Origin of the sequence: Kitasatospora humi, assembly GCF_020907985.1 — a bacterium.
Lineage (GTDB): Bacteria > Actinomycetota > Actinomycetes > Streptomycetales > Streptomycetaceae > Kitasatospora > Kitasatospora humi.
On record NZ_JAJJPA010000027.1, the window covers coordinates 1 to 55976 of the forward strand.

The window sequence follows — 55976 nt, forward strand, 5'->3', positions numbered from 1 at the left end:
TCCCCACTCCTGGCCCTGCGGCTCGGGGTGGGGGAGGGGGAGTCGTTCGCCGGCGGTTCAGCAGGGAGTGCTTCCCCGGCGCGACCCGCGCCTCGCCGTCGCCCGTTCCACCAGCGCCACGGCCAGCACCCCGGCGGCCAGCACCACCACACCGGCGGCGGAGAGGGTGCCCATGGTGCCGAGGACGGCCACGCCCAGGGCGGAGCCGGCCTGGCGGATGCCGTTGAGCGCGCCCTGGCCGGTGGCGGCCAGCTCGGTGGGCGCCGCGACGGCCATCTCCGCTGCGGCGCCGGGGATGGAGAGGGTGCCGGCGGCGGCCAGGGCGAGCTCGGCGACCAGCACCAGGGTGAGCGGTGGGCGGTGACCGGTGGCGGGTAGCAGCAGGAGGCCGGCCAGCACGGTGGCGGACATGCCGGCCAGCAGCACCGGGCGGGCGCCGTGCCGGGCCACCAGGCGGCCGGTGAAGAAGGGCATCACGCAGACCGGCAGGGTCAGTGGCAGCGAGGCCAGACCGGCGTCGAGCGGCGAGAGCCGATAGGTGTGCTGCAGCCACAGGTCCACCAGGTAGAGCCCGCCGAAGTAGGCGAAGCACGAGACGGCGGCGGCCACCAGCGCGGCCCGCACCCGGGGCAGGGCCAGCAGGGACGGCGGCAGCACCGGCGTGGGCGCCCGGCGCTCCACCAGAGCCAGCGCGGCGAACGCCGCGACCGCCAGCGCGATGGGCACCAGCGCCAACGGGGAGCCCCAACCGGCCACCCCGGCCTCGACCAGCCCGAAGGTCAGCGCGCCCAGGGCGCCGGTGGAGAGCAGCAGACCGGAGCGGTCCAGCGCGCGCACCGCCTGCCGGGGCGGGGCGGGCAGCAGCCGGGACAGCGCCAGTGCGGCCAGCGCGATCGGCGGTGCGGCCAGGAACACCAACCGCCAACCGCCGAGTTGGACCAGCAGACCGCCGAGCACCGGGCCGCAGGCCGCTCCCAGCCCGCTGAGCGCCGCCCAGGCGCCGATGGCCCGGGTGCGGCGGGCCGGGTCGGGGTTGAGGGCGATCAGCAGGGCCAGCGAGGCGGGCACCAGGCCGGCCCCGGCGGCGCCGAGCAGGGCGCGACCGGCGATCAGGGTGCCGATCTCCGGGGCGACGGCGCACAGGGTGGAGAGCACGGCGAAGGCGGCGAGCGCGGCCCGGTAGACCCTGCGCGGCCCCCAGCGGTCGGCGAGCACACCGGCGGCGAGCAGTAGTCCGGCGAACACCACGGTGTAGGCGTCGACGGCCCAGGGCACCGCGGCCGCGGCGGGGTGCAGCGAGTGCTCGAGATCGGGCACGGCGACATTGAGGATCGAGGTGTCGAGCAGCACCAGCAGGTTCCCGGTCGCGATGCCCGCGAAGGCGAGGCGGGAACGGCGTGGTGGCGGCGCGTCAGGCGTGTGGCAGGTGAGCGGGAGGGTTTCCGCGGGCAGGGCCTTGGTGGTCATGGCAACCACTCTCGCCGGAACGGTCCCGGTCGCGCGACACCCGAAGATCGATGGCTCCATCGGAGTATCCGATGGGCTGTCAGTACGCTTGGCGGCATGGACCTCCGCTATCTTCGCGCCTTCGTGGCGGTCGCCGACCACGGCGGCATCTCGGCCGCCGCCCAGCAGCTCGGCTACGCCCAGTCCAGCGTCAGCGCGCAGCTCAAGCGACTGGAGGCGGAGCTCGGCGCGGCCGTACTGTTGCGGGCCGGCGGCGGAGCCACCCTCACCGAGGCTGGTCGACGGCTGCTGCCGCACGCGCGGGAGGCCCTGGAGCTCGACCAGCGGATGCGGCGGGCGGTGCTCGGCGAGCGACCCAGGCTGCGGATCGGTGCCCAGGAGTCGCTGGCGCACGCCTGGCTGCCGGACGTGCTGGCGGCCTTCGACTACGGCTCGGGCGGGCCGGGTGCCACCGCCGAGGTGGTACTCAGCGTGGGCAACCGGACCAAGCTCGACGCGCTGTTCAGCGCCGGGGAGTTGGACGTCGCCTTCCAGTACGACAACGGGGTGCGCGTCCTCGGGCCGTCCGCAGTGGTCGGGCACGACCGCACGGTGCTGGCCGCCGGGCCGTCCCATCCGCTCGCACGGGTCGGCACGGTCACCGCGGCGCAGCTGCTGCAGTACGAGTTCCTGGTGGCCGAGCCGGGGTGCACCTCGGAGATGCTGGTGGACCGGTTCGGCCACGACTTGCTGGTGGGCGCCCAGGTCGCGATGGTGACCGGCTCGCTCGCCGCGCTGCTCCGGCTGACGGGGCACGGGCGCGGAGTCACCCTGCTGCCCGAGATGGCGGTCGCCCGAGAGCTGGAGAACGGCGAACTGGTTGAGCTGCCGCTGGCCGAGCGGGTCCGGCCGGTGAGCATCGTCGCCAAGTGGCATCCCCGGTTGGGCCTGGCCGACGGCCCCCTGCGGACCCTGCTGGCGGTGGCCCGCCGGGCCGACCCGCTCCCGGAGATGACGCACCTGGTCGGGCAGAGCTCCCAGGTCTCCTGACCGGCAGGGGCGTTCAGCACCCGTCGACGCGAGCGTCCCGGCCCGCGAGGCACTGCGGCGCCCGGTCGGTGCGAGTCTTCGTGCCCGCGCGGGACTGCGGCGCCCGGTCGGGGCAAGTGCCCAGTCCGGCGCGATTCTTCGCGCCCGGGCCGACGGGAACCCTCCGGCCCGGGCGGGACCTCAGGCGGCCAGCGCCAGCACCGGCCGAGCGGCGGCCAGGGCGGCCGGACGGCGGCGGCGCAGCACCAGGGCGGCACAGATGGCGGCCAGCGGCAGCTCGGCACCGACCCCCATGCCCAGCGCGGCCAGCAGGTCGCCACCGGTGGCGGAGCTGCCGATGTCCCAGCAGGCGTCCCCGACGAGCAGCAGGGCCGCCCCCGCCGCGAACAGTCGGTGCAGTCCGCTGCCCCGGTGCAGCAGCAGCGCCGCGCCCGCCAGGCAGACCGCCTCGCCCAGGTCGAGCAGCACCCACCCGGCCGCGTCCCGCAGGGTCAGCGCCAGCACGGCGATCCAGGGGAGCAGCGCCAGCGCCGCACCGCCGAGCACCCCAACCCGCCACCGCATCGAGACCTGCACCGTACTGCCCCCGTTCCCTTGAGTCCCTGTGTCCTTCAGCCCTGAACGCCCGTCGCCCCGCGCCCGTCGCCCCGCGCCCGTCGCCCCGCGCCTGTCGGCTCCTACCCGGCACCGGTGGCCGCCCGTCGCCCCCGTGCCCCCATGCCCGTCGCGACCCGTGCCGGCCATCCATCTGGTCACCCGTCAGGTCAGCCGGTTCGCAGGGTCAGACCAGCCGGGCCGGCCGCAGCCGCTCGATGCCGCCGTCCGCCCGCCGGGCCATCACCGCCAGCGCCGGCCCGCTCGTCCAGGCCAGCCAGAAGCCGCCCGCCAGCACCACCACCTCGCTCTCCTCCCAGCGTGCCCGCACCCGGGCCTGCGCGAAGGCGACGTCGGGCGCCGAACCGTCCGCCGCCAGCCGGCCCCACGCGAGGCCACCGGTGCGGGAGCGCCGAGCTCCGCGCAGCACCTCGGAGTTGAGCGAGCTGGCGACCAGGACGTCTATCAGCTCGCCCGCCTCGTAGACCTCGAGCGCGGCGCGACCCGCCTGGCCCGCGACCGCGCGCACCGACCACGGGCCGCCGATCGGACCGACCGGCATCGCCAACTGCCGGAGCTCCCGCACCGTGTTCATCCCGTCTCCCCTGACCGTGCTCGACCTGCCCGAACGGACCGGCCGGAGCCGGTTTCTGACACCAACAAGCTTTCCGCTTCCGGGGGGCCGGCGTCTGTGGCGCTTGGTCCCGTCTTCGGGGTGTAGCTAGGTACACCCCCAAGAGGGGCTCCCGCACCCGTGTCCGGCCTCGACCAGGCCCTTTAAGCTGGCGCCGTGATCAGGACCACCAGTCGACTCCGGGAGCGGCTCCGCCAGGGCGCCGCGCACCCGAGCCTGGCCTGGGTGCGGGAGGCGGGCGAGCAGTACCGCGCCGTGCCCAGCCCGCGGCCGCCGGTGCCGTGGTCCACGGCGGCCGCTCACGAGGGGCTGCTGGTGGCCGCCGGGGTGCCGTTCGTGCTGCCGCTGCTGTTCCTGCTGACGTCGGCCCAGTTCTGGCTCTTCTGCACGGTCCTGTTGCCGGTGTTCGTGGGAGGGCTGTCGCGGGCGCAGCGCAGTCGGTTCCGCGCCCTGGGTGGGTTGGCCATCCCGGACCTCTCGCCGGTCAGCCCGCCCGGCACGCCGTGGCCGGCCCGCCTGCTGGCCTGGTGCACGGCGGAGTCCACCTACCGGCAGCTCGGCTACCACCTCGTGGTCGGCCCGCTGCTCACGCTGCTCGGCGTGGTGGCGCTGCTCGGCTGCGGCGCCGGCGTGCTGCTCAGCACGGTGGTCGGCTGGGGCTGGCTGATGGCGCGCGGCACTGCGGTGCGCGGCGGCGGTCAGACGCCCAGCGTGCTGATCTTCACGGCGATCGGCGCGGCCCTGCTGTTCGCCGCGCCCTGGTTGCTGGTCCGAATAGCCCGGGTCGACCGCCGTGCGGCGCGGGCGCTGCTCGGCCCGAGCCGGGCCCGCGAGCTCCAGCAGCGCGTGGCGGACCTGGCCGAGAGCCGGGCCGGCGTGGTCGACGCGGCCGATGCCGAGCGCCGCCGGATCGAGCGCGACCTGCACGACGGCGCCCAGCAGCGGCTGGTATCGCTGGCGATGAACCTGGGTCTGGCTCGCAAGACCCTCAAGGACGTGCCACCCGAGGCGATGCAGGTGATCGTCGACGCCCATGAGGAGGCCCAGGCCGCCATCGCCGAGCTGCGCGACCTGGTCCGCGGCCTGCATCCGGTGGTGCTTGAGGACCGCGGGCTGGATGCGGCGCTGTCCGGCATCGCGGCCCGCGCCCCGCTGCCGGTCCGCCTCGACGTCCGGCTGGAGCGGCGGATGGCGTCCACTGTCGAGGCGGTCGCCTACTTCGTGGTCTCCGAGGCGCTGGCCAATGTCGCCAAGCACGCCCAGGCCTCCCGGGTCGACCTGTCGGTCCACCAGCTCGGCCCTACCCTGCGCATCGTCATCACCGACGACGGGGTCGGCGGCGCCGATCCCACTCGCGGTACCGGTCTGGTCGGGCTGCGCAAGCGCGCCGCCTCGGTCGACGGGACGCTCACCATCACCAGCCCCCTGGGGGGCCCGACCGTCATCACTGTGGAGTTGCCGTGCGAGCTGTGATCGCGGAGGACTCGGTCCTGCTGCGGGTGGGCCTGGTCAAGGTGCTGGAGGCGGTGGGCTTCGAGGTGGTGGCCGCCGTCAGCGATGCCGAGGCGCTGCTCGCCGCCGTCGAGGAGCACCAGCCGAAGGTGGTGGTGACGGACGTCCGGATGCCGCCCGGCTTCACCGACGAGGGCGTCCGGGCCGCGCTGCTGATCCGCCACCAGTGGCCCGAGATCGCGGTGCTGCTGCTCTCCCAGTACGTGGAGGAGCGGTACGCCGCCGATCTGCTGGCCTCCAACACCAGCGGCGTCGGCTATCTGCTCAAGGAGCGGGTGGCCAACGTCGACGACTTCGTGGACGCGTTGCAGCGGGTCGCGGCCGGCGGCACCGCGCTGGATCCGGAGGTGGTGGCCCAGCTGCTGGTCCGCCGGCACCGGGATCCGCTGGAGCGGCTCACCCCGCGCGAGCGCGACGTGCTGAAGCTGATGGCCCAGGGCCACTCCAACACCGCGATCGCGGAGTCCCTGGTGGTCAGCGACAGTGCGGTGGCCAAGCACATCAGCAGCATCTTCACCAAGCTGGAGCTGCCCGCCGCGGACGCCACCCACCGCCGGGTGCTCGCCGTGCTGCGGTACCTCGGGGAGGGCTGAGCGTGACGGGGGAGTACCGCCGCTGGCGCGCCATCGGCCTGCTGGCCGCCGCGCTGCTGATGGTGCTCGGCGCCGGCCAGACCTGGCACCTCGTCGCCCAGCAGGCGGGCGTCACCAACTACGTCTACCAGAGTCGCATCACCGCCCTGGAGTTGAACCTGGAGAACGCCAGCGCCCGGATCAGGCCGGGTTCCGACGGCACGGTCACCGTCAGCCAGACCAGCCGCTGGACACTCGGCCGCCCGCGGATCACCCGTGAACTGGACGGCACCGTGCTGAAGATCGACATGCGCTGCCCCGGTGTGGTGCCGGTCGGCTCGATGGGCTGCGACGCCGACTTCGACATCACCGCGCCGGTCAACGCTGCCGTGAGGGTCAGGGGCAGCAGCACCGACACCACCATCAGCGGCCTCACCGGCGACCTCAACCTCAACGCCACCTCCGGCACCTTCCACCTGTTCGACGTGTCGGGCCGGCTGTCCGCCGATGTGACCAGCGGCTCGGTGACGGCTCGCGGGGTCGCCTCGGCCGAGGTCCGCACCAGCGTCAGCTCCGGATCGGCCGATCTCGCCTTCGTCACCGCGCCGCACCTGCTGTCGATGGCGGCCGGCTCCGGCTCGGTGCGTGCGGCGCTGCCGCGCGGCACCGGCTACCGGCTGGCCGTGACCATAGGCTCCGGCAGCCATGACGTCGACAGCGCCCTGGACGATCCCGGCTCCACCAACACCATCACCGCCAGCGCCGGCTCCGGCTCGGTGACGCTGGTGCGCAGCGGCGGCTGAGCGGTCCGGGAGGGCGCTGCGCCAGGTGGGGGACAATGGAGAGTCCCGTCCATCCGATCCGCCGAGGTCCGCGCATGACGATCACGTCCGCTCCCGCCGCCGCTCCCGTGGCGACGCCGCTGTCGATCGGCCCGCTCCAGGTCTGGCCGCCGGTGGTGCTGGCGCCGATGGCGGGCATCACCAACGCCCCGTTCCGCACCCTGTGCCGGGAGCAGTCCGGCGGGCGCGGCCTGTTCGTCAGCGAGATGATCACCACCCGGGCCCTGGTCGAGCGGAACGCCAAGACCATGCAGCTGATCCAGTTCGACCCGAGCGAGCAGCCCCGGTCGATCCAGCTCTACGGAGTGGACCCGGTGACCGTCGGCAAGGCCGCCCGCATGATCGCCGAGGAGGACCTGGCCGACCACATCGACCTCAACTTCGGCTGTCCGGTCCCCAAGGTGACCCGCAAGGGCGGCGGATCGGCCCTCCCCTACAAGCGCAACCTGCTGCGCGAGCTGCTGCGCGAGGCGGTGGCCGGGGCCGGCGGCCTGCCGGTGACCATGAAGATGCGCAAGGGCATCGACGACGACCACCTCACCTACCTGGACGCCGGCCGGATCGGCGCCGAGGAGGGCGTGTCCGCGATCGCGCTGCACGGCCGCACCGCCCACCAGCACTACGGCGGCCAGGCCGACTGGTCGGCGATCGCCCGGCTGCGCGAGGCGGTGCCGGCGCACATCCCGGTGCTCGGCAACGGCGACATCTGGTCCGCCCCGGACGCGCTGCGGATGATCCGCGAGACCGGTTGCGACGGCGTGGTGGTCGGCCGCGGCTGCCTGGGTCGGCCGTGGCTGTTCAAGGACCTGGTCTCGGTCTTCGAGGGCGTCACCGACCCGGTCCGCCCGAGCTTCGCCGAGGTGGCGGCCACCATGCTGCGCCACGCCGAGCTGCTCGGGCAGTGGATGAACGACGAGCACCGCGGCGTGGTCGACTTCCGCAAGCACGTGGCCTGGTACACCAAGGGCTTCTCGGTCGGCTCACAGCTGCGGGTCAAGCTGGCCATGGCGAGCTCGCTGGCCGAGCTCGGCGAGCTGCTGGCCGAGGTGGACCAGGAGCAGCGCTGGCCCGACTCGGCGGACGGTCCGCGCGGCCGCACCAGTGGCAACGGCCGGGTGGTCCTGCCGGACGGCTGGTTGGACGATCCGTATGACTGCGCCATTCCGAGCGTTGAGGCCGAATCGGACACCTCTGGCGGCTGAGTTGTACGATCCGTAAGAAATGCTCCTCCGGCTCACTGGGCCGGAGTGGAGGAGCCCTCTTGGACACTATGGCCAGGAGGGCTCCTTTTTGGCAGATTTTCATTACGCTGTGCCATTAGAACGGCGCGTTGCGCGATGATCTGACGAGTTTCGATACGTACGATGAGCGAGCCGCGTCCGTGACTCTTGCCACATGGAGTCGCGACTGACGGTCAGTCAGGGGGCCCGAAGGCGCCATGATGTCCAAATCGCCTTCCGAACGGGCAGTGGTGCGGATCCGGTCCACTGGCTGCAGGAAATCAAGCCGGGGAAACGCGGCGGTTCACCTGCCACTACTGTCTGTCCGGCCCATGTGATCTTCAGGTGTCCATGCGTTCAACTCCTGAACGGTCGCTAGCGTCAGCCGGACGATTTCAACAACAAAGGTGAACGGCTTCACAAGCTTTTGATCTCGGGGGTAACACGACGCTCCGGGGATCGGACGGCCTGTCGACGGCGCGCAACAGCCTTCGATCTGGGTATGTTCTCCGGCGTCAGGGCAACCCCGTGCGAGGAGACCGACCCGTGGCGGCGACGCAGAAGTTTGTTTACTCCTTCACTGAAGGAAACAAGGACCTCAAGGACCTGCTGGGCGGCAAGGGTGCCAACCTCGCCGAGATGACCAACCTCGGCCTCCCGGTTCCCCCCGGCTTCACCCTCACCACCGAGGCCTGCAAGGTCTTCCTGGAGACCGGTGCCGAGCCGGCCTCGCTCCACGACGAGGTGAGCCGGCACCTGGCCCTCCTCGAGGAGCAGATGGGCAAGCAGCTGGGCCAGGCCGACAACCCGCTGCTGGTGTCGGTCCGCTCCGGGGCCAAGTTCTCGATGCCGGGCATGATGGACACCGTCCTCAACATCGGGCTGTCCGACGCCTCGGTGGCCGGTCTGGCCGCCCAGTCCGGCAACGAGCGGTTCGCCTGGGACTCCTACCGCCGCCTGGTCCAGATGTTCGGCAAGACCGTGCTGGGCGTCGACGGCGAGCTCTTCGAGGAGGCGCTGGACGAGGCCAAGCACGCCAAGGGCACCAGCAGCGACCTGGACCTCACCGCCGAGGACCTCAAGGCGCTGGTCGAGACCTTCAAGGCGATCGTGCTGCGGGAGACCGGCAAGGAGTTCCCGCAGGACCCGCGCCAGCAGATGGACCTGGCCATCCACGCCGTCTTCCACTCCTGGAACGGCGACCGGGCCCGCCTCTACCGCCGCCAGGAGCGCATCCCCAACGACCTGGGCACCGCGGTCAACGTCTGCAGCATGGTCTTCGGCAACCTCGGCGAGGACTCCGGCACCGGTGTCGCCTTCACCCGCGACCCCTCCACCGGCGCGCCGGGCGTCTACGGCGACTACCTCTCCAACGCCCAGGGCGAGGACGTGGTGGCCGGCATCCGCAACACCCTCCAGCTCGCCGACCTGGAGCAGCTCGACAAGAAGTCGTACGACGAGCTGATGGCGATCATGCAGAAGCTCGAACTGCACTACCGCGACCTCTGCGACATCGAGTTCACCATCGAGCGCGGCAAGCTCTGGATGCTGCAGACCCGGATCGGCAAGCGCACCGCCGCCGCCGCGTTCCGGATCGCCGTCCAGCTGGTCGACCAGGGCCTGATCGACCTGGACGAGGCGCTGCACCGGGTCACCGGCGGCCAGCTCGCCCAGCTGATGTTCCCGCGGTTCGCCCCCGAGGCCACCTCCAAGCAGATCGCCCGCGGCCTGGCCGCCTCGCCGGGCGCCGCCATCGGCAAGGTGGTCTTCGACTCCTACACCGCCGTCAAGTGGTCGCGCTCCGGGGAGAAGGTCATCCTGGTCCGCCGCGAGACCAACCCGGACGACCTGGACGGCATGATCGCCGCCGAGGGCATCCTCACCTCGCGCGGTGGCAAGACCTCGCACGCGGCCGTAGTGGCCCGCGGGATGGGCAAGACCTGCGTCTGCGGCGCCGAGGAGCTGGAGGTCGACACCAAGCGCCGCAAGATGACCACCGCCGACGGCCTGGTCATCGAGGAGGGCGACGTCGTCTCCATCGACGGCGGCACCGGCAAGGTCTACCTCGGTGAGGTGCCCGTGCTGCCGTCCCCGGTCGTCGAGTACTTCGAGGGCACCCTGCACGCCGGCGCCGACGTCCAGGGCGGCCTGGTGCAGGCCGTGCACCGGATCATGTCGCACGCCGACGGCCGCCGCCGCCTCGCGGTGCGCGCCAACGCCGACAACGCCGAGGACGCGAACCGCGCCCGCCGCTACGGCGCCCAGGGCATCGGCCTGTGCCGCACTGAGCACATGTTCCTCGGTGAGGAGCGCCGCAAGGAGGTCGAGCACCTGATCCTGGCGGACAACGACAAGGACCGCGAGCTGGCCCTCTCCACCCTGCTGCCGCTGCAGAAGGGCGACTTCGTCGAGCTCTTCCAGTCGATGGACGGACTGCCGGTCACGGTCCGCCTGCTCGACCCGCCGCTGCACGAGTTCCTGCCCGACATCACCGAGCTCTCGGTGCGGGTGGCGCTCGCCGAGGCCCGCAAGGACCCGAACGAGAACGACCTGCGCCTGCTGCAGGCGGTGCACAAGCTGCACGAGCAGAACCCGATGCTGGGTCTGCGCGGCGTCCGCCTCGGCCTGGTCATCCCCGGCCTGTTCGGCATGCAGGTGCGGGCCATCGCGGAGGCCGCGGCCGAGCGCAAGCTGGCCGGTGGCGACCCGCGCCCCGAGGTGATGATCCCGCTGGTCGGCACCGTCCAGGAGCTGGAGATCGTCCGCGAGGAGTGCGAGCGCGTCCTGGAGGAGGTCGCGGTTTCCACCGGTGTCCAGCTGGACATCAAGCTGGGTACCATGATCGAACTTCCGCGGGCCGCCGTGACGGCCGGTCAGATCGCGGAGGCGGCCGAGTTCTTCTCGTTCGGCACCAACGACCTCACCCAGACGGTGTGGGGCTTCTCCCGCGACGACGTGGAGGCCTCGTTCTTCACCGCCTACCTGGAGAAGGGCATCTTCGGCGTCTCCCCGTTCGAGACCATCGACCGGGACGGTGTCGGCTCGCTGGTCAAGCACGCGGTCAAGGAGGGCCGGGCCACCCGTCCCGACCTGAAGCTCGGCGTCTGCGGCGAGCACGGCGGTGACCCGGAGTCGGTGCACTTCTTCCACGAGGCGGGGCTGGACTACGTGTCCTGCTCGCCGTTCCGGATCCCGGTGGCGCGGCTGGAGGCCGGCCGCGCCGCCATCGAGACTGCGGGCAGCGACTCGCGCTGACCCGCATCCCCCCTCCGACGGGGAGGGGCGTCCGTCGGTGCTCGGCGCAGGAGAACCGCCGGACGTGACGCGGCCGGCTGGAGTGGACAACGGCGTCCGCTCCAGCCGGCCGCGTGCCATCTCCGGGTCGCTCCGGCATCCGGCCGCGTGCCATCTTCGGGTCGCTCCGGCACCCGGCCGCGTGCCATCTCCGGGTCGCTCCGGCATCCGGCCGCCGAACTGCTCCTTTCGAGTGAGCGGCGGCACCCTGCTGATCATCGGACCGCCGTCGACCGGCAAGCTGGAGCACATGACCAGTCGCCTGCGCGTGATCGCCGTCGCCACCATGCTCGCCTGTGCCGTCGCGGCCGCCGCGGTGTACGCGTTGACGACCCGCCAGGCACCGGCCGCCCGCCCCGCCGGACAGGCGCTGCCGACCGCCGCCGCGGGCGGGGTCTGCCGTTCCGTGCTGCCCGGCCAGGCCCAGGAGACCATCCGCCTGATCGCCAGGGGCGGCCCGTTCCCGTACCGCACCGACGGCACCGTCTTCGACAACCGGGAGGGCCGGCTGCCCGAGCAGCCCAGCGGCTACTACCACGAGTACACCGTGGTCACCCCGGGCGCCGGGGACCGCGGCGCCCGCCGCGTCGTCACCGGCCGGGCCGGCGAGGAGTACTGGACGCAGGACCACTACGCCGGCTTCCAGCGGATCGACCCGGCCTGCTGACCCGGGCCGACGCGCTCAGCGGGACCGGGTCCAGGTGATCCGGTGGTACGGCCCGTGCGGACCGGTGGCCAGCAGGGTGCGCAGCTCGCGGATGACCGGCCCGGCGTCGGCGCGCAGCTGGTGCGGGGTCGCCCGGACCACCGGGAGCCGTGCCGCCTGCAGCCGGTTGCCGCGGGTCAGGGTGCGCTCGTAGTCGGCGGGCCTCAGTTGCCAGGCCCGTGAATCGATCTCCAGGGCGACGCAGGCCTGCGGCCAGAACGCGTCCGGCACCGCGAGGAACCGCCCGTCCAGCAGCAGCACCGGGTTCCACAGCGGCTCCGGCAGCCCGCACCGCCGCAGCAGGTCGCGTGCCTCGGCTTCCGCGATCGAGTACACCCCGCAGGTCAGCTCGTCCGCCACGTGCTGCACGTGCGGCAGCGCCGCGGTGGCCGCCGGCCCGCCGACCAGCCGGGCCAGCAGATCGGCCCGCTCGCAGTGCCGCCCCTGCACCGCCTCCGCGCAGAGCGCCCGGAACTGCCGCCCACCGGTCAGGAACGGCGCCGCGTCGGCCAGCGCCCGGGCCACCCCGACGCTCCACAGCCCGTCGTCCCGCTCCACTCCGGCCGGCATGCCGCCCACCCGGCTCGGCGCCCGGTGCACCCGGACGAAGTCCCGGCTGGCCACCCTGCGGCTGCCCGGGATCAGCACGTCGACCACCTCGACGTCCGCCGGATGCCCGGCACTGGGCAGCCCCGCGTCCGCCAGCACCGACAGGCCGGTCAGCAGCACCGAGCCCGGTTTCGGGCGCTCGCCCTTGGGAGCCGCGTAGCTGAGCGCGGCCCGCAGGCGCTGATGCGGACTCAGCCGCCCGCTCTGCAGACAGATCACCCGGGGCAGCACCCGCTGCCAGGGCCCGCCGGGCCGCAGCCGGTGGGCGATGGTCCCGGAGGGCACCCCGTGCTCGATCAGCTGCGCGCGGGTCAGGATGTGCTGATGGTCGGCGCCGAGCAGCCGGACGGCCTCGAGGGCGGTCATCGCAGTCATGGCGGGGTGGTGCCCCGCCGGACGGTGGGTATGCGAAAGGTCCCCCGCAGGGGGTCAGCCCGGCCGAGTGTTGACTCCGTGTTGTCTTCGGCGGCCGCGGCCGCCGGCCCGAGGCCGGTCAGGCGGGGATCAGCGGCCCGGCGGGTCTGACGCACTCCTGGTCGAGCTCGTGCCCCATGCCCTGGCCGATCCCCCGGTCCGGCGCGCTCGGCGAGATGGCCGCGGCGATCCGCAGCTCGATGATGTCCCGCACCGCCGGCCACTCCTCGGCCAGGATCGAGTAGAACGCGGTGCTGCGCACCACCCCGTCCAGGCCCCGGCTGTGCGCCCGGCGGACCCCCTCGGGGGTGGCGCCGAGCCGCTCGATGGCCGCGCGGGAGCGCAGGTTGCGGGCATCGGCCCGCATCGAGATCCGCTGCACGCCCCAGGTCTCGAAGGCGTGGCGGAGCATCAGCAGCTTGGCCTCGGTGTTGATCCCGGTGCCCTGGGCGTGCCGGGAGAGCCAGGTGCGGCCGATCTCGGCGGCGTCCGGCACCGCGGTGGCCGGATCACCGACCGGGCCGGCCGGCAGCGGCGGCCAGACCACCGGCCCCTGCCAGTAGTCCAGCTCCAGGAACCGGGTCGAGCCCACCACCAGGCCGTCGCCGGCCCGCACGGTGGCGAACGCCAACGACCGGCCGGCCGCCAGGTCGGCCTGGGCGGTGGCGATGAACTCCAGCGCGCCGTCCAGCCCTTGCGGGACGGCGGTGAAGCCGTAGGTCGAGCGGTCCTCGGCCGCCGCGGCGGCCAGGCCTTCGGCGTGCTGCTCGGTGAGGGGCTCCAGCCGAACGGTGCGGCCGGTGAGGGTGACTGGTGCAGGCACGGAACCTTCGATCCTTCGGCAGTCGGAGGACCCTCGCGCCCGTGGCGCGGGCGCTTGGGAGGACAGGTCGCCCCGCCCGATGCGGTCCGCTCGACCCGGGTACGCCGGAGCTTCGGCCGTACGTCGGGTGGCAGCGGCCCTCGGGCGGGCAGCGCGGTGCCGGAGAGCCCGGTCGGCAGGGACCGGTCCGGCGAGGAGGTGCGGGGGGACAGCGTGCGTCCGCGAGATGGCCGTAGAGGGAATGAGTGCGCGAAGGGAAGCAGGCGGCCAGGTGAAGGCAACGTGTGATTCTGGGGCTGACCGTACACGTTCGGGACGGCGGCCTACGGCGTGACGGACGACGTGGCGACGGCGCGACGATGCGGGGCAGCGAGAGGACGATACATGTCGATGCCGCCCGCGTCACTTCGCGGCGCGCCCACCGGGCGCGCCGTCCTGCCCCGACTGGCCCAGCGGTGCCGACCGAAGTGCCCAATCACCGTCCTGACCTGCAGTGATGCAAGGGCGGCAGGTGACTGTGAACGGTACGAGTCAAACCCGCCCGATGGGCCGGGGCGGTGTCGGGAATGTCAGCGCCCTGCGGCACGCTGGTGTGTGTGACCGACAGGCAGGACCGACGAGAAACGGATCGGGTGCGCGGTGCGTGATCCCAAGGAGCTGTACGAGCTGGAACCACACGGCGTGGCGGCGCTGGAGGCTGCCCGCGCCGGGCTGGTGGACGGCCCGGTGCTGCTCTACCAGTTCGATGGCTTCATGGACGCCGGGGAGGCCGGCGGCCAGGTGATGGCCCACCTGCAGGAGCAGGGCAGCCCCCTGGTGGTTGCCCGGTTCGACCACGACCGCCTGGTCGACTACCGCGCCCGCCGCCCCGCCATGACCTTCGACCAGGAGAGCTGGGTCTCCTACGACCCGCCGGAGCTGCTGGTGCAGCTCGTCCAGGACGCCACCGGCACGCCGTTCCTGCTGCTGACCGGCCCGGAGCCGGACGTCGAGTGGGAGGCCTTCGCCGCCGCCGTGGCCGGCCTGGTCGACGAGCTCGGGGTGCGCCTGGCGGTGGACTTCCACGGCATCCCGATGGGTGTGCCGCACACCCGCCCGGTCGGCCTGACCCCCCACGGCAACCGGCTGGACCTGGCGCCGGGCTACCCGCGCTGGTTCGAGCGGGCCCAGGTGCCCGGCAGTGCCCAGGCCCTGGTCGAGTACCGCCTGGCCGAGGCCGGGCACGACGTGCTGGGCTTCGCCGTGCACGTGCCGCACTACGTGGCCCGCTCGCCCTACCCGGCCGCCGCGGTGACGGTCCTGGAGGCGGTGCAGGCCGCCACCGGTCTGGTGCTGCCGGGCAACGAGCTGCGCCGGCGGGTCGCCGAGGTGCACGCCGACATCGAGGAGCAGCTCTCGCACGGCGACGGCGAGCTGCGCTCCGCGATCCGCGGCATGGAGGGGCAGTACGACGCGGTGGCCGGCGCCGAGAGCAGGGAGAGCCTGCTCGCCCAGGCCGCCGACCTGCCGTCCGCCGAGGAGCTCGGCCGCCAGTTCGAGCAGTTCCTGGCGGAGCACGAGCAGGGCGAGTAGGCCGCCCGTTCGGCTCGGAACCAACCCGGGGGCACCGGGCGTTGGGCGGGGTGTGACGCGTCGACCGGTGGGCCTGGGGCTCGTGCTGGTGCTGCTCGCGCTGGCCGGTTGTGCCGGCGCGGGCGGCGGGCGGCCCGCGCCCGGCGGCGCGTCGGCGAGCGCGTCGCCCAGCGCCGGGGCGCGCGCCTGGGTGCCCGGCGGGCCGTACGCGGCGCTCGGCGACTCCTACACGGCCGGGCTGCACCTGCGGCCGGCCGGCGGCGGTCCCACGGGCTGCGGCCGGTCGGCGGCCGACTACCCGTCGCAGGTCGCCCGGGGGCTCGGCCTGACGGGCGACCAGTTCACCGACGTCAGCTGCAGCAGCGCCACCACCGCCGACCTGACCGGCGCCCAGCAGGTGGCCGGCGGTCCGAACCCGCCCCAGCTGGACGCGCTCACCGCACGGACCAGGCTGGTCACGCTCGGCATCGGCGGCAACGACGCGGACTTCACCCAGGTCTTCACCGAATGCGCCGAACAGGGGCTGCTCCATCTGGTGACGGGGGCCCAGGGGCAGGCGCCGTGCAAGGCCCGCTACACCGCCGCCGACGGCAGCGACCTGCTGAACGGCGTGCTGAACACGGTGGGCGACCGGGTGGCCGCGGCGCTGCAGCAAGTGGCCCGGCGGTCACCCGGGGCCAAGGTCTTCCTGGTCGGCTACCCGGCGCTGCTGCCCAGCGACCCGGCCTCCTGCGGCGGCCTGCTCGGCGGCGCCGTCAGCACCGGCGATCTGGCCTTCCTCGCCGGGAAGGAGCAGCAGCTGAACACCGTGCTGCGGGACCGGGCGGCGGCCGCCGGCGCCATCTACGTGGACACCTACACGCCCTCGCAGGGGCACGACATGTGCGCCGGGCCGTCGGTCCGCTGGGTGGAGCCGCCGCTGCCGGCCGAGGGCCTGGCCCCGCTGCACCCCAACCCGGCCGGGGAGCAGGCGATGGCCGCCGCGGTGCTGGGGAGCATCCGGGCGGCCCACTGAACCGCGACCAGGGCTACGGCTTCGCCCAGTCGGTGCCGAGTGCGATCGCCGTGAGCTGGTCGGCGTTCAGTGCCAGCGGGCCCGCGGTGAACGCATGGCTGCTGGGTCCGTTCCACTCGGTGACGGTGACCCTGGTGCCGTCCGGGTGCAGGGCGTCGACCACCCAACTGACCTGCCCGGGCGCGCCGTAGCCGGTGGCATTGGTGTCGCCCGTGTTGTTGGCCTGGCTGATCACGCTGGTGCCGTCGGCGGCCCGGGTCACGTCGCCCGGGTCCGAGGCACCCGACGTGAACTGCCGGCGCCGGGACTGCGCCTCCGGACCGTCGCCCTGGGCCCACTTCGGCTCGACGGTGATCTGCAGCTGGCTGGTCCGGCCGGACAGGGTGACGGCCAGGTGCGCCGAGCCGAGGGTGTTCTGCTTGCCGAGGTCGCCGGCGTCCGCCCGGGCGTCCGCGGGAAGCCGCTTCTGGACCCCGGCCAGCACGTCCTCAGGGGCGGGAGCCTGGGCCGTGTCCTGGGCCTGCGGCGGGGCGCTGGCCGGAACCGTGACCGCGCTGAGGACCGGGTTCCAGGCGCTGCTGCTCAGCACGGCGGCCAGCTGGTCGGGCGAGATCGGCAGGTTCTTCCCGTCGGCCGGCGACCCGCCGGTGAAATCGGCCTCGTCCAGCCGTAGCTGCTGCCCGTCGGTGCGCGTGAAGTAGGCGGACCAGGTCCTGGGCGGCCCGCTCAGCTGCTCCACCACCACGATCGAGCCGTCCGCCCGCACCGAGCGGGTGCAGCCGTCGAGCGCGGTGTCGAACGGATCGGGGCACTGGGTGCCGTAGGTCCACCGGTTGACGGGGCCTTGGACCCGGCTCGCCGACAGCTCGAGGCGGGCGGCGCCGGTGGCGTCGGTGTACAGCAGGTTCGCCATCGGCCCGGGCGAGTTCGGATCGCCGGTGCCGGTGCCGTGCGCCTCACTGGTCCGGCCGCCGGACGGCAGCAGCGAGGCGAGGGTGTCGGCCATGAACTGGCCGGTGACCTGTGCCGTCCCGGTCGTGCCGGTCCCCGCGGCGACCGTGGGCCGGCCGGGACCGGAGCGCAGTTCGACGGTGGTGGTCAGGGCGGCCAGGGCCAGCACCGCGGCCCCGCTCACCACCACGGTGCGCCGGCGGACCGCACGGCTGCGACCGATGCGCTCCGCGGAGTCGGCCAGCGACTCGCCGGAGGTGTCGGGGGCGAGCTCCGCGGCATCGCGCAGCGCCTGGGAGAAACGCTCGTCAAAGGAGGACATGGCAGATGGACCCTCATCTCGGGTGAACTGGGTGACGTCCCGGGCGGAGCCGGGTGGGAGCGGACCGGGTGGCATCGCCGGTCAGGGCCGGGTGAGCTCGTCCAGCTCCGCACCGAGCACCTCGCGCAACCGGGTGAGCGCCCGGCTGCTGCGCGAGCGGACGCCGCTGGCGCTCAGCCGCAGTACGGCGGCCGTCTCCTCGACACTGCGGTCCTCCCAGAACCGCAGCACCAGCACCGCCCGGTCCTGGGCGGGCAGTTCGCGCAGCGCCCGGATCAGCGTCACCCGCAGCGCCGGGTCGCCCTCCCGGCCGGCCGTCTCGGTGAACGTGTCGGTCACGTGCTCGGAACTGCTGCGGCGGCGCCGGTACGTCAGGAAGCTGTTGACCAGCACGGTCTGCGCGTAACCGGCCGGGTTCTCCAGCCGGGATATCCGCCGCCACCGGCCGTACAGCCGGGCCAGCGCCTCCTGGGCGAGGTCTTCCGCCAGGTGCGCGTCACCACCCGTCAGGAGGTAGGCCGTGCGGACCAGGTGGCGTCCCCTCGACACGGCGAACTCCCGGAAATCCAGGGGGCCCTCCGGCGCGGCACTCGGTGTTGTGCGGTTCATGACCTTCTAATGCGATGGACCGGCATCCGCGTCCCACCCCTGCTGGTGCCGCCCCGGGGTGGTGCCGAAGGCGTGCCGGAACCCCTCGATGAAGGCGCTGGGGGAGCGGTAGCCGCAGGCGGCCGCCGTGGCGGTGACCGAGCGGCCCTCGGCCAGCAGCACCAGTGCGTGGTGCAAGCGCAGTTGGGCCCGCCACTGCGGAAAGCTCAGGCCCAGCTCGCGCCGGAACAGCCGGCTCAGGGTGCGCTCCCCGGCGCCGACCGCCCGGCCGAGCTCGGCCAGGCTGCGCGGGTCGCCGGGGTCGGCGGTGAGCAGGGCGGCCAGGTCGCGCAGCCGGGGGTCACGTGGTCGCGGTAGCCCCAGCGGCAGTTCGGGTGCCTGGCGCAGCTGGTCGAGCGCGGCTTGCTCCAGGGTGCGGGCGGGCCGTCCGGTGGGTGCGTCGGGGCCGGTGAGGGCGGCGATCAGCTCCCGCAGCAGCGGGCTGACCGCCAGCACCGCCGGGCCGGCCAGCCGCAGCGGGTTGACCGCCGCAGGGAACACCAGGCAGCGCAACTCGGAGGGTCCGTGCGCCTGGTGGGTGTGCGGCACGCCGGCCGGCAGCCAGACCGCGCGGTGCGGCGGCACCACCCAACTGCCCTGCGCCGTGGTCATCCGCAGCACCCCGCGTCCGGGCCAGGCCAGTTGGTTGACGTCGTGGTAGTGCCAGTCCACCCGCTCCCGGTCGGCCATCGGGCGCAGCGAGGGCCCGGGCGCGTCCCGGTGAGCGGCATCCTGGCGGGTTGGCGACACAACTGGGCAGAGTAGCGGAAGCCGGAAGACCGCCCCGGCGGCAGGCTGGACGCATGACGAGCCGTGAGACCGGTGTCTGGCGCCGGATGCGACTGTGGGGCGCGGCACATGCCGTGGACGACCTCTACCAGGGCCTGGTGCCCGCGATGGTGCCGTACTTCGTGCTGGAGCGCGGCTGGGACTACGTGGCGGCGGCCGGGCTGGCGTTGGCCGCCACGCTCGGCAGTTCGCTGCCGCAGCCGCTGATCGGCCTCGCCGTGGACCGCTGGCGGCTGCCCTGGCTGGCGGCGGCCGGGGTGGCGCTGGCTGGGACGGGGGTGGGGCTGTCCGGGCTGGTCGGCGGCTATCCGCTGGTCTGGGCGCTGCTGCTGCTCTCCGGGATCGGGGTGTCGATGTTCCACCCGGCGGCCGGCAAGGCGGCCCGGCAGGCGGCGGGGGAGAGCGCCACCGCGATGAGTGTCTTCGCGGCCGGCGGCAGCGTGGGCTTCTTCCTGGCCCCGGTGCTGGCCACCCCGGCGCTGACCGCCTGGGGGGTGAAGTCGACCGCGCTCTTCCTGGCGCCGGCGCTGCTCACGGCCGTGCTGCTGCACCGGGCCGGCGGGCGCGGGGCGGTGGCGACCGGAGCGGCCTCCCGGGCGGGCGGGACGGACCACTGGGGGCCGTTCCTGGTGCTCACCGGCGTGGCAGTGGTCCGCTCGATGGTCTTCTTCGGGATCAGCACCTTCATCGAGCTGTACTGGCTGCGCCAGCTGCACGCCTCGCAGACGCTGGCCGGGGCGGCGCTGGCCTGCTTCCTGGCCGGCGGGGTGACCGGGACGCTGGGCGGCGGCCGACTGGCGGACCGGATCGGCATGGTGCGCACCGCGCAGCTGGGGACGGTGCTGATCGTGCCGGCGCTGCTGGCCTTGCTGCTGGTACCGGGGCGGTACCTCCCGCTGTTGTTCGCGGTGTTGACCGGGGTGGTGCTCAACTTGCCGTTCGCGGTGACGGTGAAGCTGGGGCAGGACTACCTGCCGGCCCGACCGGGGACGGCGGCCGGGGTGACGCTGGGGCTGGCGGTCAGCGTCGGCGGGCTGGTCGCGCCGCCGCTCGGCCTGGTGGCTCAAGCGCACGGCCCGCGAGGGGCGTTGGCGGTGGTCTGCGTGCTGCCGCTGGCTGCCGTGCTGCTCGGGGCGTTCCTGGTGGAGCCGGAGCGGCTCAGGCGGTCGGGGCGGCGGTCATCGGCCGGGTCGGCAGCTCCCGGTGCCGGCGCACCGGCGAGCACAGCAGGGTCAGCGCGGCCAGCGGCACCCCCGCGCAGCTGATCCACATCGCGGGGCCGAGGCCGACCGTCTGGGCCAGGGCGCCGGCCAGCAGTGCACCCAGCGGCATGGTGCCGTAGACCACGACGGCGGTGGTGGCGCTGGTGCGGCCGAACAGCTCGGCGGGCACGTACTGCTGGACGAAGGTGGCCCGCAGCACATTGCCGGCCACCACGCCGCCCGAGACCGCCAGGCCGCCGACCACGCAGCAGACCGCACCGGCGCCCCTGTCGGCGAGCGGGATGAGCAACGCCAGGATCGGCAGCCCGAGTTGGAAGAGCAGCAGGGCCCGCGCGGTGCCGATCGCCGCGCCCACCCGGCGGGCCACGGCAGCGCCCGCCATGCCGCCGAGGCCGGACAGCGCGATCAGGGTGCCGATCAGGCCCTGCGGCAGCCCGGCGCGGTCCAGCAGGAAGACCACCTGGATCGACTGGTAGGCCGTCAGCGCCAGGTTGGAGAGCCCGCCGTAGGCGAGGACCGAGCGCAGCCAGCTGTCGGCCAGCACCAGCCGCAGGCCCTCGCCGATGTCCCGCCGCAGGCTCCGTCCGGCCGCCCGGGTGGCCGGACGCGCGGCCTCGTGGATCCCGGCGGTGCAGAGCAGCGAGACCAGGAAGGTCGCGGTGTTGGCGAACAGGCCGTTCACCGGCCCGAAGAACTGGGCGATCGCACCGGCCGAGCTCCTGCCCGCGAACTGGGCGACCGAGGCACTGCCCTGGATCCTGGCGTTGCCCTCGGCGCGGTCCGGCGCGGCCAGCAGGGTGGGCAGCAGGGCGGTGTAGGCGGTCTGGAAGAAGACGGTGCTGATCCCGGCGCAGAAGGCCACCGCCAGCAGCTGGGGGAAGGTCAGCAGGCCCAGGGCGCCGGCCACCGGAACGGTCAGGTAGAGCAGCAGGGAGCAGGCGGCCGCGGTCAGCATCACCGGCCGGCGGCGCATCCGGTCCACCCAGGCGCCGGCCGGCAGGCCGAGCAGCAGCCAGGGCAGCCAGGCGGCGGCGGTGAGCGAGCTGACCTCCAGTGCGTCGGCGCGCAGCGTGACGGTGGCGATCAGGGGTAACGCCAGGTTGGTGACCGAGGTGCCGAACTGGCCGGTCACCTCGCCGGTGTAGAGCAGCCGGAAGTCGCGGTTGCGGCGCAGCAGGCTGCTGCCGGGGGTGCCGACGGGCGACTCGGTGGCGCGGGTCAGGGTGCGCATCGGGGCTCCTCGCCGGCGGGGTGCTCCTCGCCGGTGCTCTCGGTGCCGAACATCGGCAGGGTCTGGAACTGGATCAGCACCGGGCGGGCTTCGGCGGGCCTCGGGGCGTCGGGCTCCGGCACGTGGCGGCGGATCACCGCCAGCAGTTCGGCGCCGAGGGCTCCCAGCTGCTCCGGCGTCATCCACACCTCGCCCCAGTCGGACATGTTTCCGGCGCCCACCCACTCGGGGGTGCGCGGGGTGGCCAGCGCCCGGGCGGCGCGCTGGAAGGCGCGCTCCAGGTAGTGGCGCTTGTAGACGTCGAGCGCCTGGGCGGTGGCGGGGTCGACGGTCAGCTCGTCGCTGTTGAAGGTGAGCTTCTCCGTGCTGCGCTGCCACCAGCGCTCGCGCCTGGTGCCGCGTTCCTCGTCCTCCTCGATGAACCCGTGCTCGGCCAACTGGCGCAGGTGCCAGCTGAGGGTGCCGGTGTTCTCGCCGAGCCGTTCGGCGAGCCTGGCGGAGGTGGCCGGACCCTCGTCGGTCAGCAGGTCCAGGATCCGCATCCGCAGCGGGTGGGCCAGGGCGCGCAGGCTGCCCGGGTCGATGGTGCGGGCCCGCGGGGTGGGCTGTTGGTCGTCCATGGTCATCAATCTAGCGTGCAGAGGATCCTCTGCATAGGCAAATCTGCAGAGAGAACTCTGCAAGCTGCCGGCCGTGAGCGCGCTGCGCCCGATCCGTCACTGGTGCGGCGTACCGTGTCGCTGATGGACGAGGTGGTGGAAGCGCTGATGGACGACGCGACGATCGACGAGCACGCCAAGGCCCGCTGGGTGCCCGAACCGGACAAGCGGCCCGGCCGCACGGCCTTCCAGCGCGACCGCGCCCGGGTGCTGCACTCCGCCGCGCTGCGCCGGCTGGCCGGCACCACCCAGGTGGTCGCCCCGATGCGCAGCGACTTCCCCCGCACCCGGCTCACCCACTCGCTCGAATGCGCCCAAGTGGGGCGGGAGTTGGGCGCGGCCCTGGGTTGCGATCCGGACTTGGTGGAGACGGCGTGCCTGGCCCACGACCTGGGCCACCCGCCGTTCGGGCACAACGGCGAGCAGGCGCTCGACGAAGCCGCCGCGGCCTGCGGCGGCTTCGAGGGCAACGCCCAGTCGCTGCGCATCCTCACCCGCCTGGAGCCCAAGCGGTTCGCCCCGCTGGACGAGCCGGCGGCCCGGCTGGCCCCCTGGCCCGGCCGCAGCGTCGGGCTCAACCTGACCCGGGCCGCGCTGGACGCCGCCACCAAGTACCCCTGGCCGCGCGGCGGCCACCCCGCCGACCCCGGCTCGTCCAAGTTCGGCGTCTACACCGACGACCTGCCGGTCTTCCGCTGGCTGCGGTCCGGCGCCCCGCACGGCCGCAAGTGCTTCGAGGCCACCGTGATGGACTGGTCCGACGACGTGGCCTACTCCACCCACGACGTGGAGGACGCCATCTACGCCGGCCACATCGCCCTCGCCGCGCTCTCCAGCCCCGCCGAGCGGGCCGAGCTGTGCAAGGTCGCCGAGCAGTACGTGCCGGACGCCGAACCGGAGGAGTTCGCCGCCGCCCTGGACCGGCTGCAGGCCCAGGAGTGGTGGCCGCGCGGCTACGACGGCTCACCGCGCTCCCGGGCCGGCCTCAAGGACCTCACCAGCCAGCTGATCGGCCGGTTCTGCCTGGCCGCCGAGCAGGCCACCCGGGCCCGCTACGGCCCCGGCCGGCTGACCAGGTACGCGGCCGAGCTGGTGGTGCCGCGCTCGGTGCGGCTGGAGTGCGCGGTGCTCAAGGCGGTCGCGGTGCGCTACGTGATGCAGCGCGACGAGCAGGCCCAGCTGCGGGCCCGCCAGCGGGTGGTGATCGCCGAGCTGGCCGAGCTGCTGGCCGCGGGCGACCCGGCGGAGCTGGACCCGGTCTTCGCCGCCCAGCACGCCCAGGCCCCCGATGACGGCGCCGCGCTGCGCGCCGTGATCGACCAGATCGCCAGCCTCACCGACGCCTCCGCGCTCGCCCTCCACGCCCGGCTGACCGGCGGGCCGCTCCAGTAAACTTCCCCGAGTGGCCGGGCGGATCAGGGACGAAGACGTACAGCGGGTGCGCGACGCACTGCCCATCGACGTGGTCGTCGGCGACTACGTACAGCTCACCAATGGTGGCGGCGGCCAGCTGAAGGGCGTCTGCCCGTTCCACGACGAGAAGTCCGCCTCCTTCTACGTCAGCCCCAGCAAGGGTGTCTTCCACTGCTTCGGCTGCCAGGAGAGCGGCGACACGATCACCTTCCTGCAGAAGATCGAGCACTTCTCGTTCGCCGAGGCCGTGGAGCGGATGGCCGCCCAGGCGAACATCACACTGCGCTACGAGGAGGGCGGCTACAACAGCCGCGGGCAGCAGGGCGAGCGCACCCGGCTGGTGGAGGCGCACAAGGTGGCCGCCGCCTACTACCGGGAGCAGCTGGAGGGCCCGGAGGCCGAGATCGGCCGGGCGTTCCTGGCCGAGCGCGGCTTCGACGCCGCCGCGGCCGCCCACTTCGGCGTCGGCTACGCCCCGGCCGGCTGGGAGCACCTGGTGCGCCACCTGCGCGGCAAGGGCTTCACCGACCGCGAGATCCTCCAGGGCGGCCTGGCCTCGCAGGGCCAGCGCGGCGGCCTGATCGACCGGTTCCGGGGCCGCCTGGTGTGGCCGATCCGGGACGTCGCGGGCGAGGTGGTGGGCTTCGGCGCCCGCCGGCTGCGCGAGGACGACAACGGCCCCAAGTACCTCAACACCCCCGAGACGCCGATCTACAAGAAGTCGCACGTTCTCTACGGCATCGACCTGGCCAAGAAGGAGATCGCCAAGTCCGGTCGCGCCGTGGTGGTCGAGGGCTACACCGATGTGATGGCCTGCCACCTCTCGGGTGTCACCACGGCGGTGGCCACCTGCGGTACGGCGTTCGCCGAGGACCACATCAAGATCATCCGCCGGCTGCTGATGGACACCTCGTCCTACCGCGGCGAGACGGTCTTCACCTTCGACGGCGACGCGGCCGGGCAGAAGGCGGCGCTGCGGGCCTTCGAGGACGACCAGAAGTTCGCCGCCCGCACCTCGATCGCGATCAGCCCCGGCGGCATGGACCCGTGCGAACTGCGGCTGGCCCAGGGCGACGAGGCGGTCCGCGAGCTGATCGCCAACCCGGTGCCGCTGTTCGAGTTCGCGCTGCGCTCCACGGTGGCCCGGCACCGGGTGGACGCCGCCGAGGGGCGGGCCGCCGCCCTGGAGGAGGCCGCGCCGATCGTCGCCAAGATCAAGGACCCGTCCATCCGGCACGAGTACGCCGTCCAGCTGGCCGGCCTGTTGGGCATCCTGGACGAACAGTTCGTGGTCCGCCGGGTGGCCCAGATCTCCCGCCGGCAGCGCGAGACCCCGCAGCAGCAGCGCGGGCAGCAGCACGGCCAGTCGGCCCGCCGGCAGCCGTCCCCGCCGCCGGCCGCCCCCGCCCAGCCCGCGTTCCGGCTCGACGGCCGCGACCCGGCCCGGTTCGTCGAGCGCGAACTCCTGAAACTCGCCCTGCAGCACCCGGAGTTGGTCAGCCCGGCGTTCGACCAGTACGGCGAGGACGAGTTCGTGCCGCCGCCCTACGCGGCGGTGCGGCGGGCCATCGCCAAGGCCGGTGGCACCACTTACGGCGCCACCAACGCCGCGTTCCTCCCGCTGGTCCAGGAGGCCGCCGAGGACGGCCGGGTCCGGGCGCTGGTCACCGAGCTGACGGTGGAGCCGATCCGCACCCGGCGCAAGCCGGACGCGATCTACGCCGGGGAGTTCCTGGTCAAGCTGCGCCGGGCTTCGGTGCGCCGCCGGGTCGACGAGGTGCGGGCCCATCTGCAGCGGTTGGGCAACCGGGCGACCCCCGAGGAACTCGCGCCGGTCCAGCAGGAGTTGTGGGCCCTCCAGCAGTACGACGACAATCTGCGCACCCGCGGCGCCGCCGGTCTGTAGTGCTCGGGTGTGGCGCGGCGCACACCGCAAGGGCCACACTGAAAGGGTCTCAGTCCGTCGCACAACGGGCCCCAGCGCCCGTGGAGGGTGGGCCCGTTGGAGATCGCCAGACCGGCCGAGGACGTGCTCGACGAGCTGGGCGAGCCGCCCGACGAGCCAGGCCAGCCGCTGGACGAACCGCCCGACGAGGAGGCCGCCCGGCCGTCGGACGCCCGGCTCGACGCCCTGCGGGAGGGTACCGGCCCGGCCGCCGACCTGTTCCGCCAGTACCTGCGGGAGATCGGCCGGATCCGGCTGCTCACCGCCGCCGAGGAGGTGGAGCTGGCCCGGCAGGTGGAGGCCGGCCTGTTCGCCGAGGAGCACCTGCACCGCCACGGCCTGCCCGACGGCCCGCTGGCCGACGAGCTGGACCAGCTGGTGGTACTCGGCCGCACCGCCAAGCGCCGTCTGATCGAGGCCAATCTGCGCCTGGTGGTCTCGGTCGCCAAGCGCTTCGTCGGCCGCGGGCTCACCATGCTCGACCTGGTGCAGGAGGGCAACGTCGGCCTGATCCGGGCGGTCGAGAAGTTCGACTACACCCGCGGCTACAAGTTCTCCACCTACGCCACCTGGTGGATCCGGCAGGCGATGAGCCGTGCCCTCGCCGACCAGGCCCGCACCATCCGGGTGCCGGTGCACGTGGTGGAGCTGATCAACCGGGTGCTGCGGATGCAGCGCAGACTGCTCCAGGAGCGCGGGGAGGAGCCGACCCCCGCCGAGGTGGCGGCGGCCCTGGAGCTCACCGAGGCCCGGGTCCGGGAGGTGCTGCGGCTGGCCCAGGAACCGATCTCGCTGCACATCCCGGTCGGCGCCGAGGAGGACGTGGCGCTCGGCGACCTGATCGAGGACGCCGACGCCGCCGAGCCCGCCGAGAGCGCCGCCTTCCTGCTGCTGCGCGAGCACCTGGAGGCCGTGCTGGCCACCCTCGGTGAGCGCGAGCGCAAGGTGGTGGAGCTGCGCTACGGGCTGGTCGACGGGCGGGTGCGCACCCTGGAGGAGATCGGTGAGCTCTTCGGCGTGACCCGCGAGCGGATCCGCCAGATCGAGTCCAAGACCCTCGCCAAGCTGCGCGACCACGCCTTCGCCGATCAGCTGCGCGGCTACCTCGACTGACGACGCGCCTAGTGGTGGAAGGCGCTGGTGGGCTCCACCCCGCGGTTCTGCAACGGCGCCGGCTGGGCGCGGAGTTCGGGCAGCACCCGCTCCAGGTCGGCGAGCAGCATGTCGGCCAGGTCCATGGTGAACCCGTTGCGGCAGACCACTCGCAGCACCGACAGGTCGGTCCGGTTGGCCGGGAAGGTGTAGGCGGGCACCTGCCAGCCGCGCTCCCGCAGCCGCCGTGAGACGTCGAAGACGTCGAACGAGGTGACATCGTCCGCCACCGTGCAGGCGAAGACGGGGAGTTGGTCGCCGCGGGTGATCAGCCGGAAGGCGCCCGTCTTCTCGAGCCCGGCCGCCAGGTGGCGGGCCACGTGGCGGCAGGACTGCTGGACCGCGCGGTAGCCCTCGAAGCCCAGTCGCAGGAACTGGTAGTACTGGGCGATCACTTCGGAGCCGGGCCGGGAGAAGTTCAGCGCGAAGGTCGGCATGTCGCCGCCCAGGTAGTTGACCTTGAAGACCAGCTCCTCGGGGAGCGCCTCGTGGTCCCGCCAGAGCGCCCAGCCGACGCCGGGGTAGACCAGGCCGTACTTGTGGCCCGAGGTGTTGATCGAGGCCACCCGGGGCAACCGGAAGTCCCAGATCAGGTCGGGGTCCAGGAACGGTGCGATCATGCCGCCGGAGGCGCCGTCCACGTGCACCGGGATGTCCAGGCCGGTGCGCCGCTGCAGTCCGTCCAGCGCCTCGCAGATCTCCTGGATCGGCTCGTAGGAGCCGTCGAAGGTGGAGCCGAGCACGCCGACCACGCCGATGGTGTTCTCGTCGCACAGCGCCAGCGCGGACTCGGCGTCCAGGTGGAACCGCTCGCCCTCCATCGGTGCGAGCCGGCACTCCACCTCCCAGAAGTTGCAGAACTTCTCCCAGCAGACCTGCACGTTGGCGCCCATCACCATGTTGGGCTTGGCGCCGGCGTCGTAGCGGGCCTGGTTGCGGCGCATCCAGCGGCGCTTGAGGGCCATCCCGGCCAGCATGCAGGCCTCGCTGGAGCCGGTGGTGGAGCAGCCCACCGCCTCGTCCGGCTCGGGCGCGTGCCACAGGCCGGCCAGGATCGCCACGCAGCGCCGCTCCAGCTCGGCGGTCTGCGGGTACTCGTCCTTGTCGATCATGTTCTTGTCGGAGCACTCGGCCATCAGCTTGTCCGCCTCCTCCTCCATCGAGGTGGTGACGAAGGTGGCCAGGTTCAGCTTGGCGTTGCCGTCCAGCATCAGCTCGTCGTGGATCAGCTGGTAGGCGACCCGCGGCGGCAGCGACACGGGGTGCAGCCGGTGCTTCGGCGGAGCTTCGCGCATCGCGCCGATCGGATCGGCTTCCCCCAGAAACGCGTTGACAGACAGTCGGTGGCCGTTGCTCGACCCCTTGTGCAGCGCCATTCCTCGATCGCCCTTCGGTGGAGTACCAGCAGGGCTTCCACGCTAGGCCATCCCGGCGATCTCCGGGTGGACTTGGTCCCGCACCACGCCGAACTGCTGCCGTACTGCGTTACCGAACGGCTGGTCCCGCTCGGGTTCCAGCACCGTCGCTCCCGGAAGCTCCCAACGCGGCGGTTCGGGGGTGCCGGTCAGGGCCCACGCAGCCTGCCGCGCCGCACCACGGGCCGCGTGGTCGCCCGGCGGCGGTATCACCACCGTGGTGTTGAAGATCAGCGAGGCGATGTCGCGGACCGCCGGCAGTCGCCCGACCGCGCCGAGCAGGAACACCCGACGGATCGTCATCCCCTTGGCGCGCAGCCGGTCCAACGCGTCCGCGATGTTGCAGAGCATGCCCTCGACGGCGGCCCTGGCCAAGTGCTCGGGACGCATCGAGTCGGCCCGCAGGCCGTGCAAGGTGCCCGCGGCGTGCGGGAGCCGGGGGGTCCGCTCGCCGTCCAGGTAGGGCAGCAGCACCAGGCCGTAGGCGCCGGGGGTGGAGCGCAGCGCCAGCTCGCTCAGCTGCTCCAGGTCGACGCCGAGCAGCTGGGCGGTGGACCGCAGCACCCCGGCGGCGTTGAGCGTGCCGACCATCGGCAGGTGCCGGCCGGTGGCGTCGGCGAACGAGGAGACGGTGCCGGACGGATCCACCACCGGCTCGTCGTGCAGCGCGAAGACGGTCCCGGAGGCGCCCAGCGACACCACCGCGTCCCCGGGCTCCAGGCCGAGGCCGAGCGCGGCGGCCATGTTGTCACCGGTGCCGGCCGAGATCAGCAGGCCCTCGGGGGTGTGTCCGGCCGGCTCGTTCGGTGCCAGCACCTCGGGCAGCCGGGTCAGTTCGTGCCCCAGGGCCAGCTTCACCAGGTCCTGCCGGTACTCGCCGGTGATCGGCGACCAGTAGCCGGTGCCGGAGGCGTCGCCCCGGTCGGTGGTGCGCCGCTGCGGGTGGCCGAGCAGCTGCCAGACCAGCCAGTCGTGCGGCAGCAGCACCTCGGCGATCCGGCGGGCGTTGGCCGGCTCGAACTCGGCCAGCCAACGCAGCTTGGCGATGGTGTACGTGGCGGCCGGCACGGCGCCGATCGCCGAGGTCCAGGCGGCCGGTCCGCCGAGCGCGTCCACCAGCTGGGCGGCCGCGCCCGAGGAGCGCGGGTCGGTCCACAGCAGGACCGGGCGGACCAGCACCCCGCCCGCGTCCAGCCCGATCAGGCTGTGCCGCTGCGCGGAGACGCCGATCGCCCGCACGCCCTCCAGCAGACCGCCGTGCGCCGCGTCGCCCAGCGAGTGCAGCCAGGACTGCGGGTCCGCCTCGGTGCTGCGGGCCCGGGAGGCCTCCGAGTCCGGGTGCGCGGCCTTGCCGGAGCGCAGCACCTCACCGGTGTCCGCGTCACACGCGACGATCCGGGTGCGAGTGGTCGAGCTGTCGATGCCCGCGACGATGGCCATGCAGGAGATCATGCCGCAGCCGGGGCGCCCGGTTCGGGCGCGGCCCGCAAGTGTTGCGCACTCGGTACGCCTCGGTGGGCGCTCAGCGGCGGACGGTGCCCCAGCTGTCGTCCTCCGGCCGGCTGCGGTTGAAGCAGGCCACCCGGTCGGTGATCGCGTCCGGGAGCCGGTCGCCGACCCGGTCGGTCACCGCGCCCACCGCCTGGCCCGCCGTCTCCCGGGCCCGCTGGGTGGCGTCCCGCACCGCGGGGTGCTGGGCGGCCCGGCGGGCGGCGTCGGCCAGCTGCTCGTAGCGCTGTCGGCCGGCCCGGGCACCCAGCACGTACCCGGCGGCGGCTCCCACGACGAACGAAAGCTTCCACTTCATCTCTCGGTCTCCACCCTTGTGTGGCGGCAGTTGCCGCGGTGCCCTACCCGTCGAGGCCGCCGGTGAACCCCGGAAGTTACCCGGCGGTTTCCCCAGCATCCCCCGACCTGCCCGCCGGCCGCCCGCCGGGAGCGCCGGGCGGGTGGGTGCCCCTCACCTGCTGAAGCAGCGGAAGCGATTGGCGGACCACCCCCCTGGATGCGCTAATGTATGTCCCGCAGCGAGCGCCGAGTGGTGCACGCGGCGGAGAAGACGATCCCGCATAGCTCAATTGGCAGAGCAGCCGGCTGTTAACCGGCAGGTTTTTGGTTCGAGTCCAAATGCGGGAGCTCAGGCAGCCGCCCTGCGGATGCCTGGCCGTGCGATCCCCCATAGCTCAATTGGCAGAGCAGCCGACTGTTAATCGGCAGGTTATTGGTTCGAGTCCAATTGGGGGAGCCACCACACCGAACGCCCTCCGGCCCAGGCCGGGGGGCATTCGCCGTTCCCCGGCCGGTCACGCCGCTGCGGCGGCCTGCTGGAAGAGCGTGCTGACCCGGTCGTCGAAGCTGATGCTGTACGAGACGTCCGGGCTGTCCCCGCCCTGCTGGTAGCCGCCGATCACCCCGACGACCCGTCCGTCGCCGGCCAGCCAGGGGCTGCCGCTGGTGCCGTCGGAGAAGCCGGCGCAGTCGAACTCCTCCTGGGTGGCGCTCTGCGGGGTGGTGCGGGCGGAGCAGGTGATCGGCTCCTCCTGGTCCGCCGGGTAGCCGGTGACGGTCACCGGCAGGCCGAAGCCGCGGCCGACGGCGATCGGGTTGCCGCCGCCCACCGCGTCCTCGATCTGCCGGCCGTCCTTCGGCTCGACCGTGAGGAACGCCACGTCGTACTCCGGGTCGCCGTCGTCCTGCCAGTGCTGGTCGACGGTCACCTTGGAGACCCTCCAGCTGCCCAGCGGCCCCGAGCCGTTCCGGTAGCCGGGCACGAAGGCGAGCCCCGCCACCGGGCCGTCGCCGGTCTGGTAGACGCAGTGCGCGGCGGTGAGCAGCAGGTTGCGGGACGGGCTGTCCACCACGCTGGCGGTGCAGGACCGGGCGTTGCCGTCGTCGGCCAGCTGCAGCACGCCGACCCGGTCGTTCACCCCGTTCGGGGCGGCGGTCACCGCGGTGACCGTGGGGGCGGGGTGCGGCGGGTGGAGCGCGGCCCCGCAGCCGGCCGTGCCGGTCACCAGTCCGGCCGCGGCAGCACCGATCGCCATCCGGCCGCGCAGCCGCCGCGCCATCCGTTCTCCGCCTCTCGGGTCCGCGTGGCGCGCGCCGCGCCCTCGTCACGGACCCAAGATCTACCAAACCAGCCGGTCCGGCGCCAGGCTCGGCCGGATGCGAACCCAATCGTGATTCAGCTGGTCGCGCGGTTGTAGAGGGCTTGGACCGCGTCCCCGAAGTAGCTGCTGTACGAGGTGTCGGGGGTGTTCCCGCCCTCCTGGTAGCCGCCGATCACCCCGACCACCGTGCCGGTCCTGGTGGTGGTGTCGAAGCCGGTGACCCAGGGGCTGCCGCTGGTGCCGCCGCCGTAGTCCGGGCAGTCGATGCGCAGCTGGGTGGGGCTCTGCTCGCTGGTGAGGTTCAGGCAGGTGATCGGCACGTCCGCGCTGCTGGGGTAGCCGGTGAGCCGCACCGGCAACTGGTAGCCCATGTTGATGCCGAGTCGGTTGGCGCCCAGCACCTGCTGCACCTGCTTGCCGTCCTGCGGCAGGACGGTCGCGAAGGCCACGTCCAGGTCGGGGTTGCCGTCGGCCGCCCAGCTGGGGTCGACGGTGATGGCGGCCAGCGGCCAGACCCCGCTGGGCGCGTCGCCGCCGCGGTAGCCGGGCACGAAGACCAGGTCGGAGCGTTGGCCGACGCCCGGGTCGTAGACGCAGTGCGCCGCGGTGACGATCAGGTTCCGGCCGGCGCTGTCCACCACGCTGGCGGTGCAGAAGTGGTCGCCGCTGGTGTCGTGGGTGAAGACCGCGCCGACCAGGCCGTTGATCGTGGTGGGGGAGGCGGTGCGGGTGGTGCCCCTGCGCTTGTTGAAGGCGGCCAGGAAGCGCTTGCGGTTCCAGGCGCCGCTCGTGCCGGACGCCGAGCTCGCCCGGGGCGTGTCGGCCGAGGCCGCGCCGCCGCTCGTGCCGGTGGCCGAGCAGCCCGTGACGCCGACCGGGACGAGCAGCGCCAGGGCCAGCGCCAGCACCGCCGCACGCACCGTCATCCGCCTCCCTGCGGGCCCGCTGACCCGCCCTCGTCACCCCGCGCCGGAGCCGGGAGCGCACTCGTGGTGCGCCCCCGGCGCGCACCGCGGCTGATCGACCGGATATGCTGCCCGAGGCGGCCCGCCAGGGCCGTCTGCGCTGCGGTGAACCAGCCACGGTGGTGGCGGTTCACGCGGTGAGGTGGGGCGGTAGCTCAGCCGGTTAGAGCAGGGGACTCATAATCCCTGGGTCGTGGGTTCGAGTCCCACCCGCCCTACTCAGCACCATGGCCTGGTGTCACCTGCGGGTCTCACCTGGGAGCACCCTAGGGCACCGGATCCGGCCGGTCACGACGACAGGCCGGAACTTCACCCGTTGGGCAGGGGTGCTGTGAGCGGCCGTTGACGGTGTGCCGGTCGACGTTGGCCCAGATGGATGATCTTTCCTGCGTCGACTTGTCCGCGCCCCGTCGCGCCGTGTGATCGTTTGCCGCATGCGACGTATCGCCCTCTCCGCACTGTTCGCCGCCGCCACCCTGGTCGGGATGGCCGCCGCGCCCGCCCAGGCCGCCAGCGGTCAGGTGGTGGTCTACAGCACCCAGTTCCGGCCGCTGGACGTCTATCAGGACCCGCACGGCTGCAAGAAGCTGCCGCTGGACACGCACGTGGTGTTCAACATGACCAACTCGCCGATCAAGGTCTACGCCGACCCGTTCTGCACCATCCCGATCACCGAGGACCCGACCACCGTCGGGACGCTCGAGCCCGGCCACGGCTCGCACGCCGGCGGGGCGGGCAGCTTCAAGGCGCCCTGACGGGCGGTCAAGCGGTGGCCGCCGGGGGATGGCAGGGCTTCGCCGGGCGGGGCGGTCAGCAGCCCGCCCGACGGGGCCTCCCACCGGTCCGGCACCGGCACTGCCGGTGCCGGACCGGGCGCGGCCGACCGAGGGCGGCGACGGGACCGCGCGTCCCGTCGCCGCCCTTTCGCGCGGTGCGCTCAGCCGAGCCGGTCGACCAGCCAGCGGGCGCCCCGGACCAGGGCCCCGCGGCGGCGCGCGCGGCGCGAGTTGCCCCGGGACTGGAGCGGGACGACGCCCGGTGGGGCGGCGGCCAGCGAGGCCAGCCGGGCGGCGGAGCGGGCCAGGTCGGTGCGCAGCCGGCGCCGTCGGCCCGGGTCGGTGGTGTGTTGCAGGGCCGCGTGCAGCCCTTCGATCTCGGCGACGGCCGCGGCCAGTCGCAGTGAGTCTGCGGAGCCGGCGGACCGGTGGTCCCCCCACGGCATGCTCAGCGCTGTTCCCTTCGATCGGGTCCTTCGTGGTTCCTTCGGACGGGGCCTGTTCCCTCGGACGGGGCCTGTTCCCTCGGACGGGGCCTGGGCGGCTCAGCCGTAGCTGAGGCCGGAGCAGGGGTCGGCGTCGGCGGATCTGAGGTTCTCGGTGATGCCGCTCGGCAGCCCGGTCGCCGAGGCACTGGCCGCGGCACCGGTCGAGGGCCCGGGCGAGCCACCCGAGGGGCTGCTCGCGGGGCTGCTCGCAGGGCCGTCGGAGGGGCTGCCGGTCGCCGTGGCGTCGGGCGGGTCGTCGTCGGCGGCGACCGGGCTGCCGGACTCCCCGGGGAGGCTGGCGGCGTAGTCGGCGCCGACGGTGACGGTCACGGCGGTGACCGACGGGCTCGACACGACCTGGGCGCCCGGGAAGTACTGGGCCAGCTGCTCGGCGGCGGTCTGCTTGCCGGCCGGGTACTCGACGGCCGTGACGGCGCGTTGGATCCCGTCGGGGTCCGTGCTGACGTCCTGGTAGCCGCGGGTCCGCAGCACCTGCTCCACCTGCAGCGACAGGCCGGGGACGAAGCTGCCGTTCTGCACCACGATCGGCACCGTGACGTCGCCGGAGGGGGCCGCCGTCGGGGCCGGCGCGCTGCTCGGGCGGGCGGCGCTCCGGTCGTCCAGGGTGCGGTCCTGGCGCAGCAGCGTCCACAGGGTGTCGACGTCCGGGTGGATCAGTGCCACCCGTTCTCCCGCGTACCGCCACGGGGTGGTCACGAATTCCACGTCGGCGAGCTTGATCGACCGCAGTGAGCGGATGAACGAGGCCAGTTTCAGCGGGCTGCCCAGGCCCTGGTCGACCGTCAGCGACCTGGTCGCGGAGTCGGCAAGCGGGAGCAGGGCGGTCAGGTCGAACCCCTTTGCCTGGATCTTCTTGACCAGCGCGGCCAGGAAGGCCTGCTGGCGCTTCATCCGGCCGATGTCCGAGCCGTCCCCGAGGCCGTGCCGGGCGCGCACGTAGTCCAGCGCGCTCTGGCCGCTGACCGTCTGCAGGCCCTTCTTCAGGTGGATCCCGAAGCCGTCCACGTCATTGGGCACGCACACCTGGACGCCGCCGACCGCGCCGGTCATGGCGGCGAAGCCCTTGAAGTCCACCACCACGGTGTGGTGCACCCGCAGTCCGGTCATGGTCTCCACGGTGTTCTGGCTGCACGCCGGGTTGCCGTTCGGTGCGGAGCCCACGGAGAACGCCGCGTTGAACATCTGGTCGTGCTGCGGTTCGGTCCACTTCCCGCCCGGCAGCAGGCAGGGCGGGATGTCCACCAGGGCGTCGCGGGGGATCGAGACGGCCACCGCGTGCCGGTGGTCGGCGTAGACGTGCAGCAGGATGGCGGTGTCGGAGTTGCCCGTGCCGACGTCGCCGCCCGCCAGGGCGGAGTTGCCCCCGGTCCGGCTGTCCGAGCCGAGCACCAGCACGTTGACCGGGGTGTTGCCGGCCGCGTCCGACGGGCCGTCGGGCGGGCGGTGGGAGGAGATGCCGGCGCTGGAGAAGATCGAGAGGTTGCCGTCGAGCCGTTCGTAGAACCAGGAACCGGCCCCGGCTGTTCCCAGCATCAGGACGAACGCGGTCACCACGGCGACCTTCGCCAGTCGGCGGCGCTGCTGGGCAGTTGACGCCTCAGCGCTTAAGCTGGTGGTTTCCGCTCCGTCCTGGGCGTGCTGCTCCCCGGGGTTGGCCTCGGGATCGGTCATGGGTTCTCCGCGCGGTCTCCGACAGATCAGTGGGCCGGCGGGCTCCTCCGGAGCCGATCAGGAGGACGGTCCGGCCGAGTGATCCGGTTGCACACTTGCGCAATTTAGCAAGTTTTGAGCAGACCGCATACCCCCGGCAACCGTGTTGCGGAGGATGCGGCTATTCGGCGCAGGGAATCAGAACGCGGGAGTGTCGGGCTGCGTGCCGGTCGACGGCCGGTCGGGGCTGCCGGGCATACCGGGGATTCCGGGCATGCCGGGCATGCCGGGGGTCCCGGGCGCGCCGGGAGTCCCGGGGATGCCGGGCATGCCGGGGGTGCCTCCCGCCGGGGCGCCGGAGCGGTTCGCGGTGCCGTGCACCGTCGGCGCGCCGTAGGGCGGCGGGGTGGCCGCGGCGGGCGCGGCGGCCTCGCGGGGGGCGGCCCGCAGGTACATGGTGTCGTCGTCGCGCGCCTCGCCCTGGCCCGGCACGGTGCCGGCGGCCGGGGTGGGGGGCACCGCGGCGGCGGCCGGCTTGGGCGGCGCGATGACGCCCGACGACTCCGGCGCCGGTTCCAGCTCGTTGCGCCCGGCCGCGTCGCTCAGCTTCAGCAGGATCCCGGTGAGCAGCCAGTTGGCCAGGGTGGAGGAGCCACCGGCGGCCAGGAACGGCAGCGCCTTGCCGGTCAGCGGGATCAGGCCGCTGACGCCGCCGACCACCACGAAGACCTGCAGTCCCACGGCGCTGGCCAGGCCGGTGGCGAGCAGCTTGCCGAACGGGTCGGAGAGCGCGATCGCCGTCTTCAGGCCGCGCTGCACGAACAGCCCGTAGACCAGCAGCACCGCGGTCACCCCGGCCAGGCCCAGCTCCTCACCGATGGTGGTGAAGATGAAGTCGCTGCGGCCGGCGAAGCCGATCAGCCAGGGCCGACCGCTGCCCAGCCCGGTGCCGGTGAGGTGCCCGGTGCCGAAGCTGAACAGCGCCTCGGCGGACTGGTTGGAGATGAGTGCCGGGTCGTGGTGCGGCTTGTAGTAGTCCAGCGGGTGCAGCCAGGCCTCGACCCGGCCGTGCACGTGCGGCTCGATGGAGCCGACCACGGCGGCGCCGCCGACGGCCATCACCAGCCCGAGGATCGTCCAGCTGGTCCGCTCGGTGGCCACGTAGAGCATCACGATGAAGACGCCGAAGAAGATCAGCGAGGTGCCCAGGTCGCGCTCGAAGATCAGCACCAGCAGGCTGACCGCCCAGATCGCCACCACCGGCCCGAGGTTGCGCATCCGCGGCAGGCTCATGCCCATGACCTTGCGGCCGACCAGCGCCAGCGCGTCCCGGCTCATCATCAGGTAGCCGGCGAAGAAGATGCAGATGGCCAGCTTGACGAACTCGTCCGGCTCCAGCTGCGGCAGGCCCGGGATCTTGATCCAGCGCTTGGCGCCGAAGTCGTCGCCGGGGAAGAAGGCGGGCGCGGCCAGCAGCACCAGGCCGCCGACCATCACGATGTAGACGTAGCGCTGGAAGAACCGGTGGTGCTTGATGAACGCGATCATCGCCATCGCGATCGGCACCGAGATGAAGAGGAACTGCACCTGCGAGGGCGCGGCCGGGAGCTTCTGGTAGTCGCCCTTGGCGGCGTGGACGATCGCGTAGGACTGGTCCAGCCGGTTGAGCAGCACCAGGCCGAGCCCGTTGAGCAGCACCGCGCAGGGCAGGATCAGCGGGTCCGCGTACCGGGCGTACTTGCGCATCACCAGGTGCGCGCCGAACACCAGCACGGTGAAGGACACCCCGTAGACCAGCAGGCCCGGCGGCATCCTGTCGTTCAGCGCCAGGTCGGCGTCGATGTACGCGAACAGGCAGATCGCGAGGGCGAAGGCCAACAGCGCCGCCTCGATGTTGCGCCGCCGGTCGGCCCCGCGCTGGCCCTCGGCACGCTGGCTGGCCCGTTGGCTGCCTATCACACGAACTCCCCACCGGCACGGCACACTGGACCGGCGAATTCTCGCATGCCGAGCGGGGTGGGCCTCGCACCGACCCGAGACCAAGGGGGCGCGCACTGCGCCCTACGCGCCGGGGGGCGGCGCGGCTAGACTGAGCCGCCGTACAACAGGGAGAGGGGTGGCACGGATGACGGGCTGGAGCAGGCTCGACGACCCCTCGCCGCAGCTGCTGCAGCAAGCGGCTGCCTCCTTCGGCCTGCTCGCCTCCACCATGCGGCTGCACATCGTCTGGGTGCTCAGCCAGGGCGAAGCCGACGTCGGCACCCTGGCCGACCGGGTCGGCGGCACCCTGCAGGCGGTCAGCCAGCACCTGGCCAAGCTCAAGCTGGCCGGCATCGTCTCCAACCGCCGCGAGGGCCGCCGCCAGGTCTACGGCGTCGAGGACCCGCAGATGGCCAGCCTGGTCCGGTTGATGGTCGAGAACCTGAACGCCGCCGGGACGCCGCTCGCCGAGGTGCGGCACCTGCGGAGCAGCGATGGCTGAGCGCGTGGCGCACCAGCTCCGGGCGGCCCGCGGCCGACCGGACGGCGGTGCGCCCGCGGCGCTCGGCCCGGCCCGGCTGAGCCGGTTGCAGGCGCTGCGCGCGTTCGACGCCTCACCGCGCGGCCTGCCGGAGCAGGAGGCCGAGGAACGCCTCGCCCGGCACGGCGAGAACACCGTGCTCCCCGAGCCCGAGCCCGGCCGGCTGGGCCGGATCCCCAGCGCGCTCGGCGACCCGTTCACCGGGCTGCTGGCCGGCCTGACTGCGGTCTGCGCGCTGATCGGATCCTGGGGCAGCACCGCGATACTGGGCACCCTGGTGGTCACCGCCTGCGCGCTGCGGCTGACCGACGAGCACCGCGCCGCCACCGCGCTGGCCGCGCTGCGGGCGCTGGTGCCGACCACCGCGACGGTGCTGCGCCGGGCCGGCGGGACGGAACCGCTGGCCCGCGAACTGCCGGTCGAACAGCTGGTGCCCGGCGACGTGGTCCACCTCGCCGCCGGTGACGCGGTGCCCGCGGACCTGCGCCTGCTGCGCGCCGAAGGGCTGACCCTGGACCAGTCGGCGCTGACCGGCGAGAGCGAGCCGGTGCACCGCGCCGCCGTCGACCTGCCGCCGGCCGCGGCGTCCAGCCCGTTCGAGGAACCGCACCTGTGCTTCGCCGGCAGCACCGTGGTCACCGGCAGCGCCACCGCGCTGGTGCTCGCCACCGGCGCCGACACCCGGTTCGGCGTCGCGCACCGGCCCGGACCGGTCCGGCACCCGGGACGCTCGGCGGTGGAGCGCGGGGTGCGCCGGGCGGTGCGGGCGATGGTCCTCTTCATGGCCGCCGCCGTCCCGGCCACGGTGGCGGCCGACACCCTGCTGCACGGCTGGAGCGCAGCCCTGCTGCCGTTCGCGGTCGCCGCCGCGGTCGGCCTCACCCCGGAACTGCTGCCGCTGGTGATCAGCGCGGTGCTGGCCCGGGGCAGCGCGGGGCTGCGCCGGGACGGCCTGGTGGTGCGCCGGCTGCCCACGATCGGCGAACTGGGCGCGCTCGACGTGCTCTGCCTGGACAAGACCGGCACCCTCAGCAACGGCGAGACCGCGGTGCTCGGCGGCCTGGACCCGGCCGGCGAGCCCGACCAGGAGCCGCTGCGCTGGGCCGCGCTGGCCGCCGAGGCCGCGCTGCTGGCGGGCGACCCGGGGCTGGCCGCACCGCTGGACGAGGCGCTGCTGGTCACGGCCGACCAGGCCGGACTGCTGGACGGCCCGGACTCGACCGTCCGGCAGCTGCTGCCGTTCGACCCGGTGCGCCGCTACGCCGGTGCCGTGCTGGGCCTGCGGGAGGACGGGCACCGGCAGCTGCTGGTGGTCAAGGGCGCGCCGGAGGCGGTGCTGGAGCGCTGCCCGGAGCTGCCCGAGGGGCAGCGGGCCGCCGCGCTGGCCCTGGTCGACCGGCAGGCCGCCGCCGGGGTGCGGCTGCTCGCGGTGGCGCTGGCCGAGCAGCCGCGGCTGGGCACCGCGGTGGACTTCGACGGGCTGCGGCTGCTGGGCTTCGTGGCGCTGAGCGACGAGCCGGTGGCCGGCGCGGCCGCCGCCCTCGCCGAACTGTCCGGCAGCGGGGTCGCGCTCACCGTGCTGACCGGTGACCACCCGAGCACCGCGCTGCGGCTGTGCGAGCAGCTGGGGCTCGCGGTGGACCGGGTGGTGCTGGGCGCCGAACTGGCCGGGCTGAGCGAGGCGGAACTGGCTGCGGCGGCAGCCCGCGGGGCGCTCTTCGCGCGCTGCGACCCGGAGCAGAAGGCCGCCGTGGTGCGGGCCCTGCGCCGGGCCGGGCACACCGTCGGGTTCCTGGGCGACGGCGTCAACGACGTGCCGGCGCTGCGGACGGCGGACGTCGGCTTCGTCACCCCGGGCGCCGTCGGCGCGGCGCGGGCCTGGGCGGACGTGCTGCTCGGCGGCAGCGATCCGGCCCGGCTGGGCCGGGCGCTGGCGGTCGGCCGCGAGGCGGTCGCCCGCGTCGCCGCCTACCTGCGGATCGCACTCTCCTGCAACCTGGGCAACGCGGTCTCGATGCTGGCCGGCGGGGTGCTGCTGCCGTTCCTGCCGATGCTGCCGGCCCAGGTGCTGCTGCAGAACCTCTGCTTCGACGCGGCGCAGCTGTCGTTCGCGGTCTCCGGGCGGCACCTGGCCGGTGGGGCGGGGCCCGGCGGCCGGCCGGTGCGGCTGCGCTGGGGGGCGCTCGCGGCCTTCGCGCTCGGCTTCGGGCTGCTCAACTCGGTCGGCGACGTGGCGCTCTTCGCGGTGATGCGGCGGATCACCCACGGGTTCACCGGGCCCGGCGCGGAGGGCATGTTCCACACCGCCTGGTTCACCGAGAACCTGCTCACCCAGGCGCTGGCCCTGCCGGTGCTCCACGGACTGACCGGCGCCCGGCCGCGGCCGCCGCGCCCGGTCTGGTGCGCGGCGGCCGCGCTGGCGGTGCTGGGGGTGCTGCTGCCGTCACTGCCGGGCAGTGGGCACCTGGGCTTCGTGCCGCTGCCGTTCGGCGCGGCCGGCCCGCTGGCCCTGGTGGTGCTGGGCTACGGGGGGCTGCTGCTGGCCGCCCGCCGGCTCTGGCGCCTGCTCGCTCGCTGGGACGGGCTGCGGCGGCAGGCCGCCTGACCGGCGCGCGCCTCAGCCCTCGGCGCCGAGCAGCATCCGGTTCAGCAGGTCGCGCAGTGTCCGGCGCTCCTCCTGGGAGAGGGTGGCCAGCGGCTCCCGGGCGAAGTGCAGGGAGCTGCGCAGCTCGGCGGAGGCGGTCCGGCCGGCCTCGGTGGCGGCGACCAGCTTGACCCGGCGGTCCTGCGGGTCGGCCTGGCGGGTGACGAAGCCGCGGGTCTCCAGCCGGTCGACGATGCCGGTGATGTTGGACGGCTCGCAGCTGAGCGTCTGCGCGATCCGCCGCATCGGCAGCGGACCGAAGCGCAGCAGGGCGAGCACCTTGGCCTGGGCGCCGGTGAGCGAGCGGGCCTGGGCGGCCTCCTCGTACTCCCGGTGGAAGATGGCCACCAGTCCCGCCATCAGTTCGACCACGTCGCGGGTCAGCTGCTCTTCGTCGGTCTGCTCCTGGATGCTCTCCATGAATTCATGCTACCTGAATATTTGACATCCTGAACCTTTCAGGTCCAGGGTTTACTTCATCTGGTCAACCTTTCAGGTACCCGTGCACCCGCACCCCGCATCCCCAAGGAGCGCCACCATGGCCGAGCAGCCGCTGCCCGCCACCGCCCGCGAATGGCACCTCAAGGCCCGCCCCGACGGCTGGCCCGCCCCGACCGACGCCGCCCTGGTCGAGGCGCCGGTCCGGGCGCCGCGACCCGGCGAGGTGGTGGTCCGCAACCGCTTCCTCTCGGTCGACCCGTACATGCGCGGCCGGATGAACGACGTGAAGTCCTACGTCCCGCCGTTCCGGCTCGACCAGCCGATGGACGGCGGCGCGGTCGGCGAGGTGGTGGCCTCGGCCGCCGAGGGCATCGCGGTCGGCGACACCGTGCTGCACTCCCAGGGCTGGCGTGAGTACGCCACCGTCGCCGCCGGTCACACCGCCAAGGTGGACGCCGACCGGGCGCCGCTCTCCGCCTACCTCGGCGTGCTCGGCATGCCCGGCCTGACCGCCTACGCCGGCCTGCTCCAGGTGGGCGCGCTGCAGCCCGGCGAGACGGTGTTCGTCTCCGGCGCGGCCGGCGCGGTCGGCTCGCTGGTCGGGCAGATCGCCCGGCTCAAGGGCGCCGCCCGGGTGGTCGGTTCGGCCGGCTCGGCGGCCAAGGTGGCCAAGCTGGTCGACGAGTACGGCTTCGACGCGGCCTTCAACTACAAGGACGGCCCGGTGGCCGAGCAGCTGGCGCAGGCCGCGCCGGACGGCATCGACGTCTACTTCGACAACGTCGGCGGGGAGCACCTGGAAGCCGCGATCGGCGCGCTCAAGGTGCACGGCCGGGCGGTGCTGTGCGGTGCCATCGCCCAGTACAACGAGACCGGCCGGCCGGTCGGTCCGCGCAACCTGGCGCTGGCCATCGGCAAGCGGCTGCGCCTGGAGGGCATGCTGGTGAACGACCACGACGCGCTGCGGCCGCAGTTCACCGCCGAGGTGGCCGGCTGGCTGGCGGACGGCAGCCTGCGGTACGAGGAGACCGTGGTGAACGGCATCGAGCACACCATGGACGCCTTCATCGACCTGCTGCGCGGTGGCAACACCGGCAAGATGGTGGTCGCGCTGGACTGACCCGGCGTCAGGACCGAACGGGCGCGCGTCCCGATGGCCGTCCCCGACCGCAGGCGGGGAGGTCGTCGGGGCGCGCGCCGCCGTGTCGCGCGACCCCCGTCGGCGAATGCCGAGCCGATCCGAGGGACCGTCAGTTCCCCGCGCAGGGGCCGCGATAGCGTGGTCGCAGCGGCGTGGCGCCACCCGATGCGGCCATTCGGGGGAGAGATCCCGATCGGGGGTAGACCTCTTCACGGATCTGACTACCATGAGGGAAGGCTGTCCGTTTTGCTCAAGTTAGTGACTGAATGTCGAGCGACTTGAGCAGAAGCGGGCAGTGTCCAGCCAAGTGGCGTCCACGACCAATCGGCCATGGCACGAGGCAGCTGGGGAAGGCGACTCTCGTCCACAGCCTGGAGGTCCCGGTGACGACACGTGGCGTCCTGTTCATCCACTCCGCGCCCCGCGCGCTGTGCCCGCACGTCGAATGGGCGGTGGCGGGCGTGCTCGGTGCGCGGGTCAACCTCGACTGGATCCGCCAGCCGGCCGCCCCCGGCCAGTGGCGGTCCGAGCTCTCCTGGCAGGGGGAGGTGGGCACCGCCGCCAAGCTGGCCTCCGCCCTGCGCGGCTGGCAGCTGATGCGCTACGAGGTGACCAGCGAGCCCTGCGCCGCCGCCGAGGGCGAGCGCTACTCCAGCACCCCGAGCCTGGGCATCTTCCACGCCGTCACCGGCGTCCACGGGGACATCCTGATCCCCGAGGACCGGCTGCGCGCGGTGCTGGCGCGGGCCCGCAGCGAGGGCAGCGACCTGGAGGCCGAGCTGGCCCGGCTGCTCGGCAAGCCCTGGGACGACGAGTTGGAGCCGTTCCGCTACGCCGGCGAGGGCGCGCCGGTGCGCTGGCTGCACCAAGTCGTCTGAGCATGCGTCAGGGGCGCCCTCCGCGGCGGAGGACGCCCCTGGCCGACCGGCCGTCAGACGGTGCGGAAGGCCAGCACCACGTTGTGGCCGCCGAAGCCGAACGAGTTGTTCAGCGCGGCGATCCGGCCCTGCGGCAGCTCACGCGGCTCGAAGCGCACGATGTCCGCGTCGACCTCGTCGTCCAGGTCCTCGACGTTGATGGTCGGCGGGGCCTGCCGGTGGTGCAGGGCCAGCACGGTGGCGACCGTCTCGACCCCGCCGGCGCCGCCCAGCAGGTGGCCGGTCATCGACTTGGTGGCCGAGATCGCCACGTGGTCCAGGTGCTCGCCGAGCTCCTTGCGCAGCGCCTTGATCTCCGCGACGTCGCCCTGCGGGGTCGAGGTGGCGTGCGCGTTGACGTGCACCACGGCGGCCTTGTCCAGGTCGGTGTGCTCGAACAGCTGGGCCAGCGCGCGGGCCACGCCGGAGCCGGTCGGCTCGGGCTGGGCGATGTGGTGGGCGTCCGAGGAGAGGCCCTGGCCGACCGCCTCGCAGTAGACCCGGGCACCGCGCTTGGCCGCGTGCTCGGCCGACTCCAGGACGACCACGCCGGCGCCCTCGCCGAGCACGAAGCCGTCCCGGGCCTTGTCGTAGGGGCGGGAGGCGCGCAGCGGCTCGTCGTTGCGCTTGGACATCGCCATCATGCTGGCGAACGCGGCCACCGGCAGCGGGTGGATCGCGGCTTCGGTGCCGCCGGCCACCACCACGTCGGCGCGGCCGGTGCGGATCATCTCGATCGCGTAGCCGATCGCCTCGGCGCCGGAGGCGCAGGCCGAGACCGGGGTGTGCACGCCGGCCTGGGCACCGACCTCGATGCCGACGTTGGCGGACGGGCTGTTGGGCATCAGCATCGGCACGGTGTGCGGGGACACCTTGCGGGCGCCCTTCTCGCGCAGCACGTCGTACTGGTCGAGCAGGGTGGTGACGCCGCCGATGCCGGAGGCGATCACGGAACCCAGGCGCTCGGGGTCGAGCGGGGAGGCCTCATCGGTGGCCGGCTGCTCGTAGCCGGCGTCGGCCCAGGCCTCGCGGGCGGCGATCAGGGCGAACTGCGCCGAGCGGTCCAGCTTGCGCAGCAGCGGGCGGGGCAGCACCTCGGCGGGCTCGACGGCGCTGCGGGCGGCGATCCGCACCGGCAGGTCGGCGGCCCAGTCCTCCTCCAGCGCACGCACACCGGAGCGGCCGGCCAGCAGCCCCTCCCAGGTCGAGGCGGCGTCCCCGCCGAGCGGCGTGAAGGCGCCGATACCCGTGACTACCACGGTGCGGTTTTCAGTGGTCACTGGTTGTCTTCTCTCAACGTGTGGCGGGGTTCGGGGAGGGTGGAGTCCGGCGGGACGGCCGGAGCCGCCCCGCCGGTCGTCAATCAGGCGGCGTTGGTGAGGATGTAGTTCACGGCGTCGCCAACGGTCTTCAGGTTCTTGACCTCGTCGTCCGGGATCTTGACGTCGAAGCGCTCCTCGGCGGCCACGACGACCTCGACCATGGACAGCGAGTCGACGTCGAGGTCGTCGGTGAAGGACTTGTCCAGCTCGACGTCCTCCTGCGGAATGCCGGCGATCTCGTTGACGATCTCGGCAAGACCGGAAAGGACCTCGTCCTGGGTGTGAGCCATCTTGGCTGCTCCTCTTGGTGTGGAAGGCGCTTCACTGGTGCGACGCGCCGATTGACGGTACTTAAGGCGATTGCGTTGCCTAAGGGAGGGTAACGACTGCTGCCGCGTACACGAGACCCGCCCCGAACCCGATGATCAGTGCGAGGTCGCCGCTCTTGGCCTCACCGGTCTGCAGCATTCGCTCCATGGCCAGCGGGATCGAGGCCGCGGAGGTGTTGCCGGTCTCGGCGATGTCGCGGGCCACCGGCACGGAGGCCGGCAGCTTGAGGGCCTTGATCATGGCATCGGTGATGCGCATGTTGGCCTGGTGCGGGATGAAGGCTCCCAACTGGTCGGCGGTGACACCGGCCGCGTCCAGGGCCTGCTGGGCGACCTTGGCCATCTCCCAGACCGCCCAGCGGAAGACCGGCTGGCCGTCCATCCGCAGCGCGGGCCAGCGCGCCTCGTCGCCGGTGCTGCCGTTGATGGCGTCCGGCTTGGCGAAGGCGGTGTCCCAGGCCTCGGTCTGGCTGATCAGGTCCTTCTGGGTGGCGTCCGATCCCCAGACCACCTTGCCGATGCCGGGGGTGTCGGACGGGCCGACCACGGCCGCGCCGGCGCCGTCACCGAAGATGAAGGCGGTGGAACGGTCGTGAACGTCCGTCATGTCGCTGAGCCGCTCGACCCCGATGACCAGCACGTACTCGGCGCTGCCGCCGCGGATCATGCCGTCCGCCAGGTTGATGCCGTAGCCGAAGCCGGCGCAGGCGGCCGAGATGTCGAAGGCGGGCGCGGTCGGGCAGCCCAGCTTCAGCGAGATCTCGGTGGCGACCGCGGGGGTCTGCTTGAAGTGCGAGACGGTGGAGACGATCACCGCGCCGATCTGGTCGGCGGTGATCCCGGCCTGGGCGATCGCCTTGCCGGCGGCCTGCACCGACATCTCGGCGACCGACTCCTCCGGGCCGGCCCAGCGGCGCTCGGTGATGCCACTGCGGGTGCGGATCCACTCGTCGGAGGAGTCGATCCACTCCAGCACCTCGGAGTTGGGGACCACGCGGACCGGACGGTAGCCGCCGACCCCGTGGATCCGGGAGTGGGCCGCACCGGTGACGGGACGGATCTGCGGGACTGCGGTCATGCGGAGAGCTCCTCGGTGGCGTGCTCGGCGATCAGCTCGCGGGCCTTGTCCAGGTCGGCCGGAGACTTCAGGGCCAGAGTCGCCACGCCCTTGACGTTGCGCTTGATCAAGCCGGTGAGGGTGCCGGCCGGAGCGAGCTCGATGACGCAGGTGGCGCCGAGCTGTCCGATCGTCTCCATGCACAGGTCCCACCGGACCGGGTTCGCCACCTGGGCGACCAGCCGGGAGAGCACCTCGGCACCGCCGGCGACCACCTCGCCGTCCTTGTTGGACAGGTAGCGCACCGCCGGGTCGGACACAGTCAGGGTAGGCGCCAGCTCGGCCAGCCGGGTGACCCCGGGGGCCATGTAGTCGGTGTGGAAGGCGCCGGCCACCTTCAGCACGATCAACTTGGCCCTGGCCGGCGGGTCGGCCCGCAGGGCCTCCAGCGCGTCCAAGGAACCGGCGGCCACGATCTGGCCGCCGCCGTTGTTGTTCGCCGCCACCAGGCCGTGCTCGGCGAGCTTGGCCGCGACATCCTCCGGGTCGCCGCCGAGCACCGCCGTCATGCCGGTCTCGGTCACCGCGGCCGCGGCGGCCATCGCCCGGCCGCGCTCGCGCACGAAGGTCAGGGCGTCGGTGGCGTCCAGCACGCCCGCCAGGGCCGCGGTGGTGATCTCACCGACGCTGTGGCCGGCGACCGCGCCGACCAGCCGGCGGGCCTCCTCCTCGTCCGGGAAGAGCGCCCTGGCCGTCACCAGACCGCTCGCGACCAGCAGCGGCTGCGCGACGGCGGTGTCCTTGATCTCCTCGGCGGTGGCATCGGTGCCGTAGTGCACCAGATCGATCCCGGCCGCCTCCGACCAGCTGCGCAGCCGGTCGGCCACGCCGTCCAGCTCCAGCCAGGGAGCGAGCATTCCGGGGGACTGAGCACCCTGTCCAGGGGCGACGATAACGAGCACGGTTCAACCCTCTCTCGCCCGACCCCCGAGGACGGGTAGGCGACGGTAACGAAGAAAAGCACCTCGGATTGTGGAGTCTCCACAGGGCAGGAAAAGTCAGTCCGCGGTGGACTCCAGTCGGCCGAGCGCAAGTGCAATACGCAGCGTGAAGGCCGAACGGACGTCCGACGGGGCGTACCCCGTGACGTCGGTCACACGACGCAGCCGGTAGCGCACGGTGTTGGGGTGGACGAAGAGCATCCGGGCGGCCCCCTCCAGCGAAGAGGCCTGCTCCAGATAGACACTCAGCGTCTCCAGCAGTGCCGACCCGGCCTCGTCCAGCGGTGTGTAGATCTCCTCCACCAGCTGGCGGCGCGCCACCTGGTCGCCGGCGAGCGCGCGCTCGGGCAGCAGGTCGTCGGCGAGCACCGGGCGCGGCGCGTCCGGCCAGGCGGCGCAGGCCTTCAGCCCGGTCGCGGCGGCGTGCGCCGAGCGGGTCGCGGACAGCAGGTCGCCCACTGTCGGGCCGACCACCACCGGGCCGGGCGCGAACTGGCCGATCAGCGCCCGGGCCGCGTGCACCGGCTCCTTGTCGCCGCCGACCACCACCACCAGACGCTTGCCCAGCACCCCGGTCAGCACCTGCAGCCGGGCGTACCGCGCGGCCCGGCGGATCGCCTCCACCACCGCCTCGCTGTCCCCGTCCGGCGCGTTGCCCATCACCACCCGCACCTGGCTGGGCTGGCCCCAGCCGAGCGCGGCGGCCCGGGAGAGCAGGCCCTCGTCGGCGTCCCCGGAGAGCAGGGAGTTGACCACCAGCGCCTCGAGCCGGGCGTCCCAGGCACCCCGGGCCTCCGCGGCCTGGGCGTACACCTGGGCGGTGGCGAAGGCGATCTCCCGGGCGTAGACCAGCACCGACTGGCGCATGCCGTCCTCGTCGCCCGGCGCCGCGACCTCGGGGATCGCCTCCTCCATCACCTCGATGGTGGTACGGATCAGCTCCACGGTCTGACGCAGCGTGATCGCCCGGGTCAGCTCGCGCGGGGCGGTGCCGAACACGTCCGTGCTGATCGCCTGCGGGGCCTCCGGGTGGCGGTACCACTCGGTGAAGGCCGCGATGCCCGCCTGGGCCACCAGGCCGATCCAGGAGCGGTGCTCCGGCGGCATCCTGCGGTACCAGCCCAGTTGGTCGTCCATCCGGGAGATCGCCGCGGTGGCCAGCTTCCCTGACGCCTTCTCCAGCCGCTTCAGGGTTGCGGCGCGCAGCTCGGCGCGCTCGGCGGCCAGTCGCCGCTCCACGGCGGTGCCGCCGGAGGTCGCGGTCTGGCGCACGCGTCGGGGGCCCGAGGGACGGGCGGCCTTCGGGGACGGCTGCTGCACGGGTGGATCTGAGGGGTCTGGCACAGGGACAAGAGTGCCTCACCGTACGTGGTGCCCGCACCCGCCCCCCGCACCTGACCCGCTACGGTGGGTCAGGTGACCGATCCCGAGCGCCCACGGGCCGACCTGCGCCGCACCACCGAGCGGTACGTCTCCGAACCCGCCGCCGGAGTGCTGACCCGGCACGCGTTCTCCTTCTCCGGGCACTACGACCCGAAGAACCTGCACTTCGGCGCCCTGCTGGCGTGCAACGAGGAGACCCTGGCCCCCGGCGCCGGCTTCGACGAGCACCGGCACCGGGACACCGAGATCATCACCTTCGTGCTCGACGGCGCGCTGGCGCACCGCGACACCGACGGTCACGCCGGGGTGGTGCGCCCGGGCATGGTGCAGCACCTGAGCGCCGGCTCCGGCATCGCGCACACCGAACGCAACGTCGGCGGGGCCGACGTTCCGGTGCGGTTCGTGCAGATGTGGCTGCAGCCGGACGTCTTCGGCACCGACCCCGCCTACGGGCTGCGCCGGGTCCCCGAGGGGGCGGGCCTGACCCTGCTGGCCTCCGGGATGACCCGGGACGCCGACACCGGGGCGCTGCGGCTGCGGCGCTCGGACGCGGCCCTCTGGCTGGTCACCGCCGACCCGGACGAGGCGCTGCCCGAGCTCCCCGAGGCCCCCTACCGCTACGCCCATCTGACGGCCGGTTCACTCGGCTACCGCACCATCCCCGGGCCGCGCGGCCAGGGCCGCTCGCTCACCCCGGGCGACAGCGTGCGGATCACCGGGGAGGCGTTCGCGGCGCCGGTGGCCGGTGAGCAGGGGGCCCAACTGCTGCTCTGGGAGATGCACTCGGGCCTGAAGTACGGCTGAGCCGGCTACCCGAGGGCGCGGATGACGGCGCGCTCGACCGGCGAGTAGGCGCCGTCGGGTCGGCTCAGCCGCAGCGGTCCGGCCGGGACCAGCGGCGGCTGGGCGATGAACCGGGCGGTGCTGCCGCGGTTGGGCTGGGCCGCGTGGATCAGGAACGGGTGGCACAGGTAGACGTCCCCGGCCCGTCCGGTGGCGAGCGCGGTCTCCCGGTCCGGTGCGTCCAGCCGGCCGTCCCGGTCCATCCGGGCGCACAGCTCGAAGAGGTCGGCGCCCCGCTCACCGTACTCCCGCAGGTAGCGGGGCACGTCCAGGTGCGAGCCGACCTTGATCCGGGTGGGTCCGTCGGCCTCGGTCACGTCGGAGAACAGGAAGAGCATCAGCAGCGCCCGGCCGCGGGAGCGCAGGTTGAGCCGGTAGCCGCTCTCGCCCTCGGGGGTGTAGCCGGCGTCCATGTGCCAGCCGGTGTCCCCGGGGTCGGCGGCGTGCGGAAACCGGATCGGGAAGGTGCCCAGGCCGGCGCACGGCACCCAGCGCCCCTCGCCGACCAACTGGTCGAAGGCACCGTGCAGCCGCTCGGTGGTCGCGGCCCGCCGGAACGGCGCGGTCCCGTAGCCCTGGAGGCGGATCACCGGCTCGGTCCAGCTGCTCGGGTCCGCCGGATCACAGCCGGTCTCCTGCCAGAGGAACTCGCGGCACTCCTTGGCCAGTTCGCGGGGGAAGGCCTCCCGCAGCCGGACGAACCCGGCGGTGGTGAACCGGTCGATCTCTTCGGTGGTGAGCACGTTCGACACACCCGTGATCCTCCGCCGGGCGCGCCGTGCCGGGCAACCGAATTGTCGGGCGTGCCCTGAACGCTCAGCCCGCCGGCGTGGTGCGCGCCCACAGCTCGGCCAACAGCCGGTTCACCGCCTCGGGCTGCTCCTGGTGCGGGGCGGGCACGGCGCCGGGGACCAGGGCCCGCCGGGCGCCGTCCTGCCAGACCGTCACCGTCACCGGTTCGCGTCGCATGTCTGGAGTCTACGGCGCGTCAGTTCGCCCCGCGCCCGCTCCCGCCCCCGCATCGTCAGCATGTGGTGATCACCGCAAGTCGGCTTGCGGGGACGGGTGCGACGGCGGGGCCGGTTCGTCAACCAGCGCCGTGCAGTTGGACCACCGCGTACCGTCCGCTGGTGCGCCAGGCCTCGCCAGTGGTGTCGAGTTCCCGGACCACCGCCTCGGACAGGCCGGTGACCACGTCCGACTTGAGGGTGCGCAGGGCGGCCACCGGCGCCGGGAAGTAGCCGGCCACCTCGGCGAACGGCACGGTCGGCGGCCACAGCCGATCACCCACCAGGCGGCGGTAGTTGAGGTCGCCCTTCAGGATCGTCACAGTGGCGCGGGCGAACTCGGCGGCCAATTCGGCGGGTAGTTCGCGGTACGGCAGCGGGGCGCAGAAGAAGGCGTGGGTGCGGACCGTCAGGGTGCCGTCGGCGATCGCCTGCCAGAGGCGGTCGCCGATCGCGCCGGCCTTGGAGCCGCGCAGCCGCCCGACGGCCGCCAGGACGTCCGCCATCACGGCGTCGGAGACGTAGTAGGGCTGCGGCTTCACCCAGAGCGCCACTTCGGCCGCCAGGCCGCTGGTCAGCAGGTGGTCGATCAGCACCAGGTCGGGCAGCAGCTCACGCCCGGCGTTGTCCGCCACCAGGTCGACCCGTCCGCCCGCCGCCCGTTCCAACTCCCGCCACAGCGATGGTCCGTCGTCCACCAGCAGGCCGGTGGCGGTGGCGGCACCCGGGTCGTTGGTGATCCGGAACCCGAGGTCGGCCCGGTTGCCCCAGAGCGCGGAAGTCAGCAGCGCCGCCCGCCGGTTGGGCTCCGGGAGGTCGAGCAGCGCGATCAGGGCCGTCAACTCGTCGTCCACCGCCGGGTTCGCCAGCTCGGCGCTCTTCAGCGGGGCGAACGGGTCGACGCCCTGCCAGGCCCCGGCCGTGAAGTAGCCGGTGGCCTGGAGGAGCCGGCGGTAGAAGTAGCTTTCCGCCCAGAGGAACGGTGCCTCGCCCCAGGGCAGCCCCCACAGCCCGTCACCCCAGCGCAGCCACTGCTCGTGGTCGGGGGCGTCCGGCGGCAGCGCGGTGAGTACGCCCGCGGTGCTCTCGGTCAGCAGTCGCTGGAGCGCCTGCCGCTCGGGCGGCCCGTACGGCAGCGCGTCCAGCACCTGCCGCAGCAGCTCGGGGTGCCGCCGGTGGAAGACGCTCCAGGGGAAGGAGCGCGGATCGCTGCTGAGGATCACCGGTGCGTCGGGCATGGCCGGGTCCGCCCTTTCGTCAGGCTGCTGCTTCGGTAACCGCTGCTTCGGCATTCGCTGTTCCGGTGTCCGCCGCCGGGGCGCAGAGCTTCACCAGGTCGTCCAGTGACAGCTCCAGGGCGGCGGCGAGGGCGGCGATGGTGAAGAACGCCGGCGTGGGGGCCCGGCCGGTCTCGATCTTGCGGAGGGTCTCGGTGGACAGGCCCGCCTGTGCGGCGACCTGCACCATGCTCCGCTCGCCGCGGGCCTGCCGGAGCAGGGCGCCGAGCCGTTCGCCGCGTTCGCGTTCCTGGGGGGTGAGGGGAGTGCGCACCATGGCGCCAATACTAATGCCGTGATACAAATACCGGTATAAGAATTGGGTCCAGGGAGGAGTGGACGATGGTGGAGATCAAGACCGATGCGGCGCTGGACGCGATGCGCGAGGCCGGGCGGGTGGTCGCGGACGCGCTCGCCGCAGTGCGGGCGGCGGCAGGGGTCGGGGTGTCGCTGCGGGAACTCGACGAGGTGGCGAGGGCGGTGCTCCGCGAAGCCGGCGCCGACTCCCCGTTCCTCGGCTACCGACCCGGCTTCGCCCCCACCCCGTTCCCGGCGGTGATCTGCACCTCCGTCAACGACGCCATCGTGCACGGCGTCCCGACCGGCTACCGGCTGCGCGACGGCGACCTGGTCAGCGTCGACTGCGGGGCCCGACTCGGCGGCTGGACGGGTGACGCGGCGGCCAGCTTCACCGTCGGCACGCCCCGCCCCGCCGACCTGCGCCTGATCGAGACCACCAACCGCGCCCTGGAGGCGGGCATCGCCGCCGCGGTGGTCGGCGCCCGGATCGGCGACATCTCGCACGCCATCGGTGCCATCGGCCGCGCGGCGGGCTACGGCGTGCCCGCCGACTTCGGCGGCCACGGCATCGGTCGGCGCATGCACGAGGATCCGCACGTCCCCAATGACGGCCGTCCGGGGCGGGGCATGGTGCTGCGGCACGGCATGGTGCTGGCCCTGGAGCCCATGTTCCTGGCGGGCGGTGGCGACGCGTACGCGACGGCCGCGGACGGTTGGACCCTGGTCACCGTCGACGGCAGCCGCGCCGCCCACAGCGAGCACACGGTGGCGGTGACGGAGGCGGGGCCCCGGGTGCTGACGGCACTGTGAGGGCGGTCGGCGCGGCGCCCGTCCAGGGCCCGGCTGTTCACCGCCGCAGTTCTGCGTCGCCTCCCCGGGCGCGCACGAACTCCGCGATGCGGCGCAGGGTTTCCGGGGTGTCCGTGTGCACATGGCCCGCCAGGCCGAGGGCGCGGGCGGCGGTGACGTGGCCGGGGGTGTCGTCGATGAAGAGTGCGTCGGCAGGGGCGGCGGCGAGGCGGTGCAGGGCCAACTCGTAGATGCGGGGGTCGGGTTTGGCGCAGCCGACCTCGCAGGAGAGGACGACGGCGTCCACCAGGTCGAGCAGGCCGGCGTGTTGGAGGGCGGGGCGCATCGAGGGCCAGGCGTTGCTGACGATCGCCGTGCGCGCGGCCGGACGCAGGGCGCGCACGGCGGCGACCAGTTCGGGGTCCCAGGCATGGCCGCGCGTCACATCCGCTCGGAGGGCGCCGGACTGCGCCGGTCCGAGCCGCAGTCGCTCGGCGACCACTCCCCACCAGGCGTCCTCGCTCACCCGGCCGATCAGGATCTGGTCGTCATTGCCGCCGTAGAGGGCCGCCATCACCTCGGCGGGGGTGCGACCGAGCCGACCGGCCCAGTCGTCGGCGACGGCCGCAAGGTGATCGGGGCTCAGGACGCCGCCGATGTCGATCAGAACTGCCGGGCGGCCCACGCGGATCAGCCCACCAGCTCGAGGACCGGCATGAGTCCGGCGGGCCGCTCGGTGACGGGGAGGTCGTCGACCGGGAAGTGCCGGCAGCCGATCGCGGTGGCCGCGGCATCGGCCGGCTGGTCGCCCACCATCAGTACGTCGGCCGGCGCCAGACCGAGCCGGTCGCAGGCGGCTTGGAAGATCGCGGGATCGGGCTTCCGCACGCCGAGCTCGAAGGAGAGGAGGTAGTCGTCGACGAGTCCGTCCAGGCCGTGGGAGACGAACACCGGCCGCAGGTCCCAACCGATGTTGCTCAGCACGGCGATCGGCAGCCCGCGCCGCCGCAGCTCCCGCAGGGTCGGGCCGGCATCGCGGTACGGCTGCCAGGCGGCCGGCGACCTGTGGCGGTCGTAGAGTGCGTCCGCCGAGAGGCCGACCGGCAGCTCGGCCGCCCGGGCCAGCGCGGTGTAGGCGGCCCGGTGCTCATCCGACGTCAGGTCACGCGCCGCCCAGAGCGGCTCGATGGCCTCGGGCACCTCGCGCGGCCCAGGTCCGCCGGGGAGCGCTCCGAACCGGTCCAAGCGGCGCACCAGATCGGCGCGTTCGCCGTCGGGAAGGTCCAGCCCCGCCGCACGCGTGCAGGTGTCGAGCCACTCGGCGGTGGACTCGATGCGGAAGAGCGTGCCGGAGAAGTCGAAGAGGACACCCCTGATCATGCGGCGAGCCTAGCGCCGCGATGGCATCCGGTCGACCACACCCGCAGCGGCGTGCGTGCGGAGTTTCCGTGATCCGACCTCGGCCCGCGCGTCTCCCGAAAGGTGGGGTTTGGACCGTGGCCGACGGTCACGGCTGACGGAGGGAAGGCACTTGAGGCTCGAACTGCGGCACCTGCAGATGCTCTGCGCGATGGCGGACTGCGGCAGCGTGGGCCGCGCGGCCGGCCTGCTCGGCTATTCGCAGCAGGCCCTGAGCGGACAACTCCAGCGCATCGAGGCCCACTTCGGCCAGCCCCTGTTCCGGCGCACCGCCTGCGGCATCGAACCGACCGGCTACGGCGCCGCCATCGTGACACAGGCTCGCGATGTGGTGACCCGGGTCGGAGCCATCGGCGGTCACGCCGCCTCCGGTGCGGCGCAAGAGGCCGACCGTCCCCGATCCCTGCGACTGGCCACCACCGGATCGCCGCTCCTGGCGGGCCTGGTGACCCGGGTCCGCGATCGCCTCGGTGAGCTGCCGCTGAACGTCACCAGCGTTCACCGGCCCGCGACGGCCGCAGAGTTGCTGGAGCGCGGTGCCGTCGATGTGGTGCTCGGCGTCGACCATCCGGGGCGGGCCCAGCGCCTGGCCCCCTCGCTCGCACACCTGTGCGTCGCCACCGAGCCGCTGTTCATCGCGATGTCCGCCGGTCACCGACTGCGCCACCGGCTGGAGGTGCGACTCGCCGAACTCGCCGAGGACAGCTGGTTCCTCACGCCGGACAACGGCGCGGGGTGGCCGGCCGCCCTCCACGACGCCTGCGCGGCGGACGGGTTCACCCCCGCGGCCGTGCACGACTACCTCGGCGACCAGCAGCAGCTCCAACTCATGGTGGCCCAGGGGATGGGCGTTACGGTGACCCACGCCACCGTGCGGGCGATCCCGGGCGTGCTCGTCAAGCCACTGGCGGGCTCCCCCCTCTGGTGCCGACACCTGCTCGCCTGGCAGCCGGAAGCCGTGACCAGGCCGGTACTGGAGGTCCTCCGCGCCTCAGCGGTCGCCGCCCACCGCCAATTGCTCGCTCAGGCACCGCACTTCCAGGCTTGGATCAAGCGGACGTACCAGGTGAGGACGGCCGTCGAGGCCGACTGGCGAGAGCGCCGCAACAGCTCGGTGTTATGACCAGGAGCCCGCAAGTGCTGTGTCCCAGGGCATTCCCCAGCCTTCCGCTCGATGGAAGTCTGCGTGCAGCAGCGGAGCCTGCACGCTCCGGTGCCGCACATCCCCCACGCACACGTCCCTCGAGGAGCGCCATGTCGCGCCGACCCACCCTCAGAAGCCTCGCGGCCGCCCTGGCCGCCACCACCCTGCTCGGCCTCGGAGCCGGAACCGCACCCGCCGCCCCGCCCGGTTCGGCCCCACCCACCGGCGCGGCCAGGGTGGCAGCGGTGCCCGCCCAGGGCCACGCCCGGCCCCCGGCCGCCTACGCACCGGTCGGCATCTCGGACGCGGGCACCGACCGGGACGCCCTCCAGACCGGCCGCCTGTCACCCGCCCAACTTCCGCCCGCCCGAACCAGCCTGACGCCCCAAACGGCCGACCAGGCCCACCGTGCGGCCCACCCGGCCGCCCAGTCGTGCACCCCCGCCGACTTCAGCAGCCGTACCGGTGCGGCACTCGCCTCGTACCTCGAGTCGTCGACCACCGACTGCGTCAACACCCTGTTCGCGCTCACCGGCAGGGACGCGCACGGAGTGTTCCAGGAGTCCCAGGCGATCCCGGTCGCCCAGGCCCTGACGACCGTGGCCGCCGCCTACAAGGGCGACGACTCCGCCGGCATCCAGCAACTCGTGCTCTACCTGCGCGCCGCCTACTACGTGCAGTTCTACGATGCGGGCGACGTCGGCCCGTACGACGACAAGCTGACCGCGCCGGTGACGGCGGCCATGGACGCGTTCTTCGCGAGCCCGCACTCGCGGGACGTGACGGACGCCAACGGCGCCGTCCTGGGCGAGACAGTCACCCTCACCGACAGCGCCAACCTGCACCAGCACTACCTGGACGTCTACCAGCGCCTCTACAACGCGTACAACAGCTCCTGGGACGTGTCCCCCGCCATGGACGCCGTCGTCTACGACGTCAACAGCGCGCTCTGGCGGGCGGCGAACAACCCCGCGTTCGTCACGGCCGTCACCGGCGACTCCGGCCTGGTCAACACGCTCGATGCGTTCGTGCTCGGCCACACCGGCATGCTCGGCGGCGACAACACCTTCATGGTGTCGGGTGCCGGCCAGGACCTGGCGGCCTACATCCAGTTCCCCGCACTGCAGTCCACCGTCCGGCCGATGATGCTCGGCATGCTGCGGACGGCGCGGATGACCGGGCCGACCGCCGCGCTCTGGGTCGCCGTGGCCCAGCAGAGCGCCGACTTCGACGCGACCAACTGTGCCACGTACGCACCTGCGACCTGCCCGACCGTCTGAAGGCCGCCGTGCTGACCGACTCGCGCACCTGCACCCCGACGATCACGGTGGCGGCGCAGGCCCTCGACGCGACCCAGCTCGCGGCGGTCTGCGACAGCCT

Annotated in this window: 53 protein-coding genes and 3 tRNA genes (1 of these 56 running past the window's edge); 26 read left to right on the forward strand and 30 right to left on the reverse strand. The window is 73.4% G+C overall.

The genetic code is table 11. The features are described 5' to 3' along the window. Positions 1–57: 57 nt before the first annotated feature. Positions 58–1467 (reverse strand): MFS transporter, encoded by a 1410-nt coding sequence (locus tag LN042_RS23365; protein ID WP_230053282.1) that lies wholly within the window; start codon positions 1465–1467, stop codon positions 58–60. A gap of 96 nt (positions 1468–1563) precedes the next feature. On the opposite strand from LN042_RS23365, the gene LN042_RS23370 reads away from it, so the two are divergent. Next, a complete protein-coding gene (locus tag LN042_RS23370) occupies positions 1564–2496 on the forward strand; it encodes a LysR family transcriptional regulator (protein WP_230053283.1) in 933 nt (310 codons plus the stop codon). A 180-nt stretch (positions 2497–2676) separates the two neighbouring features. Here the strand turns inward: LN042_RS23370 and LN042_RS23375 are convergent, their stop codons facing one another. Together LN042_RS23375 and LN042_RS23380 are read right to left on the reverse strand one after the other, a co-directional pair. After that, the gene (locus LN042_RS23375) at positions 2677–3060 is read right to left on the reverse strand and encodes a hypothetical protein (protein ID WP_230053284.1); all 384 of its coding nucleotides are present in this window, start codon (positions 3058–3060) and stop codon (positions 2677–2679) included. A 217-nt stretch (positions 3061–3277) separates the two neighbouring features. After that, positions 3278–3685 carry a hypothetical protein gene (locus tag LN042_RS23380; protein WP_230053285.1) on the reverse strand — a complete coding sequence of 136 codons (408 nt, stop codon included), beginning with the start codon at positions 3683–3685 and terminating at the stop codon, positions 3278–3280. A gap of 195 nt (positions 3686–3880) precedes the next feature. On the opposite strand from LN042_RS23380, the gene LN042_RS23385 reads away from it, so the two are divergent. The 6 genes from LN042_RS23385 (at position 3881) to LN042_RS23410 (ending at position 11831) form a co-directional block, all read left to right on the forward strand. Further along, complete coding sequence (locus LN042_RS23385; protein WP_230053286.1) at positions 3881–5197, forward strand: sensor histidine kinase; 1317 nt, start codon at positions 3881–3883, stop codon at positions 5195–5197. Then, the gene (locus LN042_RS23390) at positions 5185–5829 is read left to right on the forward strand and encodes a response regulator (protein WP_230053287.1); all 645 of its coding nucleotides are present in this window, start codon (positions 5185–5187) and stop codon (positions 5827–5829) included. Before LN042_RS23385 ends, LN042_RS23390 begins: the two co-directional genes overlap by 13 nt. A gap of 2 nt (positions 5830–5831) precedes the next feature. Beyond that, positions 5832–6611 (forward strand): DUF4097 family beta strand repeat-containing protein, encoded by a 780-nt coding sequence (locus tag LN042_RS23395; protein WP_230053288.1) that lies wholly within the window; start codon positions 5832–5834, stop codon positions 6609–6611. Between the two features lie 74 nt (positions 6612–6685). After that, the gene (gene dusB, locus LN042_RS23400; protein WP_230053289.1) at positions 6686–7852 is read left to right on the forward strand and encodes a tRNA dihydrouridine synthase DusB; all 1167 of its coding nucleotides are present in this window, start codon (positions 6686–6688) and stop codon (positions 7850–7852) included. A gap of 564 nt (positions 7853–8416) precedes the next feature. After that, positions 8417–11125, forward strand: a complete 2709-nt coding sequence (ppdK, locus tag LN042_RS23405; protein WP_230053290.1) for a pyruvate, phosphate dikinase — start codon at positions 8417–8419, stop codon at positions 11123–11125. Positions 11126–11357: 232 nt separating this feature from the next. Continuing rightward, positions 11358–11831 carry a ribonuclease domain-containing protein gene (locus LN042_RS23410; protein WP_308191853.1) on the forward strand — a complete coding sequence of 158 codons (474 nt, stop codon included), beginning with the start codon at positions 11358–11360 and terminating at the stop codon, positions 11829–11831. Between the two features lie 15 nt (positions 11832–11846). On the opposite strand, the gene LN042_RS23415 is transcribed toward LN042_RS23410, so the two are convergent. Together LN042_RS23415 and LN042_RS23420 are read right to left on the reverse strand one after the other, a co-directional pair. Beyond that, a complete protein-coding gene (locus LN042_RS23415) occupies positions 11847–12854 on the reverse strand; it encodes a hypothetical protein (protein WP_230053291.1) in 1008 nt (335 codons plus the stop codon). 118 nt (positions 12855–12972) lie between these two features. Continuing rightward, positions 12973–13716, reverse strand: coding sequence for a GNAT family N-acetyltransferase (locus LN042_RS23420; RefSeq protein WP_230053292.1), 744 nt, complete (start codon positions 13714–13716; stop codon positions 12973–12975). Positions 13717–14355: 639 nt separating this feature from the next. Here LN042_RS23420 and LN042_RS23425 point away from each other — a divergent pair. Then, positions 14356–15288, forward strand: a complete 933-nt coding sequence (locus tag LN042_RS23425; RefSeq protein WP_230053293.1) for a proteasome assembly chaperone family protein — start codon at positions 14356–14358, stop codon at positions 15286–15288. Between the two features lie 67 nt (positions 15289–15355). Then, positions 15356–16303, forward strand: a complete 948-nt coding sequence (locus LN042_RS23430) for an SGNH/GDSL hydrolase family protein (RefSeq protein ID WP_230053294.1) — start codon at positions 15356–15358, stop codon at positions 16301–16303. A gap of 13 nt (positions 16304–16316) precedes the next feature. Here the strand turns inward: LN042_RS23430 and LN042_RS23435 are convergent, their stop codons facing one another. The 3 genes from LN042_RS23435 to LN042_RS23445 all read right to left on the reverse strand — a co-directional run bounded on the left by LN042_RS23435 (position 16317) and on the right by LN042_RS23445 (position 18974). Continuing rightward, complete coding sequence (locus LN042_RS23435; RefSeq protein WP_230053295.1) at positions 16317–17576, reverse strand: hypothetical protein; 1260 nt, start codon at positions 17574–17576, stop codon at positions 16317–16319. An 81-nt stretch (positions 17577–17657) separates the two neighbouring features. Continuing rightward, the gene (locus LN042_RS23440; protein WP_230053296.1) at positions 17658–18185 is read right to left on the reverse strand and encodes a SigE family RNA polymerase sigma factor; all 528 of its coding nucleotides are present in this window, start codon (positions 18183–18185) and stop codon (positions 17658–17660) included. Positions 18186–18191: 6 nt separating this feature from the next. Beyond that, positions 18192–18974, reverse strand: coding sequence for an AraC family transcriptional regulator (locus LN042_RS23445; RefSeq protein WP_308191854.1), 783 nt, complete (start codon positions 18972–18974; stop codon positions 18192–18194). Positions 18975–19027: 53 nt separating this feature from the next. Between LN042_RS23445 and LN042_RS23450 the strand changes: the two genes are divergently transcribed. Further along, positions 19028–20278 (forward strand): MFS transporter, encoded by a 1251-nt coding sequence (locus LN042_RS23450; protein WP_230053297.1) that lies wholly within the window; start codon positions 19028–19030, stop codon positions 20276–20278. On the opposite strand, the gene LN042_RS23455 is transcribed toward LN042_RS23450, so the two are convergent. Both LN042_RS23455 and LN042_RS23460 read right to left on the reverse strand, forming a co-directional pair. Continuing rightward, the gene (locus LN042_RS23455) at positions 20172–21467 is read right to left on the reverse strand and encodes an MFS transporter (RefSeq protein ID WP_230053298.1); all 1296 of its coding nucleotides are present in this window, start codon (positions 21465–21467) and stop codon (positions 20172–20174) included. The genes LN042_RS23450 and LN042_RS23455 overlap by 107 nt on opposite strands. Further along, a complete protein-coding gene (locus LN042_RS23460) occupies positions 21455–22087 on the reverse strand; it encodes an ArsR/SmtB family transcription factor (RefSeq protein ID WP_230053299.1) in 633 nt (210 codons plus the stop codon). Before LN042_RS23460 ends, LN042_RS23455 begins: the two co-directional genes overlap by 13 nt. Positions 22088–22210: 123 nt before the next feature. Between LN042_RS23460 and LN042_RS23465 the strand changes: the two genes are divergently transcribed. The 3 genes from LN042_RS23465 to LN042_RS23475 all read left to right on the forward strand — a co-directional run bounded on the left by LN042_RS23465 (position 22211) and on the right by LN042_RS23475 (position 26597). Continuing rightward, positions 22211–23518, forward strand: coding sequence for a deoxyguanosinetriphosphate triphosphohydrolase (locus tag LN042_RS23465; protein ID WP_230053300.1), 1308 nt, complete (start codon positions 22211–22213; stop codon positions 23516–23518). 10 nt (positions 23519–23528) lie between these two features. Beyond that, positions 23529–25445 (forward strand): DNA primase, encoded by a 1917-nt coding sequence (gene dnaG, locus LN042_RS23470; RefSeq protein ID WP_230053301.1) that lies wholly within the window; start codon positions 23529–23531, stop codon positions 25443–25445. A 135-nt stretch (positions 25446–25580) separates the two neighbouring features. Next, positions 25581–26597 (forward strand): RNA polymerase sigma factor, encoded by a 1017-nt coding sequence (locus LN042_RS23475; RefSeq protein WP_249801397.1) that lies wholly within the window; start codon positions 25581–25583, stop codon positions 26595–26597. An 8-nt stretch (positions 26598–26605) separates the two neighbouring features. Here the strand turns inward: LN042_RS23475 and gad are convergent, their stop codons facing one another. The 3 genes from gad to LN042_RS23490 all read right to left on the reverse strand — a co-directional run bounded on the left by gad (position 26606) and on the right by LN042_RS23490 (position 29858). After that, positions 26606–28012: a glutamate decarboxylase gene (gad, locus tag LN042_RS23480; protein WP_230053302.1), complete on the reverse strand. Its 1407-nt coding sequence runs from the start codon at positions 28010–28012 to the stop codon at positions 26606–26608. 42 nt (positions 28013–28054) lie between these two features. Then, on the reverse strand, positions 28055–29491 hold the full coding sequence (locus tag LN042_RS23485) for an FGGY family carbohydrate kinase (protein WP_230053303.1): 1437 nt from the start codon (positions 29489–29491) through the stop codon (positions 28055–28057). Between the two features lie 82 nt (positions 29492–29573). Then, the gene (locus LN042_RS23490; protein ID WP_230053304.1) at positions 29574–29858 is read right to left on the reverse strand and encodes a hypothetical protein; all 285 of its coding nucleotides are present in this window, start codon (positions 29856–29858) and stop codon (positions 29574–29576) included. Positions 29859–30114: 256 nt separating this feature from the next. Between LN042_RS23490 and LN042_RS23495 the strand changes: the two genes are divergently transcribed. Together LN042_RS23495 and LN042_RS23500 are read left to right on the forward strand one after the other, a co-directional pair. Beyond that, positions 30115–30187 (forward strand) — tRNA-Asn (locus tag LN042_RS23495). Between the two features lie 36 nt (positions 30188–30223). After that, positions 30224–30299: transfer RNA gene (locus LN042_RS23500), tRNA-Asn, on the forward strand. A gap of 55 nt (positions 30300–30354) precedes the next feature. On the opposite strand, the gene LN042_RS23505 is transcribed toward LN042_RS23500, so the two are convergent. Both LN042_RS23505 and LN042_RS23510 read right to left on the reverse strand, forming a co-directional pair. Further along, complete coding sequence (locus tag LN042_RS23505; RefSeq protein ID WP_230053305.1) at positions 30355–31119, reverse strand: trypsin-like serine peptidase; 765 nt, start codon at positions 31117–31119, stop codon at positions 30355–30357. A gap of 116 nt (positions 31120–31235) precedes the next feature. Then, complete coding sequence (locus tag LN042_RS23510) at positions 31236–32087, reverse strand: trypsin-like serine peptidase (RefSeq protein ID WP_230053306.1); 852 nt, start codon at positions 32085–32087, stop codon at positions 31236–31238. Between the two features lie 183 nt (positions 32088–32270). On the opposite strand from LN042_RS23510, the gene LN042_RS23515 reads away from it, so the two are divergent. Next, positions 32271–32344, forward strand: a tRNA-Ile gene (locus LN042_RS23515). A gap of 216 nt (positions 32345–32560) precedes the next feature. Then, a complete protein-coding gene (locus LN042_RS23520; RefSeq protein ID WP_230053307.1) occupies positions 32561–32881 on the forward strand; it encodes a hypothetical protein in 321 nt (106 codons plus the stop codon). A gap of 182 nt (positions 32882–33063) precedes the next feature. Here LN042_RS23520 and LN042_RS23525 read toward each other — a convergent pair whose 3' ends face one another. The 3 genes from LN042_RS23525 to LN042_RS23535 form a co-directional block, all read right to left on the reverse strand. Then, complete coding sequence (locus LN042_RS23525; protein ID WP_230053308.1) at positions 33064–33348, reverse strand: hypothetical protein; 285 nt, start codon at positions 33346–33348, stop codon at positions 33064–33066. Between the two features lie 99 nt (positions 33349–33447). Beyond that, positions 33448–35082 (reverse strand): LCP family protein, encoded by a 1635-nt coding sequence (locus LN042_RS23530; protein WP_230053309.1) that lies wholly within the window; start codon positions 35080–35082, stop codon positions 33448–33450. Positions 35083–35259: 177 nt separating this feature from the next. Then, entirely contained in the window at positions 35260–37020 is a 1761-nt protein-coding gene (locus LN042_RS23535) for an FtsW/RodA/SpoVE family cell cycle protein (RefSeq protein ID WP_308191855.1), read from the reverse strand. Positions 37021–37186: 166 nt separating this feature from the next. Here LN042_RS23535 and LN042_RS23540 point away from each other — a divergent pair, with 166 nt between their 5' ends. Together LN042_RS23540 and LN042_RS23545 are read left to right on the forward strand one after the other, a co-directional pair. Beyond that, a complete protein-coding gene (locus LN042_RS23540) occupies positions 37187–37543 on the forward strand; it encodes an ArsR/SmtB family transcription factor (protein WP_230053355.1) in 357 nt (118 codons plus the stop codon). Then, positions 37536–40187, forward strand: a complete 2652-nt coding sequence (locus tag LN042_RS23545; protein ID WP_230053310.1) for an HAD-IC family P-type ATPase — start codon at positions 37536–37538, stop codon at positions 40185–40187. Before LN042_RS23540 ends, LN042_RS23545 begins: the two co-directional genes overlap by 8 nt. Positions 40188–40199: 12 nt before the next feature. On the opposite strand, the gene LN042_RS23550 is transcribed toward LN042_RS23545, so the two are convergent. Further along, on the reverse strand, positions 40200–40646 hold the full coding sequence (locus LN042_RS23550; protein WP_230053311.1) for a MarR family winged helix-turn-helix transcriptional regulator: 447 nt from the start codon (positions 40644–40646) through the stop codon (positions 40200–40202). 118 nt (positions 40647–40764) lie between these two features. Between LN042_RS23550 and LN042_RS23555 the strand changes: the two genes are divergently transcribed. Then, positions 40765–41787, forward strand: a complete 1023-nt coding sequence (locus tag LN042_RS23555; RefSeq protein ID WP_230053312.1) for an NADP-dependent oxidoreductase — start codon at positions 40765–40767, stop codon at positions 41785–41787. A gap of 404 nt (positions 41788–42191) precedes the next feature. Continuing rightward, positions 42192–42686 carry a DUF3145 domain-containing protein gene (locus LN042_RS23560; protein ID WP_230053313.1) on the forward strand — a complete coding sequence of 165 codons (495 nt, stop codon included), beginning with the start codon at positions 42192–42194 and terminating at the stop codon, positions 42684–42686. Between the two features lie 53 nt (positions 42687–42739). On the opposite strand, the gene fabF is transcribed toward LN042_RS23560, so the two are convergent. From fabF to LN042_RS23585, 5 genes are all read right to left on the reverse strand, one after another. Continuing rightward, positions 42740–44005 carry a beta-ketoacyl-ACP synthase II gene (fabF, locus tag LN042_RS23565; RefSeq protein ID WP_230053314.1) on the reverse strand — a complete coding sequence of 422 codons (1266 nt, stop codon included), beginning with the start codon at positions 44003–44005 and terminating at the stop codon, positions 42740–42742. An 83-nt stretch (positions 44006–44088) separates the two neighbouring features. Next, entirely contained in the window at positions 44089–44337 is a 249-nt protein-coding gene (locus LN042_RS23570) for an acyl carrier protein (protein WP_230053315.1), read from the reverse strand. Between the two features lie 79 nt (positions 44338–44416). Then, positions 44417–45454 (reverse strand): beta-ketoacyl-ACP synthase III, encoded by a 1038-nt coding sequence (locus LN042_RS23575; RefSeq protein ID WP_230053316.1) that lies wholly within the window; start codon positions 45452–45454, stop codon positions 44417–44419. Beyond that, positions 45451–46395 carry an ACP S-malonyltransferase gene (locus LN042_RS23580; RefSeq protein WP_230053317.1) on the reverse strand — a complete coding sequence of 315 codons (945 nt, stop codon included), beginning with the start codon at positions 46393–46395 and terminating at the stop codon, positions 45451–45453. The genes LN042_RS23575 and LN042_RS23580 overlap by 4 nt, the downstream gene beginning before the upstream one ends. 96 nt (positions 46396–46491) lie before the next feature. Next, positions 46492–47673: a PucR family transcriptional regulator gene (locus LN042_RS23585; RefSeq protein ID WP_230053356.1), complete on the reverse strand. Its 1182-nt coding sequence runs from the start codon at positions 47671–47673 to the stop codon at positions 46492–46494. A gap of 177 nt (positions 47674–47850) precedes the next feature. Here LN042_RS23585 and LN042_RS23590 point away from each other — a divergent pair, with 177 nt between their 5' ends. After that, positions 47851–48621: a pirin family protein gene (locus LN042_RS23590; protein ID WP_230053318.1), complete on the forward strand. Its 771-nt coding sequence runs from the start codon at positions 47851–47853 to the stop codon at positions 48619–48621. A gap of 5 nt (positions 48622–48626) precedes the next feature. On the opposite strand, the gene LN042_RS23595 is transcribed toward LN042_RS23590, so the two are convergent. The 4 genes from LN042_RS23595 to LN042_RS23610 all read right to left on the reverse strand — a co-directional run bounded on the left by LN042_RS23595 (position 48627) and on the right by LN042_RS23610 (position 51221). Further along, positions 48627–49412 (reverse strand): phytanoyl-CoA dioxygenase family protein, encoded by a 786-nt coding sequence (locus LN042_RS23595; protein ID WP_230053319.1) that lies wholly within the window; start codon positions 49410–49412, stop codon positions 48627–48629. Positions 49413–49476: 64 nt separating this feature from the next. Continuing rightward, positions 49477–49629, reverse strand: a complete 153-nt coding sequence (locus LN042_RS23600; RefSeq protein ID WP_230053320.1) for a hypothetical protein — start codon at positions 49627–49629, stop codon at positions 49477–49479. A gap of 118 nt (positions 49630–49747) precedes the next feature. Further along, a complete protein-coding gene (locus tag LN042_RS23605; RefSeq protein ID WP_230053321.1) occupies positions 49748–50905 on the reverse strand; it encodes a damage-control phosphatase ARMT1 family protein in 1158 nt (385 codons plus the stop codon). A 19-nt stretch (positions 50906–50924) separates the two neighbouring features. Further along, complete coding sequence (locus tag LN042_RS23610) at positions 50925–51221, reverse strand: helix-turn-helix domain-containing protein (protein WP_230053322.1); 297 nt, start codon at positions 51219–51221, stop codon at positions 50925–50927. Between the two features lie 65 nt (positions 51222–51286). Here LN042_RS23610 and map point away from each other — a divergent pair, with 65 nt between their 5' ends. Continuing rightward, complete coding sequence (gene map / locus LN042_RS23615) at positions 51287–52054, forward strand: type I methionyl aminopeptidase (protein WP_230053323.1); 768 nt, start codon at positions 51287–51289, stop codon at positions 52052–52054. Positions 52055–52091: 37 nt separating this feature from the next. Here map and LN042_RS23620 read toward each other — a convergent pair whose 3' ends face one another. After that, positions 52092–52718: an HAD family hydrolase gene (locus LN042_RS23620; protein ID WP_230053324.1), complete on the reverse strand. Its 627-nt coding sequence runs from the start codon at positions 52716–52718 to the stop codon at positions 52092–52094. Between the two features lie 5 nt (positions 52719–52723). After that, positions 52724–53413: an HAD family hydrolase gene (locus tag LN042_RS23625; protein WP_230053325.1), complete on the reverse strand. Its 690-nt coding sequence runs from the start codon at positions 53411–53413 to the stop codon at positions 52724–52726. Between the two features lie 151 nt (positions 53414–53564). On the opposite strand from LN042_RS23625, the gene LN042_RS23630 reads away from it, so the two are divergent. The 3 genes from LN042_RS23630 to LN042_RS23640 all read left to right on the forward strand — a co-directional run. Further along, positions 53565–54575 (forward strand): LysR family transcriptional regulator, encoded by a 1011-nt coding sequence (locus LN042_RS23630; protein WP_230053326.1) that lies wholly within the window; start codon positions 53565–53567, stop codon positions 54573–54575. 131 nt (positions 54576–54706) lie between these two features. Continuing rightward, positions 54707–55876, forward strand: coding sequence for a M9 family metallopeptidase N-terminal domain-containing protein (locus LN042_RS23635; RefSeq protein ID WP_230053327.1), 1170 nt, complete (start codon positions 54707–54709; stop codon positions 55874–55876). Positions 55877–55884: 8 nt separating this feature from the next. Beyond that, positions 55885–55976 carry the beginning of a collagenase gene (locus LN042_RS23640; protein ID WP_230053328.1) on the forward strand. 1249 nt of this gene lie beyond the right edge of the window, so only the first 92 of its 1341 coding nucleotides appear in the window; its start codon is at positions 55885–55887; its stop codon lies beyond the right edge, outside the window.

Coding starts and splice junctions, on each gene's coding strand:
- gad (WP_230053302.1), bottom strand. CDS start 28,012: ATGGCGCTGCACAAGGGGTCGAGCAACGGCCACCGACTGTCTGTCAAC.
- LN042_RS23490 (WP_230053304.1), bottom strand. CDS start 29,858: ATGAAGTGGAAGCTTTCGTTCGTCGTGGGAGCCGCCGCCGGGTACGTG.
- LN042_RS23455 (WP_230053298.1), bottom strand. CDS start 21,467: ATGCGCACCCTGACCCGCGCCACCGAGTCGCCCGTCGGCACCCCCGGC.
- LN042_RS23505 (WP_230053305.1), bottom strand. CDS start 31,119: ATGGCGCGGCGGCTGCGCGGCCGGATGGCGATCGGTGCTGCCGCGGCC.
- LN042_RS23510 (WP_230053306.1), bottom strand. CDS start 32,087: ATGACGGTGCGTGCGGCGGTGCTGGCGCTGGCCCTGGCGCTGCTCGTC.
- LN042_RS23370 (WP_230053283.1), top strand. CDS start 1,564: ATGGACCTCCGCTATCTTCGCGCCTTCGTGGCGGTCGCCGACCACGGC.
- LN042_RS23365 (WP_230053282.1), bottom strand. CDS start 1,467: ATGACCACCAAGGCCCTGCCCGCGGAAACCCTCCCGCTCACCTGCCAC.
- LN042_RS23520 (WP_230053307.1), top strand. CDS start 32,561: ATGCGACGTATCGCCCTCTCCGCACTGTTCGCCGCCGCCACCCTGGTC.
- LN042_RS23610 (WP_230053322.1), bottom strand. CDS start 51,221: ATGGTGCGCACTCCCCTCACCCCCCAGGAACGCGAACGCGGCGAACGG.
- LN042_RS23440 (WP_230053296.1), bottom strand. CDS start 18,185: ATGAACCGCACAACACCGAGTGCCGCGCCGGAGGGCCCCCTGGATTTC.
- LN042_RS23525 (WP_230053308.1), bottom strand. CDS start 33,348: ATGCCGTGGGGGGACCACCGGTCCGCCGGCTCCGCAGACTCACTGCGA.
- LN042_RS23570 (WP_230053315.1), bottom strand. CDS start 44,337: ATGGCTCACACCCAGGACGAGGTCCTTTCCGGTCTTGCCGAGATCGTC.
- LN042_RS23530 (WP_230053309.1), bottom strand. CDS start 35,082: ATGACCGATCCCGAGGCCAACCCCGGGGAGCAGCACGCCCAGGACGGA.
- LN042_RS23485 (WP_230053303.1), bottom strand. CDS start 29,491: ATGGCCATCGTCGCGGGCATCGACAGCTCGACCACTCGCACCCGGATC.
- LN042_RS23635 (WP_230053327.1), top strand. CDS start 54,707: ATGTCGCGCCGACCCACCCTCAGAAGCCTCGCGGCCGCCCTGGCCGCC.
- LN042_RS23460 (WP_230053299.1), bottom strand. CDS start 22,087: ATGGACGACCAACAGCCCACCCCGCGGGCCCGCACCATCGACCCGGGC.
- dusB (WP_230053289.1), top strand. CDS start 6,686: ATGACGATCACGTCCGCTCCCGCCGCCGCTCCCGTGGCGACGCCGCTG.
- LN042_RS23380 (WP_230053285.1), bottom strand. CDS start 3,685: ATGAACACGGTGCGGGAGCTCCGGCAGTTGGCGATGCCGGTCGGTCCG.
- LN042_RS23540 (WP_230053355.1), top strand. CDS start 37,187: ATGACGGGCTGGAGCAGGCTCGACGACCCCTCGCCGCAGCTGCTGCAG.
- LN042_RS23550 (WP_230053311.1), bottom strand. CDS start 40,646: ATGGAGAGCATCCAGGAGCAGACCGACGAAGAGCAGCTGACCCGCGAC.
- LN042_RS23450 (WP_230053297.1), top strand. CDS start 19,028: ATGACGAGCCGTGAGACCGGTGTCTGGCGCCGGATGCGACTGTGGGGC.
- LN042_RS23605 (WP_230053321.1), bottom strand. CDS start 50,905: ATGCCCGACGCACCGGTGATCCTCAGCAGCGATCCGCGCTCCTTCCCC.
- LN042_RS23375 (WP_230053284.1), bottom strand. CDS start 3,060: ATGCGGTGGCGGGTTGGGGTGCTCGGCGGTGCGGCGCTGGCGCTGCTC.
- LN042_RS23435 (WP_230053295.1), bottom strand. CDS start 17,576: ATGTCCTCCTTTGACGAGCGTTTCTCCCAGGCGCTGCGCGATGCCGCG.
- LN042_RS23600 (WP_230053320.1), bottom strand. CDS start 49,629: ATGCGACGCGAACCGGTGACGGTGACGGTCTGGCAGGACGGCGCCCGG.
- LN042_RS23465 (WP_230053300.1), top strand. CDS start 22,211: ATGGACGAGGTGGTGGAAGCGCTGATGGACGACGCGACGATCGACGAG.
- LN042_RS23575 (WP_230053316.1), bottom strand. CDS start 45,454: ATGACCGCAGTCCCGCAGATCCGTCCCGTCACCGGTGCGGCCCACTCC.
- LN042_RS23415 (WP_230053291.1), bottom strand. CDS start 12,854: ATGACTGCGATGACCGCCCTCGAGGCCGTCCGGCTGCTCGGCGCCGAC.
- LN042_RS23555 (WP_230053312.1), top strand. CDS start 40,765: ATGGCCGAGCAGCCGCTGCCCGCCACCGCCCGCGAATGGCACCTCAAG.
- map (WP_230053323.1), top strand. CDS start 51,287: ATGGTGGAGATCAAGACCGATGCGGCGCTGGACGCGATGCGCGAGGCC.
- LN042_RS23545 (WP_230053310.1), top strand. CDS start 37,536: ATGGCTGAGCGCGTGGCGCACCAGCTCCGGGCGGCCCGCGGCCGACCG.
- LN042_RS23625 (WP_230053325.1), bottom strand. CDS start 53,413: ATGATCAGGGGTGTCCTCTTCGACTTCTCCGGCACGCTCTTCCGCATC.